Genomic DNA, 57,061 nt, shown 5'->3' on the forward strand with positions numbered 1-57,061 from the left:
ATGAACTCACCGCGCCTCAAGGAAGGCAGCGTCCTGCGCATCGGTACCGAGACGCAGGATGGCCTGGACCGCATCGTGCGTGCAAGCATCTACAATCGCACGACCCATCTGGTGACCGTCGCCCTCAACGACCGGGGACAATATATTCCGTCTGACGAACCAGAACAGACTCCGCTCCTGCAGACAGCTTTCGACGGTAACGCCCTTCCGACAGCCATTCGAGGCAATCTGCCAAGTGTCTATGACGGGATCAGCCGTGCCGCGCTTGCCTATGGCATGTCGGAGACGATGCGCGAACAGCTCGTCAAGATGCTGGCAAGCGATGTCGATCTCCAGTCGCGGCTGTCGCCGAGCGATCAGATCGACGCATTCTTCTCGCTGCCGGACGACCCCGACAAACCGGAAGCCGATTCGCAGCTTCTGTATGTATCGGCCAATTTTGGTGGAACAACCCGCAAATTCTATCGCTATCAGGCCCCGGACGGCAGCGTCGATTACTTCAATGGCGACGGCAAGAGTGCGAAGCAGTTCCTGCTCCGTAATCCGGTTCCCAATGGTGTATTCCGCTCACCGTTCGGCATGCGCCGCCATCCGATCCTTGGCTATAGCCGCATGCATACCGGCGTGGACTGGGCTGCACCGCGCGGCACGCCAATCATCGCTTCCGGTAATGGCGTGGTGGAGAAGGCGGGCTGGACCAACGGTTATGGCAACCAGACCCTGATTCGCCATGCCAATGGTTATGTAAGCAGCTATAGCCACCAGAACGCCATCGCCCGCGGTGTTACCGCCGGTGCGCGCGTGCGGCAGGGACAGGTGATCGGCTATGTGGGGTCGACGGGTCTTTCGACCGGTCCTCACCTTCACTACGAAATGATTGTGAACGGCACCAAGGTCGATCCGCTGCGCATTCGTCTACCCGACAACAAGGCCCTTTCGGGCAAGGATCTTGAAGCCTTCAAGCAGGAACGGGATCGCATTGACACGCTTTTGAACAGCGATGAAAACGGTACCAAGCTTGCCTCGAACGGATCGACGAAGAGCTGATAAAGAGAAAGGCCGGGGACATGCCCCCGGCCTTTTCTTTGAAATTACAGGAATGCCTATAGCAGGGCGCTAAGATGCTAGCGCGTCACGCCCTGAAAATGCTCAATCGCCACACGGCTTAACCAAGCCTCGATGCGAAAAGCTCAACGAGACTTGGTATTACTCGGTAAACTCGACCGTTACGCCAGCTTTCACCAGCTTTGCCAGCTCTTCTGCATCCCAATTGGTCAATCGGACACAGCCATGACTTGACGTCTTGCCGATTCTCGATGGTTCCGGCGTACCGTGAATGCCGTAAGTCGGCTTTGAAAGCGCAATCCAGACCGTTCCGACCGGCCCATTCGGTCCCGGCGGAATGGTCAGCACCTTGTCGTTATTGCCCTGCTTGAAGTTGATCTTCGGATTGTAGGTGTAGTTCGGGTTGATCGCGATGCGCTCGACCTGAACGATGCCGGATGGCGACGGATTGTCCGACGAACCGATCGTCGACGGATAGGCAACGACCAGCTTGCCGGTTTCGTCGTAGCCGCGAACCTGCTTACGTCCCTTGTCGGCGATAATGCGGGCCACCTTGGTCCGGACAGGTTTCCCAAGATTGGGAATCTTCACAATCGAGCCGGGCTGGTTGAAGTTCACGCCGGGATTGATCTCTTTCAGATAGGCCTCGTCTATATGAAACTTTTCGCCCAGCATTTCGGTCACCGATGTATAGGCCATCGCCGGCAGCTGCGCTTTGTGAGCGTAATCTTCTGGAATCGACGCAACATATTGTCGACCAACGTCCTCATTGGTGATCGTGTATTCCGTAAAAGCTGGACCGCCGGTGGCTTCTAACTCGGCATTGACAGCTGCTTCATCCGTTGGATTGATCGACTTTCCTGTCAATTCGCCGTAAGCCGCCGCCGCCTTGTCGACATTGCTGCCCGAGCGACCGTCAATTACGCCCGGCGATGCACCGGCGCGGTCGAGGAGTATCTGGAAGGCTGCGATCTTTGCCTTTGCGCCCTGCCCCTTCGGCATTTCGATGGCCGGGGCCATGTCGCCTGGATCGGGAACGCCCCTTGGCTGTTCATAACCCGGCTGGCCGTAATCCTGCTGCCCGTCATAGCCGGGATTAGCGCTGGCTGAATTCGTGTTGGTATTGTCAGGATACTGATCGCCAGCGGGAGGCAGTTCCGAGCGCTGCACCTGTCCATCCCGGTTGCCGCCATATTGTGGCGCCGCCGGAGCGTCCGGGTAATAGTTCGGGTCTTCGGGCACATTACCGAAGCCGTCATAGGGCGCGCCACCGTCGACCGGACCATCGAGTGTCCAGTTGTCGTCTGGCTGCGGCGCACGACGAACCCGACGGTCATAGGCGTTCGGGTCATAATTATTGGCGTCCTCGACACTGAGAATGCGCCCGCGACGATCCATGGTAACGCGGCGGCCATACTGGTCGATAAAAACCCGTACCCGGCGATCATGATAGATTTCTTCACCCGGATCATAAAGCTGCGCAAGCTGTACCGGGCGTTCGGTAGCCGCTGCAGAACTGACTTCCTCTGCGCGCGCAATACCGTTGAAGGCAGTTACCGCAACGGAAGCGAACAAAGCGAAACGAAGCATGCGTGTGTAATGCGCCATGAAGAATGCCCTGGGTGATCGAGAGATCATGGATGCCGCTAATATGGTTAACAACTGATTAGTTGATAGAGCAGATGCCAGATGAACTGGACATGAAAATGGCCGACATCGAAGGAAAGCCAGAAAACTTGTCAGGACAGATATGAAAAAGGCGCCGCAACCTATCCGGTTGCGACGCCCAGCCTTCAACTCAAGAACGTTCAGGCGTTCTCACCGACCTTCTGGTCTTCATCTTCAAGCGCACCGCGAACCGGACGGAAGTTGAGCCTATCCGAACCGGCGGTAATCTTGACGATGGAACCATCCAGAATGTCGCCCAGAAGGATGCGCTCGGCGAGCGGGTCCTGAACTTCCTTCTGGATGACACGCTTCAACGGACGTGCGCCATAGGCCGGGTCGTAACCCTTGTTGGCCAGCCATTCGCGTGCATCCTCTTCCAGCTGCAGCACGATCTTGCGATCGGTCAGAAGCATCTGGAGACGCTGCATTTGAATATCGACAATCGCACCCATGTCTTCGCGGCGCAGCCGGTGGAACAGGATGATTTCATCGACACGGTTCAGGAATTCCGGACGGAAGGCAGCCCGCACCACGCCCATCACTTCGTCACGAACCGACTCGACATCGTCCTTCTCGCCAAGATTGACGAGATACTCGGCACCGAGATTCGAGGTCATGATGATGACCGTATTGCGGAAATCGACCGTACGGCCTTGCCCGTCAGTCAGGCGTCCGTCGTCCAGCACCTGCAACAGCACGTTGAACACGTCCGGATGCGCCTTTTCGATCTCATCGAACAGGATCACCTGATAAGGCCTGCGACGAACCGCTTCCGTCAGAACGCCACCTTCTTCGTAGCCGACATAGCCGGGAGGCGCGCCGATCAGTCGGCTCACGGAATGCTTTTCCATGAACTCCGACATGTCGATACGCACCATGGCCGTATCGTCCTGAAACAGGAATGAAGCAAGCGCCTTGGTCAGTTCCGTCTTACCGACGCCCGTGGGGCCGAGGAAGATGAACGAGCCGATAGGCCGGTTGGGGTCCTGAAGCCCGGCGCGCGCACGGCGAACCGCCTTAGAGATAGCCTGAACCGCCTCGCCCTGCCCGACGACCCGTTTCGCGAGTTCATCTTCCATGCGCAGCAGCTTCTCACGCTCGCCTTCCAGCATCCGGTCGACTGGGATACCGGTCCAGCGCGAAATGATCTGCGCGACGTGGTCAGGCGTAACAGTCTCTTCAAGCAGAGAACCCTTGTTTTCATGGCTTTCGGCTTCGACAAGCTGCTTTTCCAGCTGCGGAATCTTGCCATAGGCCAGTTCGCCTGCCTTCTGGAATTCGCCGCTGCGCTGCGCGATGGCAAGGGCATTGCGCGCCTCTTCAAGCTGACGCTTGAGATCGGCGGCAAGTCCAAGCTTCTGCTTTTCAGACTGCCATTTCGACGTCAGTTCCGCCGATTCCTCTTCCAGATCGGTCAGTTCCTTTTCGAGGCGCTGGAAACGATCCTTGGAAGCAGCGTCGGTTTCAACCTTCAACGCTTCGCGCTCGATCTTCAACTGCATGATGCGACGGTCGATTTCATCCAGCTCTTCCGGCTTGGAATCAACCTGCATGCGCAGGCGCGATGCCGCCTCGTCGACAAGATCGATTGCCTTGTCGGGCAGAAAACGGTCGGTGATGTAACGGTTCGACAAGGTCGCCGCAGCAACCAGAGCCGAATCCGAAACGCGCACCTTGTGATGCTGCTCGTATTTTTCCTTCAGGCCACGCAGGATCGAAATCGTGTCCTCGACTGTCGGTTCATCGACGAATACCGGCTGAAAGCGACGGGCAAGCGCTGCGTCCTTCTCGACATATTTGCGGTATTCTTCCAGTGTCGTCGCGCCGACGCAGTGCAGTTCACCACGTGCAAGAGCAGGCTTCAAAAGGTTCGATGCATCCATGGCGCCATCGGATTTGCCTGCGCCGACAAGCGTGTGCATTTCATCGATGAAGAGGATGATCTGGCCAGCAGCCGTCTGCACTTCCGAAAGCACCGCTTTCAGACGTTCTTCAAACTCACCGCGATATTTGGCACCGGCAATCAGCGCTCCCATATCGAGCGCCATCAACTGCTTGTCCTTCAGGGATTCGGGCACGTCGCCATTGACGATGCGAAGCGCCAGACCTTCCGCAATTGCGGTCTTGCCGACGCCCGGCTCGCCGATCAGCACCGGATTGTTCTTGGTGCGGCGCGACAGAACCTGAATCGTGCGGCGAATTTCCTCGTCACGACCGATCACAGGATCGAGCTTGCCTGCCCGCGCATCCTCGGTCAGATCGCGAGCATATTTCTTCAACGCATCATAATTGCTTTCAGCGGACGCCGAATCGGCGGTGCGGCCTTTGCGCATATCGTTTATGACCTTGTTGAGCGCCGTCGGGGTCACACCGGCAGCGGAAAGAATTTCAGACGTCTTTGCGGATTTTTCCATCGCCAGCGCCGTCAGCAGGCGCTCGACGGTGACGAAGCTGTCACCGGCCTTGCTTGCAAGTTCCTCGGCAAGCGAGAAGACCTTGGCAAGCGGCTGCGATAAATATAGCTGGTCGTTGCCGCCCGACACTTTGGGCAGCTTTTCGAGCGCGTTCTGCAGACCGGTGCGCACATCGGCAATGCGTCCGCCCGCACGTTCGATCAAGGATGAGGCAAGCCCTTCGTCATCATCGACGAGAACCTTCAACACGTGTTCCGGCGTGAATTGCTGGTTGCCCGACGACAGCGCAAAAGTCTGTGCAGACTGGATGAAGCCCCGGACGCGCTCTGTATATTTTTCGATGTTCATGATGTCTCCTTTGCCTTCCGGCCCGTCATGCGGCACCGAAAGATGTATGGTGACGAAGCCCCCACACTGGGCGGGCTTCTTTCCAAGACAGCATATGGGACGATGGCCGGGTTTCGGCAAGGGTTACAGGCACTTGCAAAACCAAATAAAAATGGCGCGGAAACCGCGCCATTTTAAACTCGATCAAGAGGAGACGTTTTAAGCGTCGGAATTTGCAGGTTCCGTCACTGGCGTCTCGTCACCGCTGTCCTTGGCGGCTCGACGCGGACGACCCGGGCGGCGCGTAGCGCGACGTGGTGCGGCTTCTTCGGCAGATGCTGCATCGGCAGCAGGAGCGGCTTCAACGACCACCGGTGATGCCTGTTCGGCCACGACTTCAACCGGAGCCGAAGCCTCTTCAGCCACCGGCTGAGCCTGCTTTTCCTGCGGCTGTTCATCCGAACGCTCGTCAGCGTTGAAGCGCTCACGCTGCGGACGGCGACCACGACCGAGACGACGATCACGATTGTCGCGTTCGCGCGGCTGCTGGCGACCTTCGCCGGACTTTACCGGCTCGCCACCATCTTCGCCGTAGACGACCTCGGCAGGAGTGCCTTCGATAACCGGCTGCGGACCGGAACCGTTGACGGGCTGCGGCTGTGCTGCGACAGGCGTGAAACCTGCTTCTTCATCATCCGAACCGTCATCGTCAAAGGTTTCTTCGCGCTGGAACGGCACTGGATTCTGCGCCATGGCAGCCATGATGATGCGATTGTAATGTTCGGCGTGCTGAAGATAGTTTTCTGCCATCACGCGATCGCCAGATGCCTGTGCGTCCCGCGCAAGTGTCGAGTATTTTTCTGCAATATGTTGCGCATTGCCACGGATCTTCACATCCGGGCCATTGCTTTCGTAATTGCGCGACAGAGGATTGGGGCCCTTGCGGTTATTGTTGTTGTTATTATTGTTATTCCCCCGTCCGCGCATGCGCCTGTTCTGCTGTGCTGGCCTCATATTCATCTCTTTTCAGATTAAAGGGCGTAGAAACTCCACAGCCAAAAAAGCTGCCGGTTTCACGCTATCGAACCATGGAGGAAGTACGCCCTAAAAACTTCCCACAAATCGACTGCTCCTGAGTTAGGTACACCTCTATGGGTCACCGAAACTCCGCGGTTGCATTAATGCATAACCACTCCGAAAAGCTTTGCTCTTCGAGATTATGCTTGAAAGTCGAGTACTTCCGCACAAGCCATCCCCAAAGAACCCTCCGGGGAGCATGACCAAAAATCGTCATGGAGCATTTCCGCCACCGCCCATCAGCGGGCAAAACCATTCTGGCTGTATACGGTGGCCGGAAACTAAACGGCTTCGCCGCAAATTCCAAGTGTTTTTTAGCGGTTCGCCGCATCAAAATTACGTATTTGATTTGTGCGCGAAAAGCATGGCCCTTCTGTGGCCGCCAAGATCGCTCGCATCTCCTGCGAGAGAAAAACCTGCGCTTTCGAACAGCGCCTCAACATCCTGGAATTGTCCGGCGCCGATCTCTACGGCAACCATTCCACTCTTATATAGGTGATCTGCCGCCTTCTGTGCAAGGGCTCTGTAGAAATTCAGTCCATCGGCACCGCCATCAAGTGCGGCAAGCGGATCATGTTCGCGCACTTCGCGCGACAATCCCGCAATATCTTCATGCGGAATATAGGGCGGGTTTGAGACGATAAGATGAAACCGTCCGCTCACATACTGGAACCAGTCGCTTTTAAGTGCGGCAAAGCGGTCGCCTACGCCATTGGCGACTGCATTGATTCGCGCCATTGCCAGCGCACCGTCGGCCATGTCGAGGCCGATGCCATGCGCATGTTCGAAGCGATGGAGAAGCGAAATGACGATCGCGCCCGTTCCGGTGCCCATATCGAGAAGCTCAAGCGTGCTGTTCTGTCCCGCAAGCGCCTCCAGCGCCGGAATGACCAGCTCCACCAGAACTTCCGTATCGGGACGTGGTTCAAGCGTCGCGGCAGAAAGCCGGAAAGGCAGGCCAAAAAACTCGCGCGTGCCTATGATGCGATGCACCGGCTCGCCTGCGGCCCGGCGCTCCAGTGCAGACCGAAGCGCCGCGACACGTTCGTCATCAATCAGCTTTTCCGGCGTAGAAATCAGATCGAGTCGAGTTGCCCCCGTCACCCATTCGACCAGCAGCCGCGCGTCGAGATCGGGTGTATCGAGCCCCACGTCCCGAAGCTGTTTCCGGGCGGCGCTCATTAGTGTGTCGAGGCGTTCGCCGCTCACGCTCAGGCGCCCAGCTCGGTCAGCAGTGCGGTCTGGTGATCAGAAATCAGCGCATCGACCAGTTCGTCCAGATCACCTTCCATAACCCGGTCGAGCTTGTAGAGCGTCAGATTGATGCGATGATCGGTGACGCGCCCCTGTGGAAAATTATAAGTGCGGATACGCTCGGAGCGATCACCTGAACCGACCTGACTGCGGCGCGATTCGGAGCGTTCGGTTTCTGCCTTCTGGCGCTCCATATCATAAAGGCGTGCACGGAGAATCTGCATGGCGCGTGCACGGTTCTGGTGCTGGGATTTTTCAGCCTGAACGACCATAATGCCGGTCGGAATATGTGTGATGCGAACCGCCGAGTCGGTCGTGTTCACGTGCTGCCCGCCGGCACCTGACGCCCGCATCGTATCGATGCGGATATCTTCATTGCGGATCTCGATATCGATATCCTCGGCTTCAGGTAGGACTGCGACGGTTGCAGCCGAGGTGTGAATACGGCCACCCGCTTCCGTTTCAGGCACACGCTGCACGCGGTGCACACCTGATTCGAACTTGAGCTTGGAGAACACGCCCTTGCCGGAAACTGTGGCGATGATTTCCTTGTAACCGCCAGCATCGCCTTCGCTGGCCGAGACCAGTTCGACCCGCCAGCCTTTTTCGGCGGCATAACGCTCATACATACGGAACAGATCACCGGCGAACAGTGCCGCCTCCAGACCGCCCGTACCAGCCCGAATTTCCAGAATGGCGTTCTTCTCGTCGGCTGCATCCTTCGGCAGCAGCAAAATCTGGACTTCCTGTTCCAGCGTCTCGATGCGCTTTTCGACTTCCGGCAGTTCTTCCAGAGCCAGCGCGCGCATCTCTGCATCCGTAGAGGCATCGTCACGCATGGCCGCCAGATCAACTGCTTCCTTGCGGGCGTCCGTCAGTTCGCGAATCTTGCCGACTACCTCCTGCAACTCGGAATATTCAGATGCGAGCTTCACATAGGTTTCCGAATCCGGATTATTGGCCATCTGGCTTTCGATCATCGAGAACCGCTTCAAGAGCTGGTCCATCCGGTCCTGCGGCAATGCGATCATGTCATGTCCTAAAATTTGTCAGCGGCGTGCAAGAATGCAAAACGAAACGCCGCGCAATCCTGCACCGCGACCGTTCGGTCAGATCAATCTGCTTCGCTATAACGGAATATCGTTGTCTTCGGCAAATCTCATCAACAGTTCGCGCAATGAATGCGCGCTGTTCGGCTTGTCCAGCTCTTCCGCCAGCAAGGCCGTAAGCTTGCCCGCGTCCAGCGCATCGAGCATGGCCTTGACCGGGCCAATTGCCGCCGCAGACATCGAGATCGACCGAAACCCGATGCCGACCAGCGCCATGGCTGGAAGCGGCCTGCTGGCCATTTCACCGCATAGGGTAACCGATTTGCCGTGGCGATTGCCGGTTTCCACGATGAAGCGCAGTGCCCGCAGGAATGCAGGCGAAAGCTGGTCGAAGCGACCCGACATCAGCGAGTTGCCACGATCCGTCGCCATGAGAAACTGGAACAGATCATTTGAACCGACGGAGATGAAATCGACGAGCGACATCAGTTCCTCAAGCTGCCACAGCAGCGACGGCACCTCGATCATCGCTCCCAGTTTCAGACACATCGGCAACTGATGGGCGAACCGCGACAGGTGACGGACCTCACGATCGATGATCTCGCGCGCGGCCTTCACTTCGCTGACTTCCGTAATCATCGGCAGCAGGATTTTCAACTCACGGCCGCCCGCCGCCTTCAAAAGCGCCCTTAGCTGGGTGCGCAGCAGCCCCGGACGGTCGAGCGTCAGACGGATGGCGCGCCAGCCAAGTGCCGGATTTTCTTCCTGCACTGTCGAACTGAAATAAGGGAGGACCTTGTCTCCACCAATATCCAGCGTCCGGAAAGTCACCGGCTTGTCGCCTGCCGCCTCAATGACCGAGCGATAAAGACGTTCCTGCTGTTCGGCACGCGGGAATGTCGAGGCCACCATGAACTGAAGTTCGGTGCGAAACAGGCCAATCCCTGCCGCACCCGAAGCCGACAGTTGCGGCAGATCGACGAGAAGCCCGGCATTCATCAGAAGCGATATATCGACACCATCCTTGGTGACAGATGGCTTGTCCCGCAACTCACGATAATGAGCCTGACGCCGCGCCCGGAACCGAACCTTTTCGGCGTAAGCCGTTTCCAGATCGGACTGCGGGCGCAAATGCATGATGCCTTCATCGCCATCGACAATTGCCGCATCGTTGTTTTCGGCCATGGATACAATGCCCTTGGCCTGGCCAACGACCGGAATGCCCATTGCTCGGGCCACGATCACGACATGGCTCGTGGCTGCGCCATCTTCCAGAACCACACCGCGCAAACGCTCGCGCGGATAATCCAGAAGTTCGGCAGCACCCATCGAACGGGCGACAATGATCGCGTCCTTGACCAGCGATTCGGCGATGGTCTTGATGTCACGCCCCATGAGCTGGCGCAGCAGACGGTTCGCGAGATCATCGAAATCCGACAGGCGCTCACGCATATAGGGGTCGGTCAGATGCACCATGCGCGCACGTGTGTCGCTCTGCACCTTTTCGACCGCCGCCTCGGCGGTCAGACCGTTGTGAATGGCTTCTTCCAGACGCCGCACCCAACCGCGATCATGGGCAAACATGCGATAGGCTTCGAGCACTTCGCGATGCTCGCCCTCCGCCGCCACATCGCGGCGCGACAGCATGTCATCGATGGATATGCGCAAGCTGCCAAGCGCTTCGTCCAGCCGGTTCAGCTCTGCCTGGCTATCCTCGTTGAAAAGATTGGTGACGACGATGCGCGGCTCATGCAGCACCACATGGCCAAGGCCGATACCGTCGTTGAAAGCCTGTCCTGTCACGCTCATCGGGCGACCGAGATCAAGCTCTATGCCCGGACGGGCCAGACGTAGCCCGTCCCCGGTCGCGATGATTTCGGCAAGGACCATGGCGGTGGTTTCAAGTGCTTCGACCTCGTCTTCCCGATAAGCCCGCTTGGTCTTGTTCTGGACGACAAGAACGCCCAAAGTGCGGCCAGCGCGCAGGACGGGAACGCCGAGGAAGGAATTATAGGCCTCTTCACCCGTTTCCGGCAGATAGGCGAAAGCTGGATGGCTTTGCGCATCGGTCAGATTGAGAGGACGGGCGCTTGCGGCAATCGTGCCAACCAGACCCTGACCGAGGCGAAGCTGGGCAAGGTGGACTGCCTGCGGATTGAGACCTTCGGTCGCGTAAAGCTCTAGGACGCCATCAGCGCGCAATATATAGAAGGAGCAGACTTCCGCGACCATATTCTGGGCGATTTCACGAACGATCCGGTCGAGGCGCGCCTGCGGTTCCAGCGGCTCTGCCATCAATTCGCGCAACCGCTTAAGCAGTACGCGGGGACCGGTTGTCAGCTCACGCATGATCGTCGGGGGCTCCTTCAAAATTGCTGACGTGCGTTCCGCCAGCCGATTCCCAATACCCGCCCGCGAAGCGTTACGCCAACCCCTTTGTGAGCATTTTTGACACCCGCGTCCAGAACAAATAGTCGCTGCTCGCAAAATGTTGCAGGGCCGCGCACCCTTTCGGCCGCGCGGCCCTGCATACAACTCTGTTTCAAATGGAAACTAAACTGGCTGACTACTTGTCGAGGCCATAGACCGCATGCAGCGTGCGCACGGCCAGTTCCGCATAAGGGCCGTCGATCAGGATAGAAATCTTGATTTCAGACGTTGTGATGGCGCGAATGTTGATGCCCTTTTCGGCCAGCGCCTTAAAGGCGGTAGCAGCAACGCCCGCATGGCTGCGCATGCCGATACCGATGACCGAAATCTTGGCGAGGCCGGTTTCGGACTGGATATTGTCGAAGCCGATCTCGCCCTTGACCTTGTCCAAAACCTTCAGGGCCTTGTCGACATCACCGGTTGGAATGGTGAAGGTCATATCGGTCTTGGAGCCGTCTTCCGACACATTCTGCACGATCATGTCGACATTGATGTGCTCTTCGGCGAGCGGCCCGAAAATAGCTGCCGAAACGCCCGGCCGGTCGGCCACGCGCCGCAGCGAAATCTGAGCTTCATCCTTCGCAAAGGCGATACCTGTGACGACCTGCTGTTCCACGATTTCATCCTCGTCGCAAATAAGGGTTCCGGGCGGGTTGATCGGATCACCCATGCCCGGCGCATCTGGGTCCGTAAAGCTCGAGCGCACGAAAGTGCGCACCTTGTGCACCATGGCGAGTTCGACCGAACGCACCTGCAGAACCTTGGCACCAAGCGATGCCATTTCCAGCATTTCCTCGAAGGAAATCTTCGAAAGACGCTTTGCCTTCGGCTCCACGCGCGGGTCGGTGGTGTAGACGCCATCGACATCCGTATAAATATCGCAGCGATCAGCCTTCACACCGGCAGCGATGGCGACGGCAGACGTATCCGAGCCGCCGCGCCCGAGCGTTGCCACGCGGTTGTCAGGACCAATGCCCTGGAAACCGGCAACAACGGCAACCTGTCCCATTTCCATGCGGCGGACGATTTCCGAGCCGTCGATGTCCTGAATACGGGCAGCGCCATGGGCATTGTCGGTCTTGATCGGGATCTGCCAGCCCTGCCACGAACGTGCGTCGACACCGATGGACTGAAGCGCAATCGCCAGAAGCCCGCTGGTCACCTGCTCGCCGGAAGCGACGATGGTGTCATATTCGCGGGCATCGTAGAAAGGCGAGCTTGCGCCGCAGACTTTCGGTATATTCTGTACCCAGCCGACCAGCTCGTTGGTCTTCCCGGACATGGCCGAAACGACGACGGCAACCTGATTGCCCGCCTCGACCTCGCGTTTGACGTGGCGCGCCACATTATAGATGCGTTCCAGATCGGCTACCGAAGTGCCGCCGAATTTCATCACGATGCGCGCCATTTAAGGTTACGTCCCGCTGTTTAGAAAAATTACACTCTCACCTGCCCAAACCTTATATTGTTGCGACAGGCAAACCCGGGGTCACATAGCTAAAATGCCGCTCTTCCGCAAGGCCGCGATTCGTATCGGGCCCCTTGAGAGCGAAATTGATTTGTTCCTTGACTTTGGAGTACTACCTTGAGAGCAGAACTGCACGCTTCCGCCGCTGGAGAATGAAATGACCGAGACCGCCCGCACCACCATCGACGCTTCGGAAATCGAGCATTTTTCGCGCATCGCCGCGGAATGGTGGAATCCGCAGGGCAAGTTCCGTCCCTTGCACAAGTTCAATCCGACACGGCTTGCCTATATCAAGGAAAAGATCTGCGCCAAGTTCAATCGCGATCCCAATGCGCCGCGCCCCTTCGAGGGCCTGCGCCTACTCGATATCGGCTGCGGCGGCGGGCTTCTCTGCGAACCGATGGCGCGCCTCGGCGCAACCGTGATCGGAGCGGATGCCTCCACGACAAACATCGAAGTGGCGAAAATCCACGCCGCACAAAGCGGTCTCGACATCGATTATCGCGCCACGACCGCAGAAGCACTGGCCGAGGCCGGTGAAAAATTCGATGTGGTCCTCAACATGGAAGTGGTCGAGCACGTCTCCGACGTTGACCTGTTCATGTCGGCAACGAGCGAAATGGTAAAGCCCGGCGGACTGATGTTCGTCGCCACAATCAACCGCACGCTGAAGGCTTACGGTCTGGCAATCATCGGCGCGGAATATGTCCTGCGCTGGCTGCCGCGCGGCACTCATCAATATGAAAAGCTGGTTCGCCCGGCAGAACTCGAATCCGCACTTGCGAAAGGCGGTCTGCGTCTCATCGACAAGCTTGGCGTAACCTATAATCCGCTGGCCGACAGCTGGAGCCGCTCCCGCGACACCGATGTGAACTATATGGTGCTTGCCGAACGCCCCGCCTGATCCAATCAGCCTCTTTGCGCGCGCGTTGTCATGGCAACGCCTGCGCAGATGACCAGCGCCCCGATCCAGGTCAGCGGCGGATAGTGTTCGCCGAGAAACAGTGTTCCCGAAATAAGCCCCAGTGCGGCTGCGACATAGCCGATCTGGCTAAGATAGACCGGCCCGCCAACCGCCTGTAACCGGAAGAACAGGGCGAACATGCCAGCCGACGCAATCGACTGGGCCAGTGCAGCCCATGGCGCGAATGCAAGTGTTTCAATCGGAAACTGGCCGGTGAATATGAATATTCCAGCAAAAAGCATCAGTGCTGATGCGAGATGGCTTCCGGCTGCAAGCTCGGTCGGATCGGAGTTCTTCGGCCAATCGAGCGTGCGATAGACATTGCCGATGGCGAGAAACACAGGAATGAGCAATGCAGCGGCGATCCACAATGGATCGGCTGGTTTCCCCACCTCGCCGCGCGTCATCGCCACCATCACCGCGCCGATAAATCCGGCGGCGATACCACCGATCCCCAGCGCATTGGGACGCCGCAGTCCGAACCCCATAGACAGAACGAGCGTGATAACCGGAGAGAGCGTGTACATGATGCCGGTAAAACCCGCTCCAAGGCGCGGAATGGCAGAAAGAATGAGAAGATTGGGCACGGCATAGGAGATGAACGCGGTGCAGATATAGTAACGCAGTCGCCCGCCTGAAAAGCCGATCTTCTTTCCCTGCAGGAGAAGAACAGCGAACAGAATGATCCCTGCACTCGCCGAGAACAGAAATGTCCAGATCGCGGGCGGAATACCGGCCTGCGCGGCGATCTTGCCGAGCGGCAGGATGAGGCCCAGCAAGGTGCCGGTTGCAATCAGCAAAAAAGGCGCAGAATCCGTCAGTTTCATGCGCCTTGTCCCCTATGCCGGCAATCAGTTCTTATCTTCTGGAAATACCGGCAGCGGCAGAACGTCGACACCGTCTTCAAGCAGCGAATGCACATCCTCGCGCGACGCTTCGCCATAGATACCACGCGTTTCGGTCTCGCCGAAATGAATCTTCCGGGCTTCTTCGGCAAATTTGTCGCCGACATAATCCGCATTCTCACGAACCTTGCGGCTCAACTCCCGCATTTCGTCCAATATCTGCTTTTGCGTATCGCCCAACGCCATGGCAATCTTTTCCTTGCCGCGACTTGTCGAGACCGCAGGCGCCATCAGCGACTTCTGAACGGCCTGCGAATTGCACACCGGACAAGCGACAAGCTTCCTTTCCGACTGACGGTCGAAATCGGCATTGTCGCGAAACCAGCCCTCGAATTCATGGCCGTGATCGCAATGAAGCGAAAAGCGGATCATGGAACTTACGCATCCTCTTTCTGTTTCGCGGAGCAAGTCCGGACATCGAACTCCCGCGCATTCTTCAGGTTCGGTATCTTGCCGCGTGCAGCAGCGCTTTCCGCCACGTCGATGTCGGCCAGAATGACACCCGGTTCATCGTGATCGGCCTCGGCGAGAATCTTGCCCCATGGTGAGACGATGATCGAATGACCATAAGTTTCCCGCCCATCCTCATGCAGACCGCCTTGCGCGGCAGAGATCAGGAATGCACCATTTTCGATGGCACGCGCACGCTGCAAGACGTGCCAGTGGGCTTCTCCTGTCTGTTTCGTGAAGGCAGCCGGGCCGGTGATCACATTGGCACCGGCAAGCGCCTGGGCACGGAACAATTGCGGAAAGCGGATATCGTAGCAGATCGCCATGCCGAGATTTGCGAAAGGCAGTTCGGCAACGACAGTTTCCTTGCCCGGCTCATAGGTCGCCGATTCGCGCCAGCTTTCACCATTGTCCAGATCGACGTCGAACATGTGAATCTTGTCATAGGTGACGAGTTTCTCACCCGAAGGCGTGAAAATTCCGGCGCGATTGGCAATCTTGCCATCACCGGCATCGATGGCGGTTGAACCGATGTGAAGGAAGATACCGTGTTTCGCCGCCAATGCCGAAGCTGCCTTGAAGACCAGATCATTGGCTTCATCACGCAGGCTCGCCTTGAAGGCTGCACGATCACGCATCATCGCGCCGGTCATTTCCGGCGATTGCACATAAGCCGCGCCCTTTGCTGCCGCTTCAGCGACGAATTTCTCCAAAGCCTCGATATTGCGGACAACATCTGTGCCGGAACGCATCTGTACTGCAGCAGCGCGGAACGTGTTCATCGGTTTCTCCCCCTTTATATTCTAGGCCAATTCGCCAGTCTTGAGCAGGCCGTCCAACTTACCCTGATCTTCCAGCGCGAAAAGATCATCGCATCCGCCGACATGAACAGGCCCGACGAAAATCTGCGGGAAGGTGTTACGGCCCGAACGCTCTTGCATTTCAGCGCGCAATTCCGGCGATGCGCCTGCATCGATTTCATTAAAGGCAACACCCTTGCGAGTCAGAAGATCCTTCGCCCGAGTGCAGTAAGGGCAACCGATACGCGTGTAGATCGTTACATCAACCATTATAAACTCCAATCGTTTTGGCCACTATATAAGCGGCAAAAGCGCCATCTGAAAGCCCTGACGCTTTTCACGAGCCTGTGTAGCCGATTATCGGGTTCAATCCGGGAGAACACGGCTGAACGTCAGCACATCGACGCTTTTTGCTCCGCCGCGCAACAGGGCCCGCGTCACCGCCTTGACTGTAGCGCCGGTCGTATAGACGTCGTCGATCAGCAGAACCCGTCGCCCACGAACATGAATCTCGTGTTCCTGCGGCACACGAAACGCGCCGTCCACATTGCGCTTTCGCTCCTTGATGCCAAGACCGATCTGCTGTTCGGTCCGGCGCACACGCTTCACGCCTTGCGGTGCAAAGGGTTTCGCCTCCAGTTTTGCCAAGGCGCGGGCAAGTTCCGCCGACTGGTTGAAGCGCCGCTGCCAGAACCGCCAGCGATGCAGGGGCACTGGCAGTATCACGTCACATTCATCCAGCAATTCGCGGCCCGCGCGCTGCATCCAGCGCGCCATCCACGGAGCCAGATCGGTCCGGTCATGAAACTTGAGCGAAACCGCCATGCGCTGTGCCGCCCCTCGGTGCAGGACGGCAGACCGGAGACGCCGGAAAGGTGGAGGATCGGCAATCGCCTCCGCACTCATGAAATTCTCACCGAAATCGTGACTGAAAGGTATGCCCAGCACAGGACAGTAGGGCTTTTCTATAAAGCGCAGCTCCGGCCAGCATTTCGGGCACAGCGTCCCCGGTTCGGACACATGCATCCGACAGCCGATACATGTCGGCGGAAACAACATGTCCGCCGACGAGCGAACAGCCCTGCCAGCCAACAGCCGAAACCTTTCGCCCGCGTTGCGCAAAAAGGTTTGATGCGTTCTATCGTCATCCGCCATTGCATTCGCCCCCGTTCGAATGCATCTATCCCCGCAACGATTGTACTGAACCTTGCTCGAAAGAGAAGACGGATTCCATGCCTGCGCCGACTGATGATAGCGCGATCTTTGATCGCGATCTCCTGCTCTCGTTTCGCCGCCGCGCTTTTGCGCGCGCCGAACCCGGCGCGGATTTCCTGTTGCAGCGCATTGCCGACGATCTCGCTGATCGTCTCGACGCAGTGGAGCGCCATTTTCCCGTCGCCGTCGATCTGGCTGGCCATACCGGCGCAGCGGCTGCAGCCATAGCACAGACTGGCAAGGCCAACCTGATTGTCCGCATCGAACGCGACAGGGATTTTTTGCAGGGTTCATTCCCGGCTATTGTCGGCGATGAGGAGATACTTCCGCTGAAATCCGGCAGCGTCGATCTTGTCGTGTCGCTGATGGCGCTTCATGCCACCAACGACACGCCGGGCACAATGGTGCAGATCGCCCGCGCCCTGAAGCCGGACGGACTTTTTCTGGCCGCCCTGAGCGGCAGCGGAACGCTGGGTGAATTGCGCGAAAGTCTGCTTCAAGCAGAAATCGAATTGACGGGCGGCGCCTCGCCGCGCGTTTTCCCGTTTCCGGACGTACGCGATGTGGGCGGCCTTCTGCAACGTGCAGGCTTCGCCCTGCCTGTAACCGACGTCGATAACATCACAGTGCGCTACGATTCGCTGTTCAATCTGATGGCCGATCTGCGCGCCATGGGGATGCAGAACATCCTGCATGATCGGTCCAGAAAGCCGGTTTCAAAACGCCTTTTCCTGCGTGCCGCTGAAATCTACGCAGAACGGTTCTCCGATCCGGACGGGCGCATCCGCGCCACTTTCTCCGTCATCTGGCTATCGGGCTGGGCGCCGCATGAATCGCAGCAAAAGCCATTGAAGCCCGGCTCTGCAAAAGCATCGCTCGCGGAAGCGCTGAAAAAGGCTGAGGAAGAATAAAGCATGCCTCCCAAAAGCGGGAACCCGTTTTGGGAATAAAGGCATGTGAAAGACGGCTAACAATCGCCGTGGTGGCTGCCGTTTGTCTCAATAATGCAGACGGAATTCGGACTTGACTGAAGCACGCTCTTGCGCACTGTATAGGTCTGACCTGCCGCGTGCGGCTGATTGCCGGCATCACGTTTGATCGAACCGGTCATGGTGCGATCGATCCCGGCCGGGAGCACTGACTGGGCTGCAACCTTGTTTGCCTGATCGTTGAGAACCGGCACAATGATGAGAGCCAGAGCGACAACGGCAGAGCCGAACAATAGCACAACGCGCAGGATTCCACGACCAGCCTTCGTTAGCGGCTTGGCCGTATATTCGTTGTGATCGGCACTGAAATAATTGTTGTCGAAACTCATGCTTCAAGACTCCGGGGCGGCTCGTAAACGAGAATGCCTCAACGGAGTGAATCATAGATTAACCGGCCAGCGGAATCGTAAGAAATTGCCAACCTTTTTCCACAGTTGTGGGCAGTGCTCTCTTTACAGAAGATCCAACAGGAACGGGATCAGCGGTTCGTCGGCCGGCGGCATCGGATAGTCGCGCATATCCTTCGGGCGAACCCATTTGAGTGCCTGCCCTTCAAGCCCTCGCGCGATGCCTTCATAACGACGGCAGACATAGAGCGGCATCAGCAGATGGAAGTCATCATAGGTGTGGCTTGCGAATGTCAGTGGCGCAAGGCAGGCCACCTTCGTGGTGATGCCGATTTCTTCCTGCAATTCGCGGATCAGCGTTTCTTCCGGTGTTTCACCAGGCTCCACCTTGCCGCCAGGAAACTCCCACAGCCCGGCAAGCTGCTTGCCTTCCGGGCGCTGCGTCAGCAGAACGCGGCCATCCGAATCCACCAATGCGCAAGCTGCGACCAGAAGAATGCGCCGTCCCTTTACCTCGGTCATTTGTCGTTGCTCTCCCGATAGGCATAGCGATAGGCTTCCAGAAAGCCGAAGCTCTCGTAAAGAGCAAGTCCGGCGACGTTGTCCGCCTCGATCTGCAGCCATGCCGTCTTCGCACCGAGCTTTGCGGCCCATTTGAGCGCAGAACCGACAATCGCATGCCCATACCCCTTGCGCCTTGCGTCGCGCAGGGTTCCGACATCGAACAGACCTGCCATCACACCGTCCTGCACACACAGCAGGTTGGACACAGCGCGACCACCTTCCTCAAGCACGAACATGCCCTTGTTCGGGCGAACGCTGTTGAGAAGCTCGGAAAATCCGGGCCGCATATCCTCCGGTCTTTCATGGATCGAAAGCGAGGCATCCACGAAACGCCCGATATCCTTCAAGGGTATCTGGTCGATGGCGCCCGACAGATCGAGTTCCTCGAGATTCGCCGTCATCACGATGGTTTCGTCCCGGCGCTTCCAGCCAAGTCCTTCCAGATAATCCTCAAGCTCGAGCGGCGCGAGTGGCGAAAGCCTGAAGCAGGGAACACGGCCATAGGCGCGAAAACGCTGTGCCGCCAGTTCCACACGCGTTGGAATATCACGCGTGTCGCCGGGATCGAGCGGGTTAATCGAGTTGAGACGCCGGGATGGATGCGCTGCGGTCATGCGTATCGCCCAGGTGCCGTCATAGTGGACCGACGTGGCGGGCCAGGCACGGAAGCCGACGGCTTCAAGCTGGCGTACGATAGCGAGACTTGGGGTGCTGGTTTTTTCCATCACTTCGATCAACTTCTGTAATCGCCGTTGATGGCAACATATTCCTTGGTGAGGTCGCAGGTCCAGACCGTTGCCTTGCCCTTGCCTATCCCCAGATCGACGCGAATATGAATATCCTCGCCCTGCATATAGGCGGACGTCGCTGCTTCCGAATAGGCCGGATCACGCTCGCCCTGATGCGCAACGCGAATATCGCCGAACCAAATCGCAAGCAGGTCACGATCGGCGGGTTCGCCAGCCTTGCCGACAGCCATGACCACGCGGCCCCAATTGGCGTCTTCGCCAGCGACAGCCGTCTTGACCAGCGGCGAATTGGCGATGGAAAGCGCAATTTTCTTGGCAGAAGCTGCAGACTTTGCGCCCGTCACTTCCACTTCCACCATCTTGCGTGCGCCCTCACCGTCGCGCACGACCTGCAGCGCCAGCGACTTCAGGAGGCGGCCGAGCGCCTTCTTGAATTCACCAAGGCGCTTGTCTGCGGGATCGGTGATCTCAGGTGCGCCGCGTTCTGCCGCCGCACCGGTGGCGAACAACATCAGCGTGTCCGACGTGGATGTGTCACTATCCACTGTCACAGCATTGAAGGTCGAGCCAACGCCCTTGGAGAGCAGGCTCTGCAACACGTCAGCCTTGATCGGTGCATCAGTGACGACGAAGGAAAGCATCGTCGCCATATCCGGGGCGATCATGCCCGCCCCCTTGGCGATACCGTTGATCGTGACCGGCACCTGACCGAGCAGCACCGTTTCGGTCGCAACCTTCGGATAGGTATCCGTGGTCATGATCGCCTTGGCGGCTTCGGTCCAGAAATCCTCGACCGCATCCTTGTTCATGTCGCCAAGCAGATGCGCGAATTTGCTTGCATCGAGCGGTTCGCCAATCACGCCCGTTGACGCCAGAAAGACATCTGTTGTGGCGCAACCGACCGCCTTGGCGGTGGCTTCAGCCGTTGCTTCCGTCGCTTCACGACCCTTGACGCCGGTAAAGGCATTGGCGTTGCCGGAATTGACGACGACCGCGCGGGCCTTTCCGTGCACGAGATTGCGTCGGCAGAAATCGACCGGCGCCGATGGGCAGAGCGAACGAGTAAAGACCCCTGCGGCTTCTGCCGGTCGGTCGAAGACCATCAACATCACATCCGTTCGCCCCTTATACTTGATCCCGGCAGCAGCGGTGGCAATGCGTACGCCATGAACGACCGGCATTGTGGGGTAGTGTTTGGGAGCGAGCGGAGAAACAGACGCGGACATATGTGCCTCGATGGAATGCGGTTTCGTAGAAAACCCGAAAATCGTAATACCCAGCAAACGGCGCCACGCAAATTTCGGATTCAAAATATGACGCGCGCATTGGAAAGGTTTGCAGGCCAAAATCAAGCGGGAAACGCGAGATCGAAATAAAAAACGCCCCGGCAAGCCGGGGCGTTGATATTTAACGCCAGTTTTTACTGCTGCGGAGCAGCCTCTTCCGGCGCGTCTTCCTTGTCCGCGCCTTCCTGGGCTGCTGCGGCATCCTTCATGGCTTTCTCGACAGCCGGGTCCTTGTAGTCGATCTTCATGCCGTCACGCAGCTTCTTGACGGTTTCGACATAACGCTCGCGCATGATGATCGAACGGATCTGATCCTTGACCTGATCGAATGCCGGTGGCTGCTTGGTGCGACGATCTTCGAGCTGGATCACGTGGAAACCGAACTGTGTCTGAACCGGCTCCTTGGTGTATTCACCCGGCTTGAGCGCAAAGGCGGCCTTTTCGAATTCAGGCACCATCTGGCCTTCGGCGAAATAACCGAGATCGCCGCCATTAGCTGCCGTGCCGTCGGTCGAGCTTTCCTTGGCGAGGTCCTCGAACTTGGCGCCGCCTTCAAGCTTCTTGATGATGGCTTCGGCTTCTTCCTTGGTCTTCACGAGGATGTGACGAGCGCGCACTTCCACCTGCGGCGGCATGGCTGCGATTTCCTTGTCGTAGCGCGCGCGCACATCTGCATCACTGATCTTGTCGACAACGGCATCCTTGAAATATTCGTTATGGAGAGCGCGTTCACGCAGGAATTCCATACGATCCTTGAATTCCTGGGACTGATCGAGCTTTTCCTTTTCCGCTTCACCAGCCATCGCCTTGATGTCGATCAGGGCGGCAAGCGCAGCCAGACGGCGCTGATCGGCGGGAAGACGCGAGAACTGCGGGTCAAGATCGCCTGCAGCCTGATCGACTGCACCAACAGTGATGTCCTTGCCGTTGACGGTCGCCAGAACCTTGGACGGATCTTCCTTTTCTGCAGGGGCTGCAGCCGGTGCGGCAGCAGGCTTTTCAGCATCCTGTGCGAATGCGGCGCCTGAGTAGCTTGCCAGCGCCACCGAGGCCGCCAGAGACATGCCGACGACAGCGAGAGCCTTGCGATAAGGGGCTTTCAGAATGGCTTTCATATGGAATTCTCTCCTTCGTGACCGCTTACCGGCCCGATGAATGCGGCAGAATTTGGCCCGGATACCTCCAATATTGCAACAAAGGAAAGGTTTTCCAGCCCTTAGAGCAACGTTGACATCGCCCGAAGCCCCTCTTATCTGTCCTTCGGCTTTACGTCCAGTAAGCGGTGGGGGAATTGCGCCGGAAATGCGCCGTATCTGGCAGCTTTCATAGCGCAGTTTTCTTGCAATTGTTTCAATACGCGTGAATAAAGCATTCGACATTGCCGGAAGCACTTCCGGCTGAACGGACAGGAAAGGACCAGTGATGGTCAGCTTTGGCGGCCTCGCCCGCAAGATATTCGGTTCATCCAATGACCGCCGCGTTAAAACCCTGCGCCAGCGGGCCAATCAAATTACTGCTATCGAGAAGAATTACGAAAATCTTACCGATGAGCAGCTGCAGGCCAAGACCGCCGAGTTTCGCGCGGCGCTGGCTGACGGCAAGACGCTCGACTCTCTTCTGCCAGACGCTTTCGCCACGGCACGTGAAGCCGCGAAGCGCGTGCTCGGCATGCGCCCGTTTGACGTGCAGCTGATCGGCGGCATGGTTCTGCACGAACGCGGCATCGCCGAAATGCGCACCGGTGAAGGCAAGACCCTGATGGCAACCCTGCCGGTCTACCTCAATGCGCTTGAGGGCAAGGGCGTGCACGTGGTGACGGTTAATGACTACCTCGCCACCCGCGACGCCGAAACCATGGGCAAGCTCTACAACTTCCTCGGCCTGACCGTCGGCGTCATCAAGCACGGTCTCGACGATGATGAGCGTCGCGCTGCCTATGCCTGCGATATCACCTACGGCACCAACAACGAGCTCGGCTTCGATTATCTGCGCGACAACATGAAGTATGAGCGCGCCCAGATGGTGCAGCGTCCGCACAATTACGCCATCGTCGACGAAGTGGACTCGATCCTCATCGACGAAGCACGCACGCCGCTCATCATTTCCGGTCCGCTGGAAGATCGCTCCGACTTCTACAATCTCATCGACACCTTCATTCCAGCCCTTGAGCCGGAAGATTTTGAAATCGACGAGAAGCAGAAGACCGCGATCTTCACCGAAGTCGGCACCGAGAAGGTCGAGCAGCTTCTGGAAGCTGCAGGCCACCTCAAGGGTGAAAGCCTCTACGATATCGAGAATGTCGCCGTTGTTCACCACCTGAACAATGCGCTTCGTGCGCACAAGCTGTTCCAGCGCGACAAGGACTATATCGTCCGCAATGACGAAATCGTCATCATCGACGAGTTTACCGGCCGCATGATGCCGGGCCGCCGTTATTCGGAAGGCCTGCATCAAGCGCTGGAAGCCAAGGAACATGTGACCATCCAGCCGGAAAACCAGACGCTGGCCTCGATCACCTTCCAGAACTACTTCCGCATGTACAACAAGCTGTCGGGTATGACCGGTACGGCCGCAACGGAAGCGGAAGAATTCGGGAATATTTACGGCCTTGAAGTGCTCGAGATTCCGACCAATCTGCCGGTCAAGCGCATCGATGAAGACGATGAAGTCTATCGCTCCGTCGAGGAAAAATACCGCGCCATCGTGCGCGACATCCGCGCCTCGCACGAAAAGGGCCAACCGATCCTCGTCGGCACGACCTCGATCGAAAAGTCGGAACAATTGGCCGAACGTCTTCGCAAGGAAGGCATCAAGGACTTCCAGGTTCTGAACGCCCGCTATCACGAGCAGGAAGCCTATATCATTGCACAGGCCGGCGTGCCGGGGACTGTCACCATCGCCACCAACATGGCCGGTCGCGGTACCGACATCCAGCTCGGCGGCAATCTGGAAATGCGTGTCCGTCAGGAACTCGCCGATGTACCGGAAGGCCCGGAGCGCGATGCCAAGATTGCGGAAATCAAGGCCGATATTGCACATCTGAAAGAAAAGGCTCTGGCCGCCGGCGGGCTTTACGTTCTCGCCACCGAACGTCATGAAAGCCGCCGCATTGACAATCAGCTGCGTGGCCGTTCGGGCCGTCAGGGCGATCCAGGCCGCTCGAAGTTTTTCCTGTCGCTGCAGGACGACCTGATGCGCATCTTCGGTTCCGATCGCATGGACAGCATGCTGCAGAAGCTCGGCCTCAAGGAAGACGAAGCCATCGTCCATCCGTGGATCAACAAGGCGCTTGAGAAGGCGCAGAAGAAGGTCGAGGCGCGTAACTTCGAAATCCGCAAGAATCTTCTGAAATACGACGACGTGATGAACGATCAGCGCAAGGTGATCTTCGAACAGCGTCTGGAAATGATGGATGAAGAAGACCTGACCGAGATCGTCGGCGAAATGCGCCACGAGGTCATCGAGGACATGGTCTCGTTGCGCATCCCCAAGGATGCCTATGCGGAAAAGTGGGATATTGCCGGCCTGAAGGAAGACATCATCTCCAAGCTCAATCTCGACCTGCCGGTCGAAGACTGGGCCAAGGAAGAAGGTATCGCGGAAGAAGAGTTCGAAAACCGCATCAAGGAAGCCGCCGACAAGGCTGCTGCTGAAAAGGCTGAACGCTTCGGCCCGCAGATCATGACCTATGTCGAGAAATCGGTCATCATGCAGTCGCTGGACAATCTCTGGCGTGAGCATCTGGTCAATCTCGACCATCTGCGCTCGGTTGTCGGTTTCCGCGGTTATGCCCAGCGCGACCCGCTGAATGAGTACAAGACTGAAGCTTTCGAACTGTTCCAGTCGATGCTTGCGAACCTGCGTGAAGTGGTTATCGCGCAACTGATGCGTGTCGAGATCGTTCGCGAAGCTCCGCCTGAACCGGAATTGCCGCCGATGACCGGCCGTCACATCGACGGCACGACCGGCGAAAACGATTTCGATGAAGCGGCATGGTCCGAACATCAGCACGACGAGCGCAACGTGCCTGCTGCCGAACGCGATCCGGCCGACCCACGGACCTGGGGCAAGGTCAGCCGCAACGAACCATGCCCATGCGGCTCCGGCAAGAAATACAAGCACTGCCACGGCGCTTTCGAGTGATGTGAACGGGCTCAATCGTCGTCTCTATCAAACAACCCCGGCAAACCATTTGCCGGGGTTTGTTTTTTCAGCCGAGCAACTCATGTCGATGTATGTCGAAGGCAGTGATATGCCTTTATTTATTTTAGATATGTCAAATATAGATACCGTTTAGGAAATACTCACCATTCCTTGAAGTCTTGCGACCTTCGACAGATTAGACTTTTTCTTTTTCTCTTTATAAAGAACTCCTGTCTAAGGTTTCCATGCGCGCCAAAGGCAGCAAAGCATAGGCGCGAAAAGCCGGGTTATCCGGTGCAGAACAAGCGGGTCCTGAGACGCCCGCAAAGACAGGGTTGGCAAATAGTGCGGTTTTCGGCGGCTGAAACGGCGAGCCGGTTTCTACCCGGCAGGATCGCGGCCAGGCTTCGTCCCTTGACGGAGCGGCTGGATGCTGTGCTTACGGATAGCGGACCGCAGGCAAGCGCGCAGCGCTCGTCCCTCATTGCCTTTTCCGTGCGCGTGGCGAGTGCGGCAATAGCTCTTCTGTCTCAGGTCATTCTGGCGCGTTGGATGGGTGAATTCGAGTACGGCATCTTCGTCCTCGTCTGGCTGACTATGGTTATCATCGGCGATCTAGCCTGTTTCGGACTGCACACCACCATCATCCGCTTCGTACCGGAATATGTGCAGCGCCATATGTTCGGCCTCGTGCGCGGTATTATCCGAACCGGACGTATCTTCGCTTTTACAGCCGCTACACTCATCGCGCTTCTGGGTGCAGGGCTGCTGCTTCTGCTCAAGGACCATGTGGCGAGCTATTATCTCGTGCCCTTCATCCTCGGCTTCATCTGCCTGCCAATGATCACGCTCGGCAACATGCTAGATGGCATTGCGCGCTCTCGCACCTGGGTGATGATGGCGCTGACGCCAAGCTATATCGTCCGCCCGCTTCTGGTTCTCCTATTCATGATTATCGCGCATGAAACAGGATTACCCTCCACTGCGACTATCGCGCTGGCAGTATCGATTGCCGCAACCTGGCTCACCACCGCCGGGCAATTTCTGACTGTCGACCGCTCAGTGGAGAAAGATATTCCCGCCGCGGGGCGCGAAGAGCGTCTTGGCGAATGGATGAAAGTTGCCCTGCCGATTTTCCTCGTGGAAGGCTTTTTCTTCCTGCTCATCAATGTGGACGTTCTGATGGTTGGCCACGCGCTCGACCCCGAGCACGTCGCGATCTATTTTGCGGCTACGAAGATCATGGCGCTCGCCCATTTCGTCTATTTCGCAGTAAAGGCCAGCGTCGCCCAGCGTTATTCCGACCTGCTACACAGTGGCGACCGCGCCGAATTTGCAAGTTTTGCCAAGGCCTCCGTACGCTGGACATTCTGGCCGACCCTGTTCCTCGGCGTCGTCATTCTACTCACCGGCTATCCGCTCCTGCGGCTTTTCGGTCCGGCCTTCACAGCGGGCTATCCGCTTCTGTTCATCCTCATTATCGGGGTGATCGCGCGCGCCAGCGTCGGCCCGGCAGAAAGCCTCCTCAACATGTCGGGAAAGCAGAATATCTGCGCGCTCCTTTATGCGGCAACCCTTGCTGTCAACGTCATTCTCAATCTGGTCCTGATACCGCGCTTCGGCCTGACGGGCGCCGCCATTTCGACAGCCATTGCCATGCTGATGGAAGCAGCACTTCTTTCGGCAGCCGTATCACGCACCTTGCACATAACCATGTTCATTCTCATTCCACGAGACCGTACCAAGACCTCGGAGGGGACTTTGTAATGGCCGCGAAACCTTTGCTTGAAGAATCGGCAGGCGGAAATGCAGCTCACATCGTGTCGGAACTCTCCGAAAGCGGTATGGCGCACGAAGCCATCAAGAAGCTGGAAGAAAGCCTTCATAGCCGCGATATACCGCGCAAGCTCGCGATCTATGGCGCTGCAGCAGGCTTCGAACTGCGCGACGAACTCGATCACCTGAGCAACCGGACCGTCGAGCCGAACGTGTTCTTCAATGCACGGTTTCTAGCGCCAGCCATGCCGCGCCTTGAGGATCGCGAAGTTCGCTTCATGGTCATGCGCGACGAAAACGAAATCCGCAGCCGCCTGCGCTTCGTCATGCCCTATACGATCGAGCGTCCCGGCCTGCCGCTTTCGACGCCTGTGATCCGTGCCTGGTCGACACCGTTCGGGCCGCAAGGCACTCCATTGATCGACCACGACGACCCTGTCGGCGTGCTAGAAGACTTGTTCGACATTCTGGCGCGCAGGCATCTCAAATTACCGGATGTGCTTGTTTTGCCCGAAATGCGCGCCAATGGCCCGGCTGCAAAACTGATCCGTTCGGTTGCGGTGGGCCGACAATTGCCTTTGGTTGCCATAGAACAGAAGGAGCGTCCCTTTCTCCAAAGCGATCTGGACGGCGATGCCTATATCAAAGAGGCAATCGGCGCGCACCATCGCCGGGACTATAATCGTCTGTGGCGCAGGCTGGCAGAAAAGGGCGAACTTGCCTATCGCGTTGCCCGCACGCCTGACGAAGTGCGTCACGCATTCGAACATTTCCTGACGCTGGAAGCGAGCGGCTGGAAGGGCAAACGCGGCACCGCCATGGCTGTCGACCGATTTCGCGCCGCCTTCGCCCGCGAAGCGGTCAACAATCTTGCTGAACGCGACTGCGCGCGCGTGCATACGCTGGAACTGGATGGACGGGTTATCGCCATTTTGATCGTCTTTACGGTTTCAGGAGAAGCCTGGACATGGAAGACTGCCTATGACGAAAGCCTGAACGCCTGGTCGCCTGGCGTTCTTCTGATGATCGAAGTCGTGAAGAACCATCTGAACGATCCCAACATCAACCGCACAGATTCCTGCGCCGTCCCCGACCATCCGGTCATGACGCGGCTCTTCGACAAGCGCGAGACAATCGAAACGCTGGTAATTGGCCTCAATCCGTCCACGGACAAGCTTGTCCGTCAGGCTGCCTCGCAGATTCATCTTTATCAACGGACACGCAATCTGGCCCGCATCGTGCGCAACCGCATCCGCAGCTTCACCGAGAGGAAATAGGGTCGAATTTAAGCAACCTTAAAAAAGCCCAGAAATCACTGTCCTGAATCTCCTGCGCCGGATTTATCCGGCAAGAAAGTTGCGATTGCAGTTTTGCGGAAGCCCTGCGAAGCTCCATCCCCAACAGCCACTTTGAGATTTTGAAGGTTCAGGAATGCGATTTCCACGCCCAACCGTCGCCAGCGGCACGCTTTGCGTCCTGACCGCGATTTATCTCCTCGCCTTCACCAATACTTCTTTCTGGCAACGGTTGATCGCCTATTTTTCCGACCACCCGCAAAAGCTGGTTGTTGGGGCGGCGGCTATCCTTCTCATCCATATCGCCGTGCTGATGGCCTTCTCGGCGAAATATATCATCAAGCCGGTTCTGATTTTCGCAATATGGGTCGCCGCGGGCGGGTCCTATTTTACAGACACGTTTGGCACCATTATTGACCGCAACGTGGTCGAGGCGACGCTCACGACGACAAAAGCCGAGTCGGGCCATCTGATAACGACGGGCTTTCTGCTGCATATGCTGCTTTACGCCGTCGTCCCCTCGCTTCTCATCATCTGGGTCCGCGTGAAGCACCGGCCTTTACTGCAAAAGCTTCTGGTCAACACCGTTTCGATCATCATCTGCCTGGCTGTCGCAGTCGCACTTATTGGCTCCGATTACGGCAGCTTCTCCTCAATGTATCGCGAACACCGCTCCGACATCATGGAACGGCTCATGCCCGGCACACCGCTCAAGAGCACGGTGCAATATATTGTACGTGACCTGAATGACAGGCAGATCGTGATGCAGCCGCTCGGCCTCGATGCCAAACAGGCATTGCCGCCGATAGCGTCGGGCAAGAAACTGCTGACGGTTATCGTGGTGGGCGAAACGGCACGCGCCCAGAATTTCAGCCTTTACGGCTACCCGCGTGAGACCAATCCCGAGCTCAAGCAGCAGGATATCGTCACCTTCACGAACACGACAAGCTGCGGCACCGATACCTCGGTCTCTGTGCCGTGCATGTTCTCCCCCTTTCCACGTGAGGATTATTCGAGCTCCAAATTCCATAGTTCGGAAAATCTCATGGATGTCCTTAATCATGCTGGCGTGCAGCTAGCATGGTACGAGAACAATACAGGCAGCAAAGGCGTTTCAGACCGCATACCGACGGTTGACCTGCAAAATTCGAACAATGCGCAATATTGCGAAGGCGGCGAATGTCTTGACCAGATTCTGGTTGATCAGCTTCGCGATCACCTGAAAAACGTGGATGGTAATGCCACGATTGTCCTGCACATGACAGGCAGTCACGGACCATCCTATTATCGCCGTTATCCGCCGGAATTTGCAAAGTTCAAACCGGAGTGCCGCACGAGCGAGTTTTCCGATTGCACGACAGACCAGATCGTCAACGCTTATGACAATTCTATCCTCTATACCGACCATATCCTGTCGGAGATTATCAATGTCCTCAAAGCAAGCGAGGACCGTTTTGCGCCTGCCATGATCTACATGTCCGACCATGGCGAATCGTTGGGCGAAGATGGCCTTTATCTGCATGCCGCGCCCTATTTCATCGCTCCTGACGAACAGACGCATATTCCATTCGTCGCGTGGTTCTCGCCGGACTATGCCTATGCCACCAAGCTCGACACGGCCTGCGTAAGGCAGGATGCCGCTGCCCCTTCCTCACACGACAATCTGTTCCACACGATCATCGGTATGATGGGCATAAAAACCTCGGCCTATGATCAGGCACTGGACCGCTTTGCAAATTGCCGGAAAGCCAGCGTCGCAACGTCGAATTAGAACATTCACTGTTGCGTAAATTTGGCTGATTATTCCAACCGAACCAATGATTTGAGCCTCCTGACAAAGCGTGATACACTCTGTCTTGGGAGAGCGCATGGACAGGCGGAAGAGGAGGTCCGCACCGGTGCATTCCGGCACTTTGAACAAGTGTCCGACGCCCGGATAATTATAAGCTTCCGTCTGGCTCAAACGCTGTCGCGCCCTCCCAGGGAAGGAGATGCGCCATGGAATATTTTCACTATGTCAGCACGCTGGATTACGTCCTGCTCGGCTTTATCGCCTTGCTAGTCTTCTGGAATCTGGTTGAAGCGAACTTGCGCAGATAAAGAGCGGCAGTCTATTTCCAAGCCGTTCTGGACATATGAGACCTGTTGTGCCTGACGCTTGTCAGGAACGGATTTTTTAACCTGAACGCAGCCGTGACGACGGGCGGTTGGGTAGACCACATGCCACCACTTCTTACCTCTTCAACTTTCTTTCAGAAGAGCGGTACAAGCTGCGCTTTTGAGCAATTGACCTCGTTTCGTTTAGCCGTTATATCCCAACCCGCTGTCCCTTTGGACCATATCAAACTGCTTCGGCAGAAATGTGCGGGTGTGGTGGAACTGGTAGACGCGCCGGACTCAAAATCCGGTTCCGAAAGGAGTGTCGGTTCGATTCCGACCACCCGCACCATTCTTATCAATCATTAATGGTGGAAAACTGCGAAGGCATTCAGCACACCTCCGCAGCAGGCCGTCTCAGCGCTTCAGCAATTGCTTCATTTCACTGCCATTCACGCCATATTTGCTCTCGGCAATGGAGCAGACCTTCTTATCCGGTACATTCTGATAGCGCAGCTTTGCGCTCTTATAGCCGTCCAGCGAGCCCTCGATGAAGCTCTTCGCAGTTCGCTCTGGATTACACTCCCTGTTGTAAGCCTTGTTTGCCATACAATACACGAACACTGCGCGCTCGGCATCAACCGCCTTATATTGAGGACAGCGAGACTGAAAATATCGCGCTTCGCCCATATGATGATCGGTTCTGAACTGTTCTGGAATGCGATTGGTCGTGCAAGCCGTGAGCGCCAGAAGCAACCCGGCGCCTAATATAAATTTGCCCCTCATTATCCCTCCAATATGTCTTGAATTGACCATACTGAATTAGCATTGGGGCCTTCTTCGAGAAAGCACCGGCAACCGGTCGCTGCTTTCTGTCGCATAAGGTTTTCAAGCCGTTTCGAGTGCCTGCGCCAGATCGGCGATCAGATCGTCAGGATGCTCGATGCCGATGGAAAGCCGGATCGTAGAGTCCAGCACGCCGATACGCTCTCTCACATCGACGGGAACGCCCGAATGGGTCATAGCAGCAGGATGGCTTGCAAGCGATTCCGTGCCGCCAAGACTGACCGCAAGCTTCAATATCTGAAGCGCATTCAGGAAGCGGAATGCCGCCGCCTGCCCGCCTTTAATATCGAAGGAAAAAGTCGACCCCGCACCGCTGCATTGGCGCTTGAACAGCGCGCCGACATCCGAATTCTCATCCTCAAATGGGAGATAATGCAACTTCGCGGCCTTCGGATGGTCGCGCAGAAATTCCGCGATTGCCCGAGCGTTACTGTTGGCGCGTTCCATGCGCAGCCCGAGTGTTTCAAGCGAGCGCCCAAGCATCCAGCATGAATGCGGATCAAGCTGTGTGCCGATGGCACCGCGCAATGCCTTGACCTGCTTTACAACAGCCTTGGCGCCCAACACTGCCCCCGCGATCAGATCCGAATGTCCGCCGACATATTTGGTCAGCGAATAGACCGAAAGATCGGCACCATGATCGAGTGGTTTTTGATAGACAGGCCCGAGCAGGGTATTGTCGCAGGCAATGATCGGTCGGTGTCCCTGCTCTTGTTCGATTTTTTCTGCAACACGCCGGATGGCTGCAATATCGACAATGCTGTTGGTAGGATTGGCGGGCGTCTCGATCAAAATTACCGAGACGCGCCCCTTGCTAACAGCCTCATTCGCTGCCTGTTCTATCGAGGCTTCGTGCACGCCATCGGCGAAGGCGACCGCTTCGACGCCGAAATTGAGAAATGTCTTGGCAAGGAGCGTTTCCGTACCACCATAAAGCGGCTGCGAATGTAAAATGACATCACCGGGACGTGCGAAGGCAAATAGCGTCGTAGCAATAGCCGACATGCCCGAAGAAAACAGCGCGCAACTCTCTGTCCCTTCATAGACCGCGAGGCGATCTTCAACGATCTCGCTGTTGGGGTGATTAAAACGGGAATAGACGAGACCGGCACCCACACCGGCGGGCGGTTCCTTGCGACCGGAAACAAAATCGAAGAAATCGCGCCCGTCTTCGGCCGTCTTGAACACGAAAGTTGAGGTCAGAAATACTGGCGGCTTGACCGCTCCTTCAGAGAGTTCAGGATCGTAGCCATAATTAAGCATCTGCGTTTCAGGATGAAGCGGATGATTGCCCAGCATGGTTTTTGAAGGCCGTGGCGCAGTCATGATTACCTCCTTGAGAAAACTCCTCCTGTCCGAGTACGGACGGGAGGAGCTTAACAGAGGTTTTCAGGAATCTTCTTGCGTTGTCATGCGCGTTAGAGAAATCGTTGCAATGTCGGAAGATTGGAAATAGCTGCCAATTACTTGATGACCAGTACCGGCACAGTGCTAAGCGACAGAACCTCCGCCGCCTGACTGCCCAGCAGCAACTTGTTCACACCGCGACGTCCATGCGATGCAATGACGATCAGATCGGCATTCCTGGCATTCGCAGCCTCGACGATGCCCTGCGCCGGTGATTGGTTCTCGACATGCACGGCTTCAGCGCCGACGCCAATCTCCGTTGCCTTCGCTTTGGCCTTCGACAGGATTTCCGTGGCTGCCTTGGTAATGGCCTCGCGATATTCCTGAAACGCCGCCGGGCTCGACGCCCATTCTGCAGCGACCACGATGCCATAGGATGGCAAAAGTTCAGTTACGGACACAAAGGTAACCTTGGCACCCGTTTCCTTGGCCAGCGCGACACCCTGGTCGACGCCTTTTTCCGCAAGTTCAGATCCATCGGTTGCGATCAGTATGTTCTTGTACATTCGTGCTCTCCTGCAGCCTGATACCCGATGATGCGCGCCTCCCCTTTACAACGCATTGACGCGGATCAATCGAGCTTTACTCCAAGCTAATACGTCGCCCCTCATTTATGAGGGAATTTATTTCCAATTTATTCAATTATAAAGAATATACTTCCAAACTTGATGCCGCGAGCGCACGTACCCAACTATGCTTTTGCGTCATTTCCTCCTAAACTTTGCGCGACAAAAGGGAGATCACGCCATGAACAAGCCCCTGAACGAACCGAAAGCCGGTAAAACAGCAGGTCGCGGTCGCATATACGATTCCATACTCGACACGATCGGCAACACCCCACTTGTACGGATCGACAAATTCGCCAAGGAAAAGGGTGTGGAAGCCAATCTTCTCGCCAAGCTGGAGTTCTTCAATCCTCTGGCGAGCGTGAAGGACCGCATCGGTCTGGCACTAATCGAAGCGCTGGAACGCGACGGCAAAGCCGTACCGGGCAAGACGGTCTTCGTTGAACCCACTTCCGGCAATACCGGCATCGCGCTTGCCTTTGCCGCTGCGGCCAAGGGCTATCGCCTCATCCTCACCATGCCGGAAACCATGTCGGTGGAGCGCCGCAAGCTTCTGAAGCTCCTCGGCGCTGAACTGGTTCTGACCGAAGGCGCAAAAGGTATGAAGGGCGCGATCGCGGAAGCGGAAGCTATCGCAGAAGGCAATCCGAACGCGATTATCCCGCAGCAGTTCGAAAACCCTGCCAACCCCGAAATTCATCGCCTGACGACAGCGGAAGAAATCTGGAACGATACAAATGGCGAAGCCGATATACTGATCTCCGGTATCGGCACGGGCGGCACGATCACCGGCGTGGGGCAGGTCATCAAGGGACGCAAGCCATCCTTCAAGGTGATCGCGGTGGAGCCGAAAGATTCACCGGTGCTTTCCGGTGGCACACCCGGCCCGCACAAGATTCAGGGCATCGGCGCAGGTTTTGCCCCGAAGACGCTCGATACCGGCATCTATGACGAAGTCGTTCAGGTCTCCAATGAAGATGCCTTTGCCAACGCACGCCTGCTCGCCCGGCTCGAAGGCATTCCGGTTGGCATTTCATCCGGCGCGGCTCTGGCCGCCGCTGTCGAAATCGGCAAGCGTCCTGAAAACGCCGGTAAGAACATCGTCATCATCATCCCGTCCTTTGCCGAACGCTATCTTTCGACGGCACTGTTCGAGGGACTTGAATAGACCGCCCACACGCAAATTCTCAAAAGACAAAAGCCAGAGCGGACAACCGTTCTGGCTTTACTTTTTACAATGCCAATCCGTTCGCCAAGCAAACGGAGGCTTCAAGCGCTCATGTCAATGATGGGTACGCGCGGCGCAAGCCGGGCCTGGTCCGCGCATATAATGACGCTCGGGCCGGTAGCTCGGTGCGACGAACTCGCGGATGACATTAACGCTGTCACGCAGCTGAACAAGAATGCTCATCGTCTTAACCTTCGTCAAAAACACGCTATTCGGAATGGATGCCCGTCATGTCCCGACCACCAATTAATCGGGACCATGAAACCCTGTTCATTTCCGAACATCTTAATGAAAACTTTAACAATCAAAGATGAATAAGCTCTGAACTCATATGGTTAAGGGTAAGTTAATAGTAAGGATGTTTGCGCTTTTCCACAGCCCGCGAATTATTGCCACAATTGAAAAAGGCCGGTTCAAACCGGCCCTTTCCACGAAACCATTGTACACCTTAGCGCGTCGGAACCGGATGCTCACCACGATAATCGTAAAAGCCACGGCCAGCCTTGCGCCCCAGCCAGCCTGCTTCGACATATTTGACCAGAAGCGGGCATGGGCGATATTTGGAATCTGCCAGTCCGTCGTGCAAAACCTGCATGATGGAAAGGCAGGTATCCAGGCCGATGAAATCGGCAAGCTGGAGCGGGCCCATCGGGTGATTGGCACCGAGCTTCATCGCCGTATCAATAGCTTCGACACTGCCAACGCCTTCATAAAGCGTGTAGATGGCCTCGTTGATCATCGGCAACAGGATACGGTTGACGATGAAAGCCGGGAAATCTTCGGCAACCGTTACCGTCTTGCCAAGCGCAGTTACAAAATCATTCGATTTGCGGAAGGTTTCCTCGTCCGTGGCTATCCCGCGCACCAGTTCAACAAGCTTCATCACCGGCACCGGATTCATGAAATGAATGCCGATGAAGCGCTCTGGACGATCGGTCGTGGAAGCAAGACGCGTGATAGAGATCGATGACGTGTTGGTCGCGAGGATCGCTTCCGGGTTCAAAGCCGAGCAAAGCTGCGCGAAGATCTTGCGCTTGACGGTTTCGTCTTCCGTTGCTGCTTCGATAGCCAGATCGACACCCGCCAGATCCGCCATGGAATTTGCCGGACGGATAAGCTTCATCGCTGCAGCGCGTTGATCTTCCAGCAATTTTCCTGAAGCAACCTGACGCGCCATGTTGCCATTGATGGTGGCGATGCCCTTTTCCAGCCGGTCCGCTGCCGCATCATGAAGAAGCACATCGAACCCGGCCAGCGCGCATACGTGAGCAATACCGCTGCCCATCTGTCCTGCGCCGACCACCCCTACCGTCTTGATTGCCACAGTTATAACTCCTTCATTCAGCCGCCCCACAACAGAGCCGAGGCCGAGAGCATATGCTCTAACTTTTGTTCTTACGCATTACCCCCAGCAAAATCGCTTCGCACTTTTGCTGGGAATGCTTCAATATACCAATTCTGCCTAAGACAGATACAGCCCTCATTCAGCGAAAGCAAAATCAGTGCTTTCGTGCCTGAAGTCCTCCAAAATAAAAAACGGCGGGACCAGCCCGCCGCTTTCTGATCGATCAAAGCGCTTTTTGCAGTTCGGGAAGAACTGTAAAGAGATCGCCGACGAGGCCGTAATCGGCGACCTGGAAGATCGGCGCTTCTTCGTCCTTATTGATGGCGACGATGACGCGGCTGTCCTTCATACCAGCCAGATGCTGGATCGCTCCGGAGATACCCACGGCGATATAGAGATCCGGCGCAACCACCTTGCCCGTCTGGCCGACCTGCCAGTCATTCGGTGCATAGCCTGCATCGACCGCCGCACGGCTTGCACCGACAGCAGCACCGAGCTTGTCGGCTACAGGCAGGATCACTTCCTGGAATTTTTCGGCAGAGCCGAGTGCACGACCACCCGAGATGATGATCTTGGCCGAGGTCAGTTCCGGACGGTCCGAATCCGACAATGCATTGCCGACGAAACTCGACAGCGCCGGATCGGCTGCTGCGTTGACGCTTTCAACTGCAGCCGAACCACCTTCGCCCGTTGCCTGGAACGAAGCCGTACGAACGGTGATAACCTTCTTTGCATCGGTCGACTGCACCGTCTGGATCGCATTGCCCGCATAGATCGGACGCTTGAACGTATCAGCCGAAACGACTTCCATGATTTCGGACAACTGCATCACATCGAGAAGCGCTGCAACGCGCGGCAGGATGTTCTTGGCCGAGGTTGTTGCCGGAGCAATGATCGTGTCGTAATTGCCTGCCAGTTCCACGATGAGAGCGGCCGTTGGCTCGGCCAGACGGTTTTCCAGTGCGTCGCTTTCAGCGAGCAGAACCTTACGCACGCCCTTGAGCTTGGCGGCAGCATCGGCTGCAGCCTTCGCGCCCTTGCCTGCAACCAGAACATCCACGTCGCCGCCGATCTGGGCAGCTGCCGTCAGCGCTTTCGCCGTCTGGTCGGAAAGGGTTGCATTATCGTGTTCGGCAATAAGAAGAATAGCCATTTATATCGTCCCTTCCGATTTCTTTAGAGTACGCCGTCAGCTTTCAGCTTCTCAACCAGCTCGGACACTGAACTGACCTTCACGCCGGCCTTACGGCCACCCGGCTCTTCGGTCTTCAGGACCTTGAGACGCGGCGCAATGTCGGCGCCGAAATCAGCAGGCGACTTTTCGTCGAGCGGCTTCTTCTTGGCCTTCATGATGTTCGGCAACGACGCATAGCGCGGCTGGTTCAAACGTAGATCGACCGTGACAATCGCCGGAAGCTTCACGTCGATGGTCTGGAGACCGCCATCCACTTCGCGCGTGACCTTGGCCGAACCGTCAGCCAGTTCCACCTTGGAGGCAAAGGTTGCCTGGCTCCAGTTGAGGAGCGCCGACAGCATCTGACCGGTCTGGTTGGCATCGTCGTCGATCGCCTGCTTGCCGAGGAAGACGAGATCCGGCTGTTCAGCCTCAACCACGCCCTTCAACACCTTGGCGACGCCGAGTGGCTCGACCGTCTCGTCGGTCTTGACCAGAATGGCGCGGTCCGCACCCATGGCGAGCGCCGTGCGCAGCGTTTCCTGTGCCTGTGTCGGGCCGACCGAAACCGCGACGATTTCCGTCACCTTGCCCGCTTCCTTCAGACGGATCGCTTCTTCAACCGCGATCTCATCGAAAGGGTTCATCGACATCTTGACGTTCGCAAGCTCAACGCCCGAACCGTCTCCCTTTACACGGATCTTTACGTTGTAATCGACAACCCGTTTCACTGCGACAAGGACTTTCATCCGCGATTACCTCTTCAATGACTCTTGCAGCACGACTATGCCGCCGTGAACTCCCACCCGCATGTCAAAATCCGACATGAAAGCGGCACCAGCGCAACTTGGGTTATGACGCAAATGCGCTGCCTATCCGCCGGGAACCGGCACGAAACCTAAAGACGGTTGACGTGCACGTCAATCAGGCACGGCCCGCTATATCGATTAAAATCAATTTATTCTGACAAGACGTCATTCCGAAACTGAGCAACCCGACACCTCCTGTTTTCATGTCGTTTACAAGCGATGCACCATGCTTTAGGTAACGCCTCGCAATCCGGTCGCAGCCTACCCGGTCAAAACAAGGACTCTGACTATGAAAACGCTTGTCGTCTGCTCCGGCGGACTCGATTCCGTTTCGCTTGCTCACAGAATAGCAAGCGAACACCAACTTACTACCCTCCTCTCCTTCGACTATGGCCAGCGCCACAAAAAGGAACTGGATTCGGCCAAAGCCTGCGCCGAAAGGCTTGGCGTTTCCCATCAGGTCATCAACATCACCGATATCGGCGCCAGCCTGACCGGCTCTGCGCTCACCGACGATGTCGATGTGCCGGACGGACACTATGCCGAAGAAACGATGAAGATCACCGTCGTTCCCAACCGCAATGCGATCATGCTGGCAATCGCATTCGGTGTCGCGGCAGCACAAAAGGCAGAGGCCGTAGCCCTTGCTGTCCACGGCGGCGATCACTTCATCTATCCTGACTGCCGCCCCGGCTTCATCGATGCTTTCCAGACGATGCAGAACCATGCACTGGACGGTTATGCTAACGTAAAGCTGCTCGCGCCTTATGTGCACGCATCGAAAGCCGACATCGTTATCGACGGCGCAAAATACCGTACGCCCTTTGCCGCGACGTGGTCCTGCTATAAGGGCGGCGAACACCATTGCGGGCGCTGCGGCACCTGTGTCGAACGACGCGAGGCCTTTCATATCGCGGGCATCGAAGACCCTACCCTCTATGAAGATGCAGATTTCTGGCGCAACGCCGCTGCACGGAGGAACGTCTGATGTTTCGCATTACCAAGGAATTTCATTTCTCCGCATCGCATCAGCTGGCTGACCTGCCGGAAGACCATCAATGCGCCCGTCTGCACGGCCACAATTATATCGTGGAGGTCGAACTCTCGGCTCCCGATCTGAACCAGCACGGTTTTGTCCGTGATTACCATGAGCTGGCGCCGTTCAAGTGCTATATCGATGATTGCTTCGACCATCACCATCTCAATGATGTTTTGGGTCACAACCAGAGCACGGCTGAAACACTTGCCCGGCATTTTTTCGAATGGTGCCATGCGCGCTGGCCGGAAATTTCCGCTGTGCGGGTCAGCGAAACGCCCAAAACATGGGCCGAGTACAGACCGTGACACAGATACGCATCGCAGAAATTTTCGGCCCGACGATACAGGGCGAAGGTGTGTTGATCGGCGAGCCGACGGTTTTCGTGCGAACCGGTGGCTGCGATTATCGCTGCTCCTGGTGCGACAGCCTCCATGCCGTTGAAAGCCGTTTTCGCCATGAGTGGAAAGCAATGAGCGCGGAAGCGATCTGGGATGAAGTGACGACACTTTCCCGAAATCAACCTCTAACAGTGTCACTTTCAGGTGGAAATCCGGCCATTCAACCGCTAGGCCCCTTGATCAGGCTCGGCAAAACCGAAGGCTATCGCTTTGCACTGGAAACCCAAGGGTCGGTCGCACAAGGCTGGTTTTCCGAGCTCGACACGCTGGTACTGAGTCCAAAACCACCTTCAAGCGGTATGGACGTCGATTTAAATGCGTTCGCAACATGTGTCGAGGCTGCAGGTGGAGCGCCGAGAACGGTGCTGAAATTCGTCATCTTCGATGAAGAGGATTACGCCTTCACTAAAGAGGTGGGCAGCCGCTATCCCGCTCTGCCGGTCTATCTCCAGCCGGGCAATCACACACCACCGCCGCCCGAGGCACACGACGCCGCAGTCGATATTGACGGCATCATGCGGCGGATGGAATGGCTGGTGGAAAAGGTGATTGCGGATGGCTGGTACGGAGCACACGTCCTGCCCCAGCTCCACGTGCTGATCTGGGGCAACAGGCGCGGTGTCTGATCAGCGGTTGGCACCGGGCACCCAAAGAATGTCCTGCGCACCATTATCATTGACGGTTCGCGATGCCACGAACAGGAAATCGGAAAGGCGGTTGATATATTGCAGAGCCTCTGCCGAAACGATCTCTCCTTCGACGCGGGCAAGCGCAACCATCAGGCGCTCGGCCCGGCGTGAAACCGTACGAGCAAGGTGCAATGCAGCCGATGCCGCCGAGCCGCCCGGAAGAATAAACGAGCGGAGCGGCTGCAAATCGGCATTGAGGAGATCAATATCGGCTTCCACACGCGAAACCTGCGATGCGACGATGCGCAAAGGTTCGTAGGCGAGCGGTTTGCCGTCATCCGGCGTCGAAAGATCTGCACCAAGATCGAAAAGATCGTTCTGGATACGGCCCAGCATGGTATCGATTTGCGCATGAGGATTATTGTCGCCGCCGGTGTGAAGGCGCGCCATGCCAATGCAGGCATTGGTTTCATCCACCGTACCATAGGCTTCGACACGCAGGTCCGACTTCAGCCGGCGCGGCCCGCTGGCAAGCCCGGTCGTGCCCTTGTCGCCCGTGCGGGTATAGATCTTGTTGAGCTTGACCATATTTACTGACCGGTTTTCTGGCGAGCGAAATAGATCGCGCCGACGATCAGAACAATCGCAATGAACTGCAGGAAAACGCGCAGCTGCATCATCTTGTTCGAGAAATTGCCGTCACCGCCGCGCATCATGTTGCGCAGACCGATGATCAGAACGACGGCCACAGCAAACATGGCCACCATTGCCGCGCCCTTGAACAGAACGTCCATTTTATTTCCTTCCCATGCGCACTGTTCCTGACCTCATGACTGGTCGGACAGCATCCGGTAGAGCCAGCGTGCAGGCATCAGGCGCCGTGCCAGTAACCCAAGTTTCGCCGGTCTTGTCACCACATAATGCGGAAGGGGACGCGGCGCCTCCAATGCATGAAGCAGTACATCATAGACGGCTTCCGGTCCAAGCTTGTTCTTGGATTTTGTACCGCCACTTTCTAATTTCGCCATCTGGCGCTGGTAGAGCTCACGATGCACCGAAGCTTCCATATCGATATTGGCTCTGGCGTGACTGGCCGCATTATAGGTAAAGCGCGAAGCAATCGGGCCAGGCTCGATCAACGACACATCGATACCAGAGCCTTCCAGCTCCATGCGCTGCGCAAGCATCAGCCCCTCAAGCGCGAATTTCGACGCCACATACGCGCCGCGCCATTTCATCGGAACCAATCCCAGAATCGACGAACAATGCACGATACGCCCACATCCCTGCTGCCGCATGACCGGAACAACGCGCCGGGTAAGGTCGTGCCAGCCGAAGAAATTGGCGTCGAACTGCTGGCGCAAGGCTTCGACCGGCAAGTCCTCAATCGCGCCAGGTTGCGCGTAAGCACCATTGTTGAACAGGGCATCGAGCGTCCCGCCAGTCTGCCGCAACACCTCACCGGCAAGGGCAGCGATCGACTGCGGCTCCGTATAGTCGAGATAATGGGCTTCAATTCCCTTTGCCTTGAGTGCCTCAATATCCGCATCCTTGCGGGCGGTCGCAAATACGCGCCAGCCACGCTCATGAAGCGCTTCGGCACAATAGGCGCCTATACCGGAGGAACAGCCGGTGATGATGATATTGCGTTGTCGATTCTGACCGGAATGTGCCGGAGCCATAGGTTCGTTTCCCGCTGCAATTTCAACAAGCTTGCTTGATTCGGGTCCGGTTTAAAACGGGTCCTGCCCTTGCAATCCGCAGACCGATGCTAGATTTAAGGCCTTGAAACACAGGCTGAACACCTATCGAATACCGACCAAGGCTTTAGGGGACAAATCTGCGGATGCGAAAAATCAAACGTTTTCTCCGTCAGATCACCTACGACGTCATTGGTCATTTCAGTTCCGACGATGGCTGGGCTTTCGCCAGCCATATCGCGCTTTCCGGCTTGATGGCACTGTTTCCGTTCCTTATCTTTGCTACCACACTGGCGAGCTTTCTCGGCACCAAGGAATTCGCCGATACGGCGGTACATGTTATCTTCGATATGTGGCCATCGAATATCGCTGCTCCAATTGCCAACGAAGTGATGAACGTGCTGACCGTGCAGCGCAGTGGACTTCTGACATTGAGCGTGATTGCAGCGGCTTATTTTGCCTCGAATGGTGTCGAGGCGTTGCGCATCGCGCTCAACCGCGCCTATCGCGTCACCGACCAGCGCTCGATCATTTTCTGCCGCCTGCAAAGCCTGGGCTTCGTTCTGGTCGGCACATTGAGCCTGATGGCAATCAGCTTCCTGCTGGTTCTGGCCCCGCTTGCCGTGCGTATTGCCGAACAATGGTTTCCAGATATTGCGCCGTTCACCGGCACAATTGCCTTCTGGCGCTACACGGTAGCGGTGGCAGTGCTGGTCCTGGCACTGTTCATGGTGCATATCTGGCTTCCAGCCGGACGACGCAGCCTCGGTGATATCCTGCCCGGCATATTGATCACACTCATAGCCTGGCTTGCCGCCGCGATGGCCTTTGCAAAATATCTCGAAACCTTTGCCACCTATGTGACGACCTATGCAGGCCTCGCCTCGATCATGGTGGCGATTGTCTTTCTCTACATGCTGTCAGCAATCTTCATCATCGGTGCAGAAATAAACGCTGCGATCATGATCTTTCGCAAGCGCGAACAACAACCCGAACTTAACTCATAACGATCAACGCACGATCCGGTCCGAAAACCGGCTCCCACTTTTCGGGATCATGCCCGGCGTAAAGTAGTCAGCGCAACGCCAAGCGTCGTCACCACCATGCCTGCGATCTGGATTGCCGATAGCGTCTCACCGAAAATCAGATAAGCCATGACCGCGGCAGTACCGGGCACCAGATAAAACAGCGATGCGACTTTCGACATTGCGCCTTCGCGGATCATCACAAGAAGTGCCAGAATAGCGCCGATGGAGATGGCAAGCGTCAGCCAGACCAGCGCAAAAATCAGTGATGGCGACCAGATGATGACACGTGTTTCAAAGGCGAAGGCGCAGATAGAGGTCAGAATGGCAGCAGCGATATATTGCACCGCCGTTCCGGCCTTGAGATCGCCAGCCGTGCCGAAACGCTTCTGCCAGACGGTGCCAGTGCTGATCGCCACTACGGCCAAGAAAGCCGCCGCAAGGCTTTTCGGATCAACGCCGCTGCCCGCCGAAAACTTTGGCCATACAACCATCGCAACACCGATGAAACCGATGAGAAGCCCTGTCCATTGCCGTCCGCTCGCCCGTTCTCCCAGAAGAATGGCCGCAATCAGCGTGGTCAGCATCGGCTGAAGACCTGCCACTAGACCGGACATTCCCGCAGGCAGGCCGTGGTGAACGGCCCAGAACAAGGCTGAAAGATAGACGCCATGTATGAGACATCCAGCAATCGCCGCATGAAGAAGTACATTGCCTTTCGGCCAGATGCTCCGGCTTGCAAGCGCCCAAAGCGTCATGATGACAGCCGCGATGGAAAAACGCACCGCCATGAAAGTGAACGGCTCCGCATAAGGCATGGACAGCCCCGCACCGATGAAACCGGTGGCCCAAAGCAGGACAAACATGATGGGGAAGAAACGGGCAGCCATGGCAGAACTCTCACTTTCGCGGCTCGCCTTATACCGGTTCGCAACGAACGCCTATCTCATAAAACTGAACGCAGCGTTGAATTTGCCAAACAGCCGCCCGCATTTTATGAAGCGGCATGAACAACGAACCTGAAACCATCTGCATTCTCGTCGATGCCGACGCCTGCCCGGTGAAAGCTGAAATCTATCGCGTGGCGGAACGACACAATCTGCCGGTCGTGCTGGTGGCCAACAGTTTCATTGCCATCCCACGCGATGCAGAACGTGTTGAACGGGTTGTCGTATCGGACAAGCTCGACGCCGCCGACGACTGGATCGCCGAGAATTCACGGCAGGGCGCAATCGTGATTACCGCCGATATCCCTTTGGCCAGCCGCTCGCTCGAAAAAGGCGCCTCGGTGATCGCTCCAAACGGGCGCGTTCATACCCAAAGCACCATCGGCAATACGCTTGCGACGCGCAATCTGATGGATAGTTTGCGTTCTGCAGGCGAAGTTACAGGCGGACCCGCTCCCTTTTCGCCCAAGGACCGTTCTGCATTCCTCTCGGCGCTTGATCTGGCCATCGTCCGGCTGAAACGCGCCGGTTTCATCTCAGGTTGATCGCATTGAGGCGGAGGCAACACCGGCACCGATCAGCAATGTCCCGCCCGTCCGATTGAAAATGCGCAGCGCCCGTTCGCTTGAGAAGAAGCGGCGTGCCCGGGTCGCCAGAAGCGCATAGGCAAAGGCGTTAAGAAAAGCGAGCACGAGGAACGTGCTTTCGAAAACCAGCATCTGGGTCAGAAAATCCCGGTGCGGACTCAGAAATTGCGGAAGAAAGGCAACGAAGAAGGTGATGCTTTTCGGATTGAGTGCCGTCACCAGCCAGGCATGAACCAGCATTCTTGCGGGATGCACCTTGTCGTGCCGCGCACTGGCATGAAGTGTTCCGCCAGCGCGAAACAATTTTATGCCAAGCCAGATGAGATAGGCGGCACCTGCCCATTTTACGGCGGTGAACACGGTTGCCGAAGCGACCAGCAACGCACCCACACCAAGCATGGAAAGCGTCATAGCCGTAAAATCCCCCAGCGCAACGCCAATCGCCATCGGGAAAGCCGCTTTCCAGCCCTGACCGAGTGCGTATGAAACGACGAGCAGAACAGTCGGCCCCGGAATAATCAGGAGCACGATGGATGCGGCGGAAAATGCAAGCCAGACTTCAAGGCTCATAGGCAACTCCCTCTTTGGAAGAGAAAACAAGCCACTGATTCTCGATTTTGTCGAGTGTTAGAGTCTCTGAGCGGCGTCGATCAGTTTCGCAGCTTCCGGGCTGTCCCACGGCGCCGGACCGTTCATGGATGCAATCTGGCACCCGTCCTTGTCGACCAGCAGCGTCACCGGAAGGCCAAAGGCCAGGTTCTTGCGCTTCAACTCGTTGAAGCTCGACATGGAAGCATCTCGGTGCAGGGTCAGATTCTTGATGCCGATTTCGTTCAGAAAGCCCTTGGGCTTGTCATCCGAACCAGTGTCGATGTTGATCGCGACGACCTCGAAATCAGCTCCGCCTTTTTCGGCCTCCAGCTTGTCGAGAGCGGGCATTTCCTCGCGGCACGGCGCACACCACGTCGCCCAGAGATTAACCAGCAGTGTCTTGCCCTTGAAATCGCCCAGCGTCATCTGCTTGCCGTCAGGCCCCGTAAAGGCAATATGCGAGACTGAGATCGGCTTTTCGGCAGCACGCATCGCAGCCACACCACCAGTCGCAGCTGCATCAAGTGCCTTCAGCTTATCCGCCTTCAACACGCATTGAGCCGAAGCTTCATCGTTTTCCGCAGAGACATTCGTCGAAACATTCTGGGTAACCACATTGCCAGAAGGGCGCTCCATCACGTATACCGCCCCAATACCGGCAATGACACCGGCAAGGGCTGCGAGAAGGACGATCTTGCGATTTCCCGATTTCGCCTTTTCGTTGTCTTCTGCCATGTCGCATCACTTCTTTCTATTATCCGGCCAAATCGTCACTCGGGGCATATGAGCATGAGCGAACAAAAATCAAGCAATCAGATGTGGGGCGGCCGTTTTGCCTCAGGACCCGATGCGATCATGGAAGAGATCAATGCATCCATCGGCTTCGACCGCAAGCTCTATGCGCAAGATATTCAAGGCTCACTCGCCCATGCAGCCATGCTCGCAAAGACGGGCATCATTACGGCAGACGACCACAAGCAGATCGAGCAGGGTTTGAAAACCATCCTCAAGGAGATCGAGGATGGCAAGTTCACCTTCTCGCGCAAGCTCGAAGACATTCACATGAATATCGAGGCGCGGCTGGCCGATCTGATCGGCCCTTCTGCCGGACGCCTGCATACTGCCCGCTCGCGCAATGATCAGGTGGCCGTCGATTTCCGCCTCTGGGTCAAGCAAGAACTGGAAAAGACCGCCATCGCCCTGAAAAACCTGATCGAGGCTTTTCTGGAACGCGCGGAAGAACACGCCACGACCGTGATGCCGGGCTTCACCCATCTCCAGACCGCACAGCCCGTCACTTTCGGTCATCACTGCATGGCCTATGTGGAAATGTTCGGCCGCGATCTGTCGCGCGTGCGTGATGCGATTGAACGCATGGACGAATCGCCGCTGGGCGCGGCAGCCCTTGCAGGCACCGGCTTTCCGATCGACCGTCACATGACGGCCAAGGCACTCGGCTTCCGCGAACCGACCCGCAATTCGCTCGACAGCGTTTCCGACCGCGACTATGCGCTGGAATTCCTGTCGCTCGCCGCTATCTGCGCCGGGCATCTTTCGCGCCTTGCCGAGGAAATCGTCATCTGGTCGACCCCGCAGTTCAATTTCGTGCGGCTTTCCGACGCCTTCTCCACCGGCTCCTCGATCATGCCGCAGAAGAAGAACCCGGATGCCGCCGAACTGGTGCGCGCCAAGACTGGCCGCATCAACGGCTCGCTGGTCGCCCTTCTGACCATCATGAAGGGTCTACCGCTCGCCTATTCCAAGGACATGCAGGAAGACAAGGAACAGGTCTTCGACGCCGCCGAAAATCTGGAACTCGCCATCGCCGCCATGGCTGGCATGGTGCGCGACCTGACCATCAATGTAGCGTCCATGAAGAAGGCCGCAGGTTCGGGCTATTCCACCGCGACCGATCTGGCCGACTGGCTGGTGCGCGAACTGGGCCTACCCTTCCGCGAGGCGCATCACGTCACCGGTCGCGCCGTGGCGCTAGCCGAAAGCCGCAAGGTCGATCTGGCCAAGCTCTCGCTGGAGGAGCTACAATCAATCCATCCGGGCATCACGGATGCGATCTTCGGTTATCTCACGGTTGAGAAATCGGTGAAGAGCCGTCAATCCTTCGGCGGGACAGCCCCGCAGGAAGTTCGCCGCCAGATCCGTTACTGGAAAAAGCGCATCACCAAGGCCTGATAAGCTATCAACATGACGTCATGTGGAATCATCTGCCGAACTGATGATTCCACTTTCGAACATTATGAGTTAGACCTATCGCAAGATTATACGTTTCGGGAACCAAAGCTGATGACAGGCCGCTCCGCCATTTCTTCCGTGCTTCTGATCGCCGCGCTTGCGGCCATGCTCGCTGCTTGCGGTCGTAAGGGTCCGTTGGAGCCGCCGCCATCGTCGCTGATCACCGACGATCAGGGACACACCAAGCCGAAACCGAAGGAAGACAAGCCTATCATCCTCGACAAGCTGTTGTAAGTTTCTGCTGCAGGCCTTCCCGTGAACCATTTCGAATATCGCAACGGCGTTCTTCACGCCGAAAATGTCAGCCTGCCTGAAATCGCTCAGGCTGTTGGTACACCTTTCTACGTCTATTCCCGCGCGACCATCGAACGTCATTTCCGGGTGTTCAGAGAAGCCTTCGCCGGTATGGAAACGCTGGTGACCTACGCGCTGAAGGCCAATTCCAACCAGGCCGTGCTGAAAACGCTGGCGAAGCTTGGCGCCGGTGCCGACACCGTCTCGGAAGGTGAGATCCGCCGGGCACTTGCTGCGGGCATCCCGGCCAATAAGATCGTCTTTTCAGGCGTCGGCAAGACCCCACACGAAATGGACTTCGCGCTGGAAGCAGGTATCTATTGTTTCAACGTTGAATCCGAGCCTGAACTGGAAATTCTTTCTGCTCGTGCCGTCAAGGCGGGCAAGGTCGCATCCGTATCGCTGCGCATCAATCCCGATGTGGATGCGAAAACACATGCCAAGATTTCTACCGGCAAATCCGAAAACAAGTTCGGCATTCCCCGCGTCAAGGCGCGCGAGGCCTATGCCCGCGCGGCAAGCCTGCCCGGTCTCGACGTGGTCGGCATCGATATGCATATCGGCAGCCAGATCATCGATCTCGAACCGTTCGACGATGCCTTTGCTCTGATGGCGCAGTTGGTCAAGGAACTGCAGGCCGACGGTCACAACATCCGCCACGTCGATGTTGGCGGGGGGCTCGGCATTCCTTACCGTACTGACAATACGCCTCCACCGCTACCCGTCGCTTACGCGGAAATCGTTGCAAAACACATCAAGCCGCTCGGCTTGAAAACCGTGTTCGAGCCGGGCCGCCTGATCGTCGGCAATGCCGGACTTCTGGTAACGGAAGTGATCTTCGTCAAGGAAGGCGACGCCAAGAACTTCGTCATTGTGGATGCGGCGATGAACGACCTGATTCGTCCCACACTTTACGATGCATTCCACGACATTAAGCCCGTAACCCTCCCGAAGGATGATGCGCCACGCATCCACGCCGATTTTGTCGGCCCGGTCTGTGAAACCGGCGATTATCTCGGCCTCGACCGGGAAGTGGCAAAACCTGCTCCGGGCGACCTTATCGCCATCTGCACGACGGGCGCATATGGTGCGGTTTTATCCAGTACCTACAACAGCCGCCTACTCATTCCCGAGGTGCTGGTCGACGGTGATCGCTATCATGTCGTACGCCCGCGCCGTACCTACGAAGAATTGCTGGCGCTCGATTCCGTGCCGGAGTGGCTATAAAACCCATGCGTACAATTATCATGGCAAAGCCTCGCCTTTGCCATGATGCGTGTTATCCTGTTGCCAGATGAAAACGCGATACACGCCAGAAAGCCCAGATGACGGATCGTAGCAACGACAGGAAAGACGGGCCGCGCCCCGCGCGGGATGCCTTCCTGCGGCTCTTTTCCGGGAAAGGCGATGCTCTGCGTCGGCTCCGTCTCCGCGCCTTTCTATCAATCAGCTTCGAGCGCTTCTGGCCGCTGATACTGCCGCTGGTCCTTCTTGTCGGCCTGTTTGCCAGCCTGAGCTGGTTCGGCTTGTTCGGCATGATGCCGCGATGGCTTCATATCGGCGTGCTGGCGCTATTTGGTCTTGCCGGTCTTATTGCGGTCTATCTGCCGTTCCGATTTCGCCCTCCGACAGAAAGTGACATCACAAGCCGCATTGAGGCGATCAACGGTTTGGTTCACGAACCGCTTGCCGTCCAGACGGGCCATATGGCAACCGGAGAACACGATCCTTTCGCCGTCGCCTTGTGGCGGGAACACCAGCGCCGCATGGCAAACCGGCTTAAGAACCTGCAATCCGGCCTGCCCTATACACGCGTTCCCGAACATGACCCCTTCGGCATTCGTACAGTGGTTGTCCTGCTCTTCGTGACTGCCTTCGCCTACAGCATCAGCCCGAACAGCGGCCGTATTGCCGATGCCTTTCATATCCGCCCAAGTGATGACAGTGCCATTGCCCGCATTGATGCATGGGTGACGCCGCCGCGCTATACCGGCCGTGCTCCGGTCTTCCTGGCTACGACGAGCGACAGTGAACAAGCCGCAATCAACGTACCGCAGGGCAGCATTCTGTCGGTCCGCGTGATCGGTGGCGGTTCTGAACGCCTGACTGCGACCGATGTGAAGGGCGAGCGCCGCGACGTGCAGCCGGTAAGCGCAAAGGATGACCGAAAAGAGCCAGCAGAACAGGCCGTCGTCGATGGAAGCCGCAATTTCCGTTACGATTTGCAGCAGGACGAGACATTGGCGCTTTCGGGCACCGATGCTCGCTGGAAATTTGCCGTCACGCCGGACAACCCGCCGACGATCCACTTCACAAAGGAACCCGGGCATGCGCTGAACGGCACATTGCAGCTTTCCTATCAGATCGAGGACGACTACGCGCCCGTAAAGGCCGAGGGTGAGATTATCCCACTCAACAATGATGAGGACGAAGAAGCCGCACCGCTTTACGATGCGCCGGAACTGCCTCTTGCATTGCCCCGCCGCGGCGTAAAGGACGCTACGACGTCGAAGGACCTGACCGAACATCCTTGGGCGGGCGAAAAAATTGCGCTCACGCTGGTTGTAACCGACGCCGCCGGACAAATCGGTCGCAGCGAAACCAAGATCATTACCTTGCCAGAGCGTCCTTTCAGCAATCCGCTCGCCCGCGCCGTTGCCGAACAGCGCCGTATCCTCGCGCTCGATGCCACGCAACGCGACCATGTGCTCGACATGCTGTCGGCAATCACACTTCGCCCGGAAGAAACCATCAAGAATGCAGCTCATTATCTGGGTTTGGTCACGATTGGCACGCGCCTCCGTCTCGCCAGGAGTGATGACGCCTTACGCGATGCGGCGGATTATATGTGGCAGGTCGCGCTTGGTATCGAGGACGGAAACCTGTCAGCTGCCGAAAAGCGCCTGCGGCAGGCACAGGAAGCCCTAAGAAACGCTCTGCAGAACGGTGCATCGCAAGAGGAAATCGAAAAGCTTTCGGCAGAACTGCGCAAGGCAATGCAAGACTTCCTGCGGGAATTTGCCCAGCGCCAGCAGCAGAACCCGAATGCACGCCGCACCGCACCAGACCCCAATGCGCGAATGCTGACGGAAAAAGACCTGCAGCGCATGATGGACCAGATCGAAAATCTGGCACGTCAGGGCTCGCGGGATCAGGCTGAACAGTTGTTGTCGCAATTGCAGAACCTGATGAACAATCTCCAGATGGGGCAGACACAGCAGGGCCAGCAAGGTCAGGGGCAAGGCCAGCAGAACCAGATGCAGCAGCAGATGAACAAGCTCGGCGAACTGATGCAGCGCCAGCAAAAGACGATGAACGAAACTTTCAATCTCGATCAGAAAATGCAGCGCCAGTTCGGCGGCAGCGATGGCGAAGGCGAGTTCGACGACAACCTGTTCCCCGGCGATAACGGCTCCATGGGCGGCGGACAGCCGGGCGGTGAAGCTGATAACGGTCAAAGCGGGAAAGGCGATATTCCTCCTGATATGGCCGAAGCCATGCGCAAGCTGCAACAACAACAGAAGGACCTTCAGTCCGATCTGCAAAAACTGATGGACGATTTGAAGGGCATGGGCATTGAACCCGGCAAGGATTTTTCGGATGCCGGAAAATCAATGGACAATGCCACGGATGCGCTCGGCCGCAGCGAAGGTGCAGAAGCAAGCGACCAGCAGGGTAGCGCGCTCGATGCGCTACGTCGTGGCGGGCGCGACATGATGCAGAAAATGCAGCAGGCCATGGGCCAGCAAGGTCAAGGGCAAAGTGGCGCCAATGGCAGTCGCGGAAAGGATCCCCTTGGTCGCCAGCAAGGTACCGGCGACAGCGGCCTCAACGATGACGTCAAGATTCCAGGTGAAATAGATATTCAGCGTGCGCGCGAAATTCTCGACGAAATCCGCCGCAAGCTCGGCAATGCGCTGACGCCGCAGATGGAAAAGGAATATCTGCAGCGTCTGTTGAAGTTCGATTGATCTGAAAGTACGGACGCCGGACGGCGCTTATTCCATCACCCGGCCGACATAAGGCAACTGGCGGAAGGCATGCCCGACGTCCATGCCATAGCCGACGACAAAATAGTCGGGGCATTCGAAAGCCACGAAATCGGCATCAAGATCGACCTTGCGGCGCACGCTCTTGTCGAGAAGAACAGCAATGCTGACGCTCCGTGCGCCCCGTTCCAGCATGAGTTCGCGAACGAACTTCAACGTCTTTCCGGATTCCAGAATATCGTCGATCAGAAGCACATCACGGTCACGCACATCGCTGTCGATATCGCGCAGCAGACGAACTTCCGTGCTTGTCGTTCCCTTGCCGTAGCTTGAAACGGTGATGAATTCGACATCGGGTTCCACACCTGCATCGTGCATCGCGCGGATGAGGTCGGCTGCAAAGATGAAGGAGCCCTTCAGGATCGAAATTGTCAGCAGATTGTGAAACTTGTGTTCAGCAATGGCCTTGGCGAGCTCGAGATTGCGACCGGCGATCTCATCCGGACTAAAGAGAACTTCGATTGTCTTGCCACCGACTTCGGGCATCTGCTGCTTCTCCTGATCGTTCGCTTTCGCGCAGACTTCGGCGCCCATCAAAGGTGCCGGAAAGGCACGCTCTATAGCACGGTTTGAGGAAATTGCACCCCACCGGATGAAGATGCTCCGGCTTCTCCATTTCCCAGCGTCGAGATTTCATATAGCGTGACCTGCATGCATCCAGACATCATCGAACTGCGATCATTTTACGACACGACACTGGGCCATCTCGCGGAGCGCGCGATCCGCATGGCATTGGCCGGTCTTTGGGGGCATGTGCCGGGAGAGCGACTTGTCGGCATGGGCTACAGCCTGCCCTATCTCGACCGTTTCAGTGCCGATACAGAGCGCACATTCGCCTTCATGCCGGCAGGTCAGGGAGCCGTTGCTTGGCCTTCGGTAGAAAAAACAGCAACAGCGCTCGTCTTCGATGAAGAACTGCCGCTGCCCGATTCCTCGATTGATCGCGTGCTGATGGTCCATGCGCTGGAGTATGCAGAAAACCCGACCGAAACGCTGAAGGAGATGTGGCGCGTCCTCGCGCCTAATGGACGACTCGTCATTGTGGTGCCCAACCGCCGCGGCGTGTGGGCCCGCTTCGAACATACACCTTTCGGCAGCGGACGGCCTTACAGCCGGACGCAGCTAACGACCCTATTGCGTGAGGCGAATTTCACCGTCAGCACGGTGAGCGACGCCCTGCATTTTCCGCCCGCCACGCGGCGATGGATGATGCGGCCATGTCTTGCTCTCGAAGGCATGGGGCGACGGTTGTGGCCAGTCTTTTCAGGCGTTCTCGTGGTGGAGGCACAGAAGCGGCTATATCAGGGATTGCCTGTCGCCCAGCGTTCGTCGCGCCGCGTCTTCGTTCCGGTTCTCGCACCGCAAGGCACACCCGTTGGTGGATTGCGGAAAGTACCTGTGCAAAGCAACAAGTCAGACCGAAAGAATTAGGATAGGTGCGCATCATCGCCTGTAAAAACGTACAGTTGCTGCAGTCGGCACGTACTATCGAACAAGGTTTTTCTCGACTTGAACGCAATGGCGGGATATGCCGCCAGCGTAGTTTTAACATTGACCTTTTGGCGGAGCCAAAATCATGACCGATACGCAGAACCTTACCCGTCCCCAGCCCAAGGCAGGCCTGCTCGACATCGCAGCCTATGTGCCCGGAAAGGAACATGTGGAGGGCGTTGCCAAGGTCTATAAACTCTCCTCCAACGAAACGCCTATTGGTCCAAGTACGCATGCTGTCGAAGCCTATCGACACGCAGGCGAAAAACTGGAGCTTTATCCAGATGGGCAGGCGCTGGCGTTGCGCGAGGCGATTGCGGAAACACAGGGGCTCAATATGGCCAATATCCTGTGCGGCAACGGCTCCGACGAACTGCTTGGCCTGATATGCCAGACTTATCTTGCTCCAGGCGACGAAGCCATCATCACGGAGCATGGTTTTGCCGTCTACAAGATCCAGACATTGGGCGCCGGCGCCGCACCAGTTACGGTGAAAGAGAAGAATGAGCGTATCGACGTGGATGCCATTCTGGCCGGCCTGTCGTCGCGCACAAAGATCGTCTTCATTGCCAATCCGGCCAATCCGACTGGGACCTATCTGCCTTTCGAGGAAGTCCGTCGCCTTCACGCCGGACTGCCGAAGCACGTGCTTCTGGTTCTTGATGCGGCTTATGCCGAATATGTCCGTCGCAATGACTATGAATCCGGTCTCGAACTCGTTTCGTCCAACGAGAACGTTGTCATGACGCGCACCTTCTCGAAAATCCACGGGCTACCGGGCCTGCGTATCGGCTGGATGTATGCACCGCTGCACGTGGTCGATGCGCTCAACCGCATCCGCGGGCCGTTCAACATGAACTCAGCCGCCATTGCCGCTGGCGCAGCTGCGATCCGTGACCGCGCCCATGTCGAAAAGTCGATCACTTACAATGACAAGTGGCTTGGCTGGCTGGCCGACGAGTTCACCAAGCTCGGCCTGCGGGTAACGCCGTCAGTCACGAATTTCCTGCTGATCCATTTTCCAGACAATGCCGCGCACTCGGCGGATAAGGCCGACGAATGGCTTTCCAAGCGCGGCTATATCCTGCGTCGCGTCGGCGGCTACGGTTTCCCCAATGCCTTGCGCATGACGGTCGGACCGGAAGAAGCCAATCGTGGCGTTGTCGCCGCCCTGACTGAATTTTTGAAGTAGAACAATGTCCACGGTCCATTTCGACAAGATCGCCCTGATTGGCATCGGCCTTATCGGTTCATCGCTGGCCCGCGTTATTCGGCGCGAAAAGCTCGCAGATCACATCGCCATTGCCACACGCAGCGGTGAAACGCTGAAACGCGCCGAAGAACTGGCACTCGGTGACAGCTACACCACCGATAGCGCTGAGGCTGTCAAGGATGCCGATCTGGTTATCGTTTCGGTTCCCGTCGGCTCGTCAGGCACGGTAGCGCGGCAGATCGCGGCAAATCTCAAACCCGGTGCCATAATTACGGATGTCGGCTCCACCAAGGCTTCGGTAATTGCGCAGATGCAGCCAGAACTGCCGGACAATGTACATTTCATTCCCGGCCACCCTTTGGCGGGCACTGAGTATTCCGGCCCCGACGCTGGCTTTGCAGAACTCTTCACGAATCGCTGGTGCATCCTGACCCCCCTGCCCGATACAAATGAAGCGGCACTGGAAAAGCTGAGCGACTTCTGGATCGCCTGCGGCTCGCGGCTCGACCGCATGGACCCGCAGCACCACGATTTGGTTTTGGCTATCGTCTCGCATCTGCCGCACATCATTGCCTATAACATTGTCGGCACGGCCAGCGATCTGGAACAGGTCACCAAATCGGAAGTCATCAAGTATTCGGCTTCCGGTTTCCGTGACTTCACGCGTCTGGCCGCGTCCGATCCGACAATGTGGCGTGACGTATGCCTGCACAACAAGGATGCCATCCTCGAAATGCTTGGGCGTTTTTCGGAAGACTTAGCCTCGCTGCAACGCTCAATACGTTGGGGTGATGGTGAAGCGCTATTTGATCTGTTCACCCGCACGCGCGCTGTTCGGCGCGGTATCATCGATGCCGGTCAGGAAGTAGATGCACCGGACTTCGGCCGTCAGGCTGCGACGCGCACGAGCGAAAAGTAAGGAACGGATAGGGCCGCAAACATAGTGTCCTACTCCCTTACTGCCTTATTCGCCTACTCTCTTAAAGAGCAGGCAACCGTCCGAGCGGAATAAATCCGGCGCTGACTTTACCTTTGCGAACGGCGATCTCCATAACAGGATTGCCGTTTTCGTCTTTCGGCATAGCCGAGAGAGCAAACAAAACGGTGGCGATATTGCCGCCCTGCTCGGGAAACACTGTCTGCCCCGCCTGCGCCAGCGATTGCGGATTAACGAGCGTCAGTTTCACATCAGCATTGACGAGCCCGTCGGCACCGACCGAAAACGGCCCTGCAACAGAAACCATGGCTCCATTGGGCATGGACAGGAAAGCCTGATTGATCCTACCGGAATGTCCGCGCAGACGTTGATGGAAAGGGGTTTCGCTCCTTGCAAGCAGTGTCGCAGCATCTGCCACATCAATATCCGCGACGCCGTCGATTTCAGGGCTGGTGGCACTACCGATCACTGCCTTGGCAAGCTTCAATCCAGCAAAGCGGCCATTGATCTTCAAGGTTCCGTCCGCTTGGCTCATGCGGAAATCCATCTGCTCGAGCGTGCTGAGCGGCTCCGTCTTCGTAGTTTCGGTGCGAAGGCCAACCGCGACCTCACGTGCAGCCAACTCGATTTCGGTCGGGAACGGACGCGCCAGCCGGGTATTGGAGGTAAACTTGCTCCAGTTGACTTCCAGCGGCTCCAGCCCCGGAAACTCAATAAAGGCCGGACCTGTCAGATCGTTCGAGAGTGAACGTGGCGCATAGACCGGAGAACCCGAAGTGAAACGTCCGGCGCGGAAAGACATACCCTCGGAAGGCCGCTGCCAGGAAATGCTGTCGCAAACGACATTGACGCGCAGCGGATAGCCGCCCATGCGCAGATCTTCGCATTTCACGCCAACACCCTGGGCAGCAAGCTTGGCCATGTCAACCTCGGCGCGCGCCTCAAGCCTGTTTGCAATATAGAACCAGCCCGCCGTATAGCCAGCGATCAAGACAACGAGAATAATGATGAGCGCTATGGGGCGCTTTCTGGCTTTCGGTGCGTTCATTCCAGTGTGCGCCATTTCAAAAGCCTTACATTAATCAGACGGTTGTTTCGAAGAGCCTCACTCCGGGTTCAGACCAAATATCCAGCCCCGATATGTTTTGCTCCTCCCGACTGTTGGCCATATTATGGCAGGAATGTGCCTTGTGAAGCGATAGAGAAGAAAAATCGAGGGATATCCGTTGATTACCGGTGGAAATCGGCGTTCACTGAACCATTATGGATACTCTCATGACCACACTCCCCGATGATAGGCGAATGAACGATTTCTGGGTTTTCGGCTACGGCTCGCTGATGTGGCGGCCGGGTTTTGCGCATGTGGAGACCATGCGCGCGCGCCTTTACGGCTACAGGCGCAGCCTGTGCATTTACTCGCATGTTCATCGCGGAACTCCCGATCAACCGGGGCTGGTTCTGGGGCTAGATGCCGGTGGTTCATGTCTCGGTATTGCTTTTCGCGTGCCCGGAGATATGACCGGCGAAGTGATGACCTATCTGCGCGAACGTGAAATGTCGAACCAAGTCTATCATGAAAAGCATCTTCGCTTGCGTCTTGCCGATGGACGCGATGTCGACGCAGTCACCTATGTGGCCGACCGCCGCCACCTGCAATATGCAGGCTCGCTGAAAGCCGAGGAAGCCGCAGCCATTGTCGCATCCGCCCGCGGCGATTCCGGTGCTAATGTGGATTATGTCACCAACACGCTCCAGCATTTGCGCAGTATGCGCGTCCGTGACCACTGGCTGGAGCACGTCAACAATCTCATTCACCACAATACTCAACGACAATTCGACGGTTCGGGCGACTGAAAGCACTTGCTGCGCTTCTCAAAAATTCCAGCGCTTAAGCGCTCAGCCCTTGTTCTCGCCCGATGCAACCGCTACATCTCGGCCAATCGCCAAGGAGGCCTCCATGATCGCATTGTTCCGCACCATTGATTTGGCGCTCGATATTTACACCTATATTATTATCGCGAGTGCCATTTTCTCGTGGCTCTATGCGTTCAATGTCGTCAATTCCGGCAACCGCTTCGTGGCATCAATCGGTGAGTTTCTCTACAAGGTGACAGAGCCTGTTCTGCGCCCGATCCGCAATATCTTGCCCAATCTCGGCGGCATCGATATTTCGCCGATCATCCTGTTGCTGATCATCTTCTTCA

General features: G+C 56.9%; 54 protein-coding genes and 1 tRNA gene (2 of these 55 only partly in view). 23 read left to right on the forward strand and 32 right to left on the reverse strand.

Annotated features, from left to right (window positions below; translation table 11 throughout):
- Positions 1-1,047 carry the 3' portion of a M23 family metallopeptidase gene (locus tag MKS82_RS12415; protein WP_109988534.1) on the forward strand. The gene continues 909 nt to the left of window position 1, outside the view, so only the last 1,047 of its 1,956 coding nucleotides appear in the window; its start codon lies beyond the left edge, outside the window; the stop codon is at positions 1,045-1,047.
- Between the two features lie 159 nt (positions 1,048-1,206).
- Here MKS82_RS12415 and MKS82_RS12420 read toward each other — a convergent pair whose 3' ends face one another.
- The 7 genes from MKS82_RS12420 to MKS82_RS12450 form a co-directional block, all read right to left on the reverse strand.
- Positions 1,207-2,673, reverse strand: a complete 1,467-nt coding sequence (locus tag MKS82_RS12420; RefSeq protein WP_109988535.1) for a L,D-transpeptidase — start codon at positions 2,671-2,673, stop codon at positions 1,207-1,209.
- A gap of 200 nt (positions 2,674-2,873) precedes the next feature.
- Positions 2,874-5,495: an ATP-dependent chaperone ClpB gene (gene clpB / locus MKS82_RS12425; RefSeq protein ID WP_109988536.1), complete on the reverse strand. Its 2,622-nt coding sequence runs from the start codon at positions 5,493-5,495 to the stop codon at positions 2,874-2,876.
- 198 nt (positions 5,496-5,693) lie between these two features.
- Positions 5,694-6,488, reverse strand: a complete 795-nt coding sequence (locus tag MKS82_RS12430; protein ID WP_109988620.1) for a DUF4167 domain-containing protein — start codon at positions 6,486-6,488, stop codon at positions 5,694-5,696.
- 399 nt (positions 6,489-6,887) lie between these two features.
- Entirely contained in the window at positions 6,888-7,733 is an 846-nt protein-coding gene (prmC, locus tag MKS82_RS12435) for a peptide chain release factor N(5)-glutamine methyltransferase (RefSeq protein ID WP_109988537.1), read from the reverse strand.
- A gap of 29 nt (positions 7,734-7,762) precedes the next feature.
- A complete protein-coding gene (gene prfA / locus MKS82_RS12440) occupies positions 7,763-8,836 on the reverse strand; it encodes a peptide chain release factor 1 (protein ID WP_109988538.1) in 1,074 nt (357 codons plus the stop codon).
- A 96-nt stretch (positions 8,837-8,932) separates the two neighbouring features.
- Positions 8,933-11,203, reverse strand: a complete 2,271-nt coding sequence (gene ptsP, locus MKS82_RS12445) for a phosphoenolpyruvate--protein phosphotransferase (protein ID WP_061344453.1) — start codon at positions 11,201-11,203, stop codon at positions 8,933-8,935.
- 217 nt (positions 11,204-11,420) lie between these two features.
- Positions 11,421-12,692, reverse strand: a complete 1,272-nt coding sequence (locus MKS82_RS12450; RefSeq protein WP_109988539.1) for an aspartate kinase — start codon at positions 12,690-12,692, stop codon at positions 11,421-11,423.
- A gap of 217 nt (positions 12,693-12,909) precedes the next feature.
- On the opposite strand from MKS82_RS12450, the gene ubiG reads away from it, so the two are divergent.
- Positions 12,910-13,656, forward strand: coding sequence for a bifunctional 2-polyprenyl-6-hydroxyphenol methylase/3-demethylubiquinol 3-O-methyltransferase UbiG (ubiG, locus tag MKS82_RS12455; protein ID WP_109988540.1), 747 nt, complete (start codon positions 12,910-12,912; stop codon positions 13,654-13,656).
- Between the two features lie 5 nt (positions 13,657-13,661).
- Here ubiG and MKS82_RS12460 read toward each other — a convergent pair whose 3' ends face one another.
- From MKS82_RS12460 to MKS82_RS12480, 5 genes are all read right to left on the reverse strand, one after another.
- The gene (locus MKS82_RS12460; protein WP_109988541.1) at positions 13,662-14,543 is read right to left on the reverse strand and encodes a DMT family transporter; all 882 of its coding nucleotides are present in this window, start codon (positions 14,541-14,543) and stop codon (positions 13,662-13,664) included.
- A 24-nt stretch (positions 14,544-14,567) separates the two neighbouring features.
- Positions 14,568-14,993, reverse strand: a complete 426-nt coding sequence (locus tag MKS82_RS12465; RefSeq protein ID WP_109988542.1) for a DUF1178 family protein — start codon at positions 14,991-14,993, stop codon at positions 14,568-14,570.
- A gap of 5 nt (positions 14,994-14,998) precedes the next feature.
- Positions 14,999-15,853 (reverse strand): carbon-nitrogen hydrolase family protein, encoded by an 855-nt coding sequence (locus MKS82_RS12470; protein WP_240578901.1) that lies wholly within the window; start codon positions 15,851-15,853, stop codon positions 14,999-15,001.
- A gap of 21 nt (positions 15,854-15,874) precedes the next feature.
- The gene (gene grxC / locus MKS82_RS12475) at positions 15,875-16,141 is read right to left on the reverse strand and encodes a glutaredoxin 3 (protein WP_109988544.1); all 267 of its coding nucleotides are present in this window, start codon (positions 16,139-16,141) and stop codon (positions 15,875-15,877) included.
- 96 nt (positions 16,142-16,237) lie between these two features.
- Positions 16,238-17,026, reverse strand: coding sequence for a ComF family protein (locus MKS82_RS12480; RefSeq protein ID WP_240578902.1), 789 nt, complete (start codon positions 17,024-17,026; stop codon positions 16,238-16,240).
- A gap of 77 nt (positions 17,027-17,103) precedes the next feature.
- Between MKS82_RS12480 and MKS82_RS12485 the strand changes: the two genes are divergently transcribed.
- A complete protein-coding gene (locus tag MKS82_RS12485) occupies positions 17,104-17,997 on the forward strand; it encodes a methyltransferase domain-containing protein (protein ID WP_109988546.1) in 894 nt (297 codons plus the stop codon).
- Between the two features lie 56 nt (positions 17,998-18,053).
- Here MKS82_RS12485 and MKS82_RS12490 read toward each other — a convergent pair whose 3' ends face one another.
- The 5 genes from MKS82_RS12490 to MKS82_RS12510 all read right to left on the reverse strand — a co-directional run bounded on the left by MKS82_RS12490 (position 18,054) and on the right by MKS82_RS12510 (position 22,136).
- Positions 18,054-18,404, reverse strand: coding sequence for a hypothetical protein (locus MKS82_RS12490; RefSeq protein WP_240578903.1), 351 nt, complete (start codon positions 18,402-18,404; stop codon positions 18,054-18,056).
- Positions 18,405-18,527: 123 nt separating this feature from the next.
- Positions 18,528-18,944 carry an 8-oxo-dGTP diphosphatase MutT gene (gene mutT / locus MKS82_RS12495; protein ID WP_006467893.1) on the reverse strand — a complete coding sequence of 139 codons (417 nt, stop codon included), beginning with the start codon at positions 18,942-18,944 and terminating at the stop codon, positions 18,528-18,530.
- Positions 18,941-19,711 (reverse strand): GNAT family N-acetyltransferase, encoded by a 771-nt coding sequence (locus tag MKS82_RS12500; RefSeq protein WP_109988622.1) that lies wholly within the window; start codon positions 19,709-19,711, stop codon positions 18,941-18,943. The genes mutT and MKS82_RS12500 overlap by 4 nt, the downstream gene beginning before the upstream one ends.
- A gap of 8 nt (positions 19,712-19,719) precedes the next feature.
- Complete coding sequence (gene argJ, locus MKS82_RS12505; protein WP_109988621.1) at positions 19,720-20,961, reverse strand: bifunctional glutamate N-acetyltransferase/amino-acid acetyltransferase ArgJ; 1,242 nt, start codon at positions 20,959-20,961, stop codon at positions 19,720-19,722.
- Positions 20,962-21,155: 194 nt separating this feature from the next.
- The gene (locus tag MKS82_RS12510) at positions 21,156-22,136 is read right to left on the reverse strand and encodes a peptidylprolyl isomerase (RefSeq protein WP_109988548.1); all 981 of its coding nucleotides are present in this window, start codon (positions 22,134-22,136) and stop codon (positions 21,156-21,158) included.
- Positions 22,137-22,443: 307 nt separating this feature from the next.
- Between MKS82_RS12510 and secA the strand changes: the two genes are divergently transcribed.
- The 5 genes from secA to MKS82_RS12535 all read left to right on the forward strand — a co-directional run bounded on the left by secA (position 22,444) and on the right by MKS82_RS12535 (position 30,684).
- Entirely contained in the window at positions 22,444-25,164 is a 2,721-nt protein-coding gene (gene secA / locus MKS82_RS12515; protein WP_109988549.1) for a preprotein translocase subunit SecA, read from the forward strand.
- A 345-nt stretch (positions 25,165-25,509) separates the two neighbouring features.
- Complete coding sequence (locus tag MKS82_RS12520) at positions 25,510-26,931, forward strand: lipopolysaccharide biosynthesis protein (protein ID WP_181394310.1); 1,422 nt, start codon at positions 25,510-25,512, stop codon at positions 26,929-26,931.
- Positions 26,931-28,217 (forward strand): type IV secretion system effector crotonyl transferase BspF, encoded by a 1,287-nt coding sequence (gene bspF / locus MKS82_RS12525; protein WP_109988550.1) that lies wholly within the window; start codon positions 26,931-26,933, stop codon positions 28,215-28,217. The genes MKS82_RS12520 and bspF overlap by 1 nt, the downstream gene beginning before the upstream one ends.
- A 154-nt stretch (positions 28,218-28,371) precedes the next feature.
- A complete protein-coding gene (locus MKS82_RS12530) occupies positions 28,372-30,006 on the forward strand; it encodes a phosphoethanolamine transferase (protein WP_109988551.1) in 1,635 nt (544 codons plus the stop codon).
- A 593-nt stretch (positions 30,007-30,599) separates the two neighbouring features.
- Positions 30,600-30,684, forward strand: a tRNA-Leu gene (locus MKS82_RS12535).
- Positions 30,685-30,749: 65 nt separating this feature from the next.
- On the opposite strand, the gene MKS82_RS12540 is transcribed toward MKS82_RS12535, so the two are convergent.
- The 3 genes from MKS82_RS12540 to MKS82_RS12550 all read right to left on the reverse strand — a co-directional run bounded on the left by MKS82_RS12540 (position 30,750) and on the right by MKS82_RS12550 (position 33,091).
- The gene (locus MKS82_RS12540) at positions 30,750-31,118 is read right to left on the reverse strand and encodes a hypothetical protein (protein WP_109988552.1); all 369 of its coding nucleotides are present in this window, start codon (positions 31,116-31,118) and stop codon (positions 30,750-30,752) included.
- 102 nt (positions 31,119-31,220) lie between these two features.
- Positions 31,221-32,504, reverse strand: coding sequence for a cystathionine gamma-synthase family protein (locus MKS82_RS12545; protein WP_109988553.1), 1,284 nt, complete (start codon positions 32,502-32,504; stop codon positions 31,221-31,223).
- Between the two features lie 137 nt (positions 32,505-32,641).
- Positions 32,642-33,091 carry a universal stress protein gene (locus MKS82_RS12550; protein ID WP_109988554.1) on the reverse strand — a complete coding sequence of 150 codons (450 nt, stop codon included), beginning with the start codon at positions 33,089-33,091 and terminating at the stop codon, positions 32,642-32,644.
- Positions 33,092-33,332: 241 nt separating this feature from the next.
- Between MKS82_RS12550 and cysK the strand changes: the two genes are divergently transcribed.
- Positions 33,333-34,319 carry a cysteine synthase A gene (gene cysK, locus MKS82_RS12555; protein ID WP_109988555.1) on the forward strand — a complete coding sequence of 329 codons (987 nt, stop codon included), beginning with the start codon at positions 33,333-33,335 and terminating at the stop codon, positions 34,317-34,319.
- A 114-nt stretch (positions 34,320-34,433) separates the two neighbouring features.
- Here cysK and MKS82_RS29525 read toward each other — a convergent pair whose 3' ends face one another.
- From MKS82_RS29525 to MKS82_RS12570, 4 genes are all read right to left on the reverse strand, one after another.
- Complete coding sequence (locus MKS82_RS29525) at positions 34,434-34,562, reverse strand: hypothetical protein (protein WP_255362115.1); 129 nt, start codon at positions 34,560-34,562, stop codon at positions 34,434-34,436.
- A gap of 265 nt (positions 34,563-34,827) precedes the next feature.
- Complete coding sequence (locus tag MKS82_RS12560; protein ID WP_061344472.1) at positions 34,828-35,703, reverse strand: 3-hydroxybutyryl-CoA dehydrogenase; 876 nt, start codon at positions 35,701-35,703, stop codon at positions 34,828-34,830.
- Positions 35,704-35,947: 244 nt separating this feature from the next.
- Positions 35,948-36,877 (reverse strand): electron transfer flavoprotein subunit alpha/FixB family protein, encoded by a 930-nt coding sequence (locus MKS82_RS12565; RefSeq protein ID WP_109988556.1) that lies wholly within the window; start codon positions 36,875-36,877, stop codon positions 35,948-35,950.
- 23 nt (positions 36,878-36,900) lie between these two features.
- Positions 36,901-37,647, reverse strand: coding sequence for an electron transfer flavoprotein subunit beta/FixA family protein (locus tag MKS82_RS12570; protein ID WP_109988557.1), 747 nt, complete (start codon positions 37,645-37,647; stop codon positions 36,901-36,903).
- A gap of 349 nt (positions 37,648-37,996) precedes the next feature.
- Here MKS82_RS12570 and queC point away from each other — a divergent pair, with 349 nt between their 5' ends.
- From queC to queE, 3 genes are read left to right on the forward strand one after another with little or no spacing between them, the layout of a single operon-like run.
- Positions 37,997-38,695 carry a 7-cyano-7-deazaguanine synthase QueC gene (queC, locus tag MKS82_RS12575; protein ID WP_240578904.1) on the forward strand — a complete coding sequence of 233 codons (699 nt, stop codon included), beginning with the start codon at positions 37,997-37,999 and terminating at the stop codon, positions 38,693-38,695.
- Positions 38,695-39,051: a 6-pyruvoyl trahydropterin synthase family protein gene (locus MKS82_RS12580; protein ID WP_109988559.1), complete on the forward strand. Its 357-nt coding sequence runs from the start codon at positions 38,695-38,697 to the stop codon at positions 39,049-39,051. Before queC ends, MKS82_RS12580 begins: the two co-directional genes overlap by 1 nt.
- A complete protein-coding gene (gene queE, locus MKS82_RS12585) occupies positions 39,030-39,770 on the forward strand; it encodes a 7-carboxy-7-deazaguanine synthase QueE (protein ID WP_109988560.1) in 741 nt (246 codons plus the stop codon). Before MKS82_RS12580 ends, queE begins: the two co-directional genes overlap by 22 nt.
- Here queE and MKS82_RS12590 read toward each other — a convergent pair whose 3' ends face one another.
- The 3 genes from MKS82_RS12590 to MKS82_RS12600 are packed head-to-tail and all read right to left on the reverse strand — an operon-like array spanning position 39,771 to position 41,455.
- Positions 39,771-40,361: a cob(I)yrinic acid a,c-diamide adenosyltransferase gene (locus MKS82_RS12590; RefSeq protein ID WP_109988561.1), complete on the reverse strand. Its 591-nt coding sequence runs from the start codon at positions 40,359-40,361 to the stop codon at positions 39,771-39,773.
- A gap of 2 nt (positions 40,362-40,363) precedes the next feature.
- Positions 40,364-40,567, reverse strand: coding sequence for a twin transmembrane helix small protein (locus tag MKS82_RS12595; RefSeq protein ID WP_010657522.1), 204 nt, complete (start codon positions 40,565-40,567; stop codon positions 40,364-40,366).
- 33 nt (positions 40,568-40,600) lie between these two features.
- Positions 40,601-41,455 carry an SDR family oxidoreductase gene (locus MKS82_RS12600; protein ID WP_109988562.1) on the reverse strand — a complete coding sequence of 285 codons (855 nt, stop codon included), beginning with the start codon at positions 41,453-41,455 and terminating at the stop codon, positions 40,601-40,603.
- 164 nt (positions 41,456-41,619) lie between these two features.
- Between MKS82_RS12600 and MKS82_RS12605 the strand changes: the two genes are divergently transcribed.
- Positions 41,620-42,480, forward strand: a complete 861-nt coding sequence (locus tag MKS82_RS12605; RefSeq protein WP_109988563.1) for a YihY/virulence factor BrkB family protein — start codon at positions 41,620-41,622, stop codon at positions 42,478-42,480.
- A gap of 47 nt (positions 42,481-42,527) precedes the next feature.
- Here MKS82_RS12605 and MKS82_RS12610 read toward each other — a convergent pair whose 3' ends face one another.
- Complete coding sequence (locus MKS82_RS12610; RefSeq protein ID WP_109988564.1) at positions 42,528-43,388, reverse strand: DMT family transporter; 861 nt, start codon at positions 43,386-43,388, stop codon at positions 42,528-42,530.
- A gap of 116 nt (positions 43,389-43,504) precedes the next feature.
- On the opposite strand from MKS82_RS12610, the gene MKS82_RS12615 reads away from it, so the two are divergent.
- Positions 43,505-43,990 carry a YaiI/YqxD family protein gene (locus MKS82_RS12615; RefSeq protein ID WP_109988565.1) on the forward strand — a complete coding sequence of 162 codons (486 nt, stop codon included), beginning with the start codon at positions 43,505-43,507 and terminating at the stop codon, positions 43,988-43,990.
- Here the strand turns inward: MKS82_RS12615 and MKS82_RS12620 are convergent.
- Both MKS82_RS12620 and tlpA read right to left on the reverse strand, forming a co-directional pair.
- Positions 43,982-44,602 (reverse strand): LysE family translocator, encoded by a 621-nt coding sequence (locus MKS82_RS12620; RefSeq protein ID WP_109988566.1) that lies wholly within the window; start codon positions 44,600-44,602, stop codon positions 43,982-43,984. The two genes, MKS82_RS12615 and MKS82_RS12620, sit on opposite strands and share 9 nt — an antisense overlap.
- Before the next feature lie 57 nt (positions 44,603-44,659).
- Positions 44,660-45,358, reverse strand: coding sequence for a thiol:disulfide interchange protein TlpA (gene tlpA / locus MKS82_RS12625; protein WP_109988567.1), 699 nt, complete (start codon positions 45,356-45,358; stop codon positions 44,660-44,662).
- 54 nt (positions 45,359-45,412) lie between these two features.
- On the opposite strand from tlpA, the gene argH reads away from it, so the two are divergent.
- The 4 genes from argH (at position 45,413) to MKS82_RS12645 (ending at position 51,138) form a co-directional block, all read left to right on the forward strand.
- Positions 45,413-46,813, forward strand: a complete 1,401-nt coding sequence (argH, locus tag MKS82_RS12630; protein ID WP_109988568.1) for an argininosuccinate lyase — start codon at positions 45,413-45,415, stop codon at positions 46,811-46,813.
- 111 nt (positions 46,814-46,924) lie between these two features.
- Complete coding sequence (gene lptM, locus MKS82_RS12635) at positions 46,925-47,107, forward strand: LPS translocon maturation chaperone LptM (protein ID WP_109988569.1); 183 nt, start codon at positions 46,925-46,927, stop codon at positions 47,105-47,107.
- Positions 47,108-47,128: 21 nt separating this feature from the next.
- Positions 47,129-48,394 carry a diaminopimelate decarboxylase gene (gene lysA, locus MKS82_RS12640; protein WP_109988570.1) on the forward strand — a complete coding sequence of 422 codons (1,266 nt, stop codon included), beginning with the start codon at positions 47,129-47,131 and terminating at the stop codon, positions 48,392-48,394.
- 98 nt (positions 48,395-48,492) lie between these two features.
- A complete protein-coding gene (locus tag MKS82_RS12645; protein ID WP_240578905.1) occupies positions 48,493-51,138 on the forward strand; it encodes a TIGR02302 family protein in 2,646 nt (881 codons plus the stop codon).
- A gap of 27 nt (positions 51,139-51,165) precedes the next feature.
- Here the strand turns inward: MKS82_RS12645 and hpt are convergent, their stop codons facing one another.
- Positions 51,166-51,702, reverse strand: a complete 537-nt coding sequence (gene hpt / locus MKS82_RS12650; RefSeq protein ID WP_061345194.1) for a hypoxanthine phosphoribosyltransferase — start codon at positions 51,700-51,702, stop codon at positions 51,166-51,168.
- 165 nt (positions 51,703-51,867) lie between these two features.
- Between hpt and MKS82_RS12655 the strand changes: the two genes are divergently transcribed.
- The 3 genes from MKS82_RS12655 to MKS82_RS12665 all read left to right on the forward strand — a co-directional run bounded on the left by MKS82_RS12655 (position 51,868) and on the right by MKS82_RS12665 (position 54,839).
- Entirely contained in the window at positions 51,868-52,647 is a 780-nt protein-coding gene (locus MKS82_RS12655) for a class I SAM-dependent methyltransferase (RefSeq protein ID WP_109988572.1), read from the forward strand.
- Positions 52,648-52,792: 145 nt separating this feature from the next.
- Positions 52,793-53,899 carry a histidinol-phosphate transaminase gene (gene hisC, locus MKS82_RS12660; RefSeq protein ID WP_109988573.1) on the forward strand — a complete coding sequence of 369 codons (1,107 nt, stop codon included), beginning with the start codon at positions 52,793-52,795 and terminating at the stop codon, positions 53,897-53,899.
- Positions 53,900-53,903: 4 nt separating this feature from the next.
- Entirely contained in the window at positions 53,904-54,839 is a 936-nt protein-coding gene (locus tag MKS82_RS12665) for a prephenate/arogenate dehydrogenase family protein (protein ID WP_109988574.1), read from the forward strand.
- A gap of 61 nt (positions 54,840-54,900) precedes the next feature.
- Here the strand turns inward: MKS82_RS12665 and MKS82_RS12670 are convergent, their stop codons facing one another.
- Complete coding sequence (locus MKS82_RS12670) at positions 54,901-55,920, reverse strand: DUF2125 domain-containing protein (protein WP_109988575.1); 1,020 nt, start codon at positions 55,918-55,920, stop codon at positions 54,901-54,903.
- Positions 55,921-56,132: 212 nt separating this feature from the next.
- Between MKS82_RS12670 and MKS82_RS12675 the strand changes: the two genes are divergently transcribed.
- Together MKS82_RS12675 and MKS82_RS12680 are read left to right on the forward strand one after the other, a co-directional pair.
- The gene (locus MKS82_RS12675) at positions 56,133-56,711 is read left to right on the forward strand and encodes a gamma-glutamylcyclotransferase (protein WP_109988624.1); all 579 of its coding nucleotides are present in this window, start codon (positions 56,133-56,135) and stop codon (positions 56,709-56,711) included.
- Between the two features lie 103 nt (positions 56,712-56,814).
- Positions 56,815-57,061, forward strand: the 5' portion of a protein-coding gene (locus tag MKS82_RS12680; RefSeq protein WP_061344492.1) for a YggT family protein. Its footprint extends 44 nt past the window's final position; 247 of the gene's 291 nt are visible here — the first part of the coding sequence; it begins with the start codon at positions 56,815-56,817; the stop codon falls past the right edge of the window.

The sequence above is a fragment of the Ochrobactrum sp. A-1 genome (assembly GCF_022488005.1).
Lineage (GTDB): Bacteria > Pseudomonadota > Alphaproteobacteria > Rhizobiales > Rhizobiaceae > Brucella.

Bases quoted from the DNA above. Each gene is read 5' to 3' on its own strand.
- MKS82_RS29525 (WP_255362115.1), bottom strand. From the start codon at position 34,562: ATGAGCATTCTTGTTCAGCTGCGTGACAGCGTTAATGTCATCCGCGAG.
- MKS82_RS12605 (WP_109988563.1), top strand. From the start codon at position 41,620: ATGCGAAAAATCAAACGTTTTCTCCGTCAGATCACCTACGACGTCATT.
- MKS82_RS12450 (WP_109988539.1), bottom strand. From the start codon at position 12,692: ATGGCGCGCATCGTGATGAAATTCGGCGGCACTTCGGTAGCCGATCTG.
- MKS82_RS12595 (WP_010657522.1), bottom strand. From the start codon at position 40,567: ATGGACGTTCTGTTCAAGGGCGCGGCAATGGTGGCCATGTTTGCTGTG.
- hpt (WP_061345194.1), bottom strand. From the start codon at position 51,702: ATGCCCGAAGTCGGTGGCAAGACAATCGAAGTTCTCTTTAGTCCGGAT.
- hisC (WP_109988573.1), top strand. From the start codon at position 52,793: ATGACCGATACGCAGAACCTTACCCGTCCCCAGCCCAAGGCAGGCCTG.
- MKS82_RS12620 (WP_109988566.1), bottom strand. From the start codon at position 44,602: ATGAGCCTTGAAGTCTGGCTTGCATTTTCCGCCGCATCCATCGTGCTC.
- MKS82_RS12570 (WP_109988557.1), bottom strand. From the start codon at position 37,647: ATGAAAGTCCTTGTCGCAGTGAAACGGGTTGTCGATTACAACGTAAAG.
- MKS82_RS12490 (WP_240578903.1), bottom strand. From the start codon at position 18,404: ATGAGTTTCGACAACAATTATTTCAGTGCCGATCACAACGAATATACG.
- MKS82_RS12550 (WP_109988554.1), bottom strand. From the start codon at position 33,091: ATGTACAAGAACATACTGATCGCAACCGATGGATCTGAACTTGCGGAA.
- clpB (WP_109988536.1), bottom strand. From the start codon at position 5,495: ATGAACATCGAAAAATATACAGAGCGCGTCCGGGGCTTCATCCAGTCT.
- queC (WP_240578904.1), top strand. From the start codon at position 37,997: ATGAAAACGCTTGTCGTCTGCTCCGGCGGACTCGATTCCGTTTCGCTT.
- MKS82_RS12465 (WP_109988542.1), bottom strand. From the start codon at position 14,993: ATGATCCGCTTTTCGCTTCATTGCGATCACGGCCATGAATTCGAGGGC.
- MKS82_RS12470 (WP_240578901.1), bottom strand. From the start codon at position 15,853: ATGAACACGTTCCGCGCTGCTGCAGTACAGATGCGTTCCGGCACAGAT.
- MKS82_RS12460 (WP_109988541.1), bottom strand. From the start codon at position 14,543: ATGAAACTGACGGATTCTGCGCCTTTTTTGCTGATTGCAACCGGCACC.
- ubiG (WP_109988540.1), top strand. From the start codon at position 12,910: ATGACCGAGACCGCCCGCACCACCATCGACGCTTCGGAAATCGAGCAT.
- queE (WP_109988560.1), top strand. From the start codon at position 39,030: ATGGGCCGAGTACAGACCGTGACACAGATACGCATCGCAGAAATTTTC.
- lptM (WP_109988569.1), top strand. From the start codon at position 46,925: ATGACAGGCCGCTCCGCCATTTCTTCCGTGCTTCTGATCGCCGCGCTT.
- ptsP (WP_061344453.1), bottom strand. From the start codon at position 11,203: ATGCGTGAGCTGACAACCGGTCCCCGCGTACTGCTTAAGCGGTTGCGC.
- argH (WP_109988568.1), top strand. From the start codon at position 45,413: ATGAGCGAACAAAAATCAAGCAATCAGATGTGGGGCGGCCGTTTTGCC.
- MKS82_RS12580 (WP_109988559.1), top strand. From the start codon at position 38,695: ATGTTTCGCATTACCAAGGAATTTCATTTCTCCGCATCGCATCAGCTG.
- prmC (WP_109988537.1), bottom strand. From the start codon at position 7,733: ATGAGCGCCGCCCGGAAACAGCTTCGGGACGTGGGGCTCGATACACCC.
- prfA (WP_109988538.1), bottom strand. From the start codon at position 8,836: ATGATCGCATTGCCGCAGGACCGGATGGACCAGCTCTTGAAGCGGTTC.
- MKS82_RS12655 (WP_109988572.1), top strand. From the start codon at position 51,868: ATGCATCCAGACATCATCGAACTGCGATCATTTTACGACACGACACTG.
- MKS82_RS12615 (WP_109988565.1), top strand. From the start codon at position 43,505: ATGAACAACGAACCTGAAACCATCTGCATTCTCGTCGATGCCGACGCC.
- MKS82_RS12420 (WP_109988535.1), bottom strand. From the start codon at position 2,673: ATGGCGCATTACACACGCATGCTTCGTTTCGCTTTGTTCGCTTCCGTT.
- secA (WP_109988549.1), top strand. From the start codon at position 22,444: ATGGTCAGCTTTGGCGGCCTCGCCCGCAAGATATTCGGTTCATCCAAT.
- grxC (WP_109988544.1), bottom strand. From the start codon at position 16,141: ATGGTTGATGTAACGATCTACACGCGTATCGGTTGCCCTTACTGCACT.
- MKS82_RS12530 (WP_109988551.1), top strand. From the start codon at position 28,372: ATGCGATTTCCACGCCCAACCGTCGCCAGCGGCACGCTTTGCGTCCTG.
- MKS82_RS12675 (WP_109988624.1), top strand. From the start codon at position 56,133: ATGACCACACTCCCCGATGATAGGCGAATGAACGATTTCTGGGTTTTC.
- MKS82_RS12545 (WP_109988553.1), bottom strand. From the start codon at position 32,504: ATGACTGCGCCACGGCCTTCAAAAACCATGCTGGGCAATCATCCGCTT.
- MKS82_RS12480 (WP_240578902.1), bottom strand. From the start codon at position 17,026: ATGGCGGATGACGATAGAACGCATCAAACCTTTTTGCGCAACGCGGGC.
- MKS82_RS12485 (WP_109988546.1), top strand. From the start codon at position 17,104: ATGCCTGCGCCGACTGATGATAGCGCGATCTTTGATCGCGATCTCCTG.
- MKS82_RS12600 (WP_109988562.1), bottom strand. From the start codon at position 41,455: ATGGCTCCGGCACATTCCGGTCAGAATCGACAACGCAATATCATCATC.
- MKS82_RS12590 (WP_109988561.1), bottom strand. From the start codon at position 40,361: ATGGTCAAGCTCAACAAGATCTATACCCGCACGGGCGACAAGGGCACG.
- MKS82_RS12610 (WP_109988564.1), bottom strand. From the start codon at position 43,388: ATGGCTGCCCGTTTCTTCCCCATCATGTTTGTCCTGCTTTGGGCCACC.
- MKS82_RS12510 (WP_109988548.1), bottom strand. From the start codon at position 22,136: ATGAAAGCCATTCTGAAAGCCCCTTATCGCAAGGCTCTCGCTGTCGTC.
- MKS82_RS12665 (WP_109988574.1), top strand. From the start codon at position 53,904: ATGTCCACGGTCCATTTCGACAAGATCGCCCTGATTGGCATCGGCCTT.
- mutT (WP_006467893.1), bottom strand. From the start codon at position 18,944: ATGACCGAGGTAAAGGGACGGCGCATTCTTCTGGTCGCAGCTTGCGCA.
- MKS82_RS12670 (WP_109988575.1), bottom strand. From the start codon at position 55,920: ATGGCGCACACTGGAATGAACGCACCGAAAGCCAGAAAGCGCCCCATA.
- MKS82_RS12540 (WP_109988552.1), bottom strand. From the start codon at position 31,118: ATGAGGGGCAAATTTATATTAGGCGCCGGGTTGCTTCTGGCGCTCACG.
- MKS82_RS12430 (WP_109988620.1), bottom strand. From the start codon at position 6,488: ATGAGGCCAGCACAGCAGAACAGGCGCATGCGCGGACGGGGGAATAAC.
- MKS82_RS12645 (WP_240578905.1), top strand. From the start codon at position 48,493: ATGACGGATCGTAGCAACGACAGGAAAGACGGGCCGCGCCCCGCGCGG.
- tlpA (WP_109988567.1), bottom strand. From the start codon at position 45,358: ATGGCAGAAGACAACGAAAAGGCGAAATCGGGAAATCGCAAGATCGTC.
- bspF (WP_109988550.1), top strand. From the start codon at position 26,931: ATGGCCGCGAAACCTTTGCTTGAAGAATCGGCAGGCGGAAATGCAGCT.
- cysK (WP_109988555.1), top strand. From the start codon at position 33,333: ATGAACAAGCCCCTGAACGAACCGAAAGCCGGTAAAACAGCAGGTCGC.
- MKS82_RS12500 (WP_109988622.1), bottom strand. From the start codon at position 19,711: ATGGAAAAAACCAGCACCCCAAGTCTCGCTATCGTACGCCAGCTTGAA.
- MKS82_RS12565 (WP_109988556.1), bottom strand. From the start codon at position 36,877: ATGGCTATTCTTCTTATTGCCGAACACGATAATGCAACCCTTTCCGAC.
- argJ (WP_109988621.1), bottom strand. From the start codon at position 20,961: ATGTCCGCGTCTGTTTCTCCGCTCGCTCCCAAACACTACCCCACAATG.